Here is a 57533-nt window from a genome sequence, read left to right on the forward strand (position 1 = left end):
CGGATATCGACACCATCGCCGACGAGGCAATGCGCCACGAATGCCTGCGCCATGCCATTACCCTCGGTAAAGCGTTGATTGTGATTGCCGACCGTATCGACAGCGCCGAGGAGTTAGTGGCACGGGTGCGTCAGTATAGTTGAGTGCGGTTTGTTGCCCTCACCCCAACCCTCTCCCACAGGGAGAGGGAGATTAATGCACCTATCCCAAATACTCAATCACCGACAACCCACCGTTGTAATCGGTGCTGTAAATAATCCCCTGCGCGTCCACGAACACATCGCATGACTGAATCACCTGCGGGCGATTCGGGCGTGTGTCCATCATTTTTGCCGGCGCGGCGGGCACCAGCGCACCGCTTTCCACCGGGCGGTACGGGTTCGAAATATCGTACGCGCGCACGCCCGCATTCTGGTAGGTCGCGAAAATCAGCGTAGAGCTGATAAAACTCCCTGGCCGGTTTTCGTGCAAATTGTGCGGCCCAAAGTGCGCCCCTTTTGCCACATAGTCCGTTTCATCGGGCTGCGGGAAGGTCGAAATACTGACCGGGTTCGACGGCTCACGGATGTCGAACAGCCAGATCAGCTTTTCACCGTCTTCCTGATTATCAAGCACCGCTTCATCCAGCACCACCAGCAGATCCCGGTCCGGCAGCGGCAGCGCGGTGTGCGTTCCGCCGCCAAACGGCGGGCTCCAGTTGCGATGGCTAATCAGCTTCGGCTGCGTTCTGTCTTTCACATCGAGCAGGGTCAAACCGCCGTCGCGCCAACTGCCGTAGGCGGTATCGCCCGCGATAATCGCATGGTGCAGGGCGTAGCGTTTGCCTTCCGGCCATGTCGGTTGTTCGCCTGCCGCCTGATTCATCCCCGGTAACCACCAGCGGCCCGCCACTTCCGGTTTGCGCGGATCGGCCAGATCGATGGTCAGGAAAATGTAGTCGGTAAAACCGTCGATCAGCGCCGAGACATAGGCCCAGCGCCCACCGACGTACCAGATGCGGTGAATACCGATCCCGTCGAGGGACAGGAAGCTGATTTCACGCGGTTTGTCCGGCGTGGAGATATCAAAAATCCGCAGCCCCGCGCTCCAGCCTTTGTCCTGCACGTCGCTGACGGTGTGCCCCACCTGGCGGGTGTAGTAGACCTTTTCGTCGGCAAAACGGGCGTCGGCAAACAGATCGCGGGCATTGATCACCAACAGCAGATCGTCATGCGCCTGGAGATGCACATTCCAGGTACCCGGCGGCGCAGGCACATAGCCCGCCGCTTTTGGATTTTTCGGGTCGCGCACGTCGACGATGGAAAAGCCCTGCGACACCATATGGCCGATATAGGCAAAACCACGATGCACCATCAGCTGCACGCCGTCCGGGCGACCGCCCTGATCGCTGTGACCAATCAGCCGCATATTGCGGGTGTAGTCGGGGCGAGGTAATTCCGTTGTCATATTTGTTCCCGGTCATTTCCCCCTCTCCCTGTGGGAGAGGGTTGGGGGTGAGGGCAACAGGCCGCACTCCCCATTAGGCAATGTTATTTGCTCTTGGCTTCGAGCGTCGCAAACCACGGCGCGATAAAATCTTCGGTCTGGCCCCAGCCCGGAATGATTTTCCCGAGCGACGCCACGTTGACCGCGCCCGGCTGGGCCGCCAGCAACGCCTGTGGAATGGCTGCTGCTTTAAAGTCGTAGGTCGCAGGCGTGGTTTCGCCCGCGATCTTATTGGCGATCAGACGCACGTTAGTCGCGCCAATCAGCTTCGGATCAACCGCCACGCTCACTTTCCACGGGCTGCCGGATTCGCGCATCAGCTGCAAATCCTGGTTGGAAATATCAATGCTGTAGAGTTTGATCTCGGTGCGACCGTTCTCTTTCAGCGCCTTATAAGCGCCCTGGCTGAAGGCATCCCAGGTTCCCCAGATCGCGTCAATCTGGCCTTTCGGGTATTTCGCCAGCACTGCGCCGACTTTGTTCGCCGTATCGCCCTGCACGTCAGATGACACCGCGCCAATCGACTCCAGCTCTTTGATGCCAGGATACTGCTTTTGCAGCTCCTGATACGCCGCCTGGCGACGCTCCATCGGTGGGAAGCCCGCAACCCACAGCTTGATGATGTTGGCTTTGCCGTTGAAATCTTTCGCCAGCTGGCCGAACGACAGGTTGGTCAGAGAGGCGTCGTCCTGCTGGGTGACGGTCACGCCCGGAATTTCACCGTTGACGGCGGTATCGAACACCGCCACTTTGATCCCGGCATCGACGGCTTTTTTCACCAGCGCCGTGGAGTACGGATCGCGGCCCTGAGAAAGGATGATTCCGTCATATTTCTGGCTGATGGCCTGGTTAACGAAATCCTGGAATTTGGCGTCGTCGCCGTTGCTTAAGAAGGTGCTGACTTTAAAGCCGAGCTTTTTCCCTTCCTGAATCGCGCCCGAGACAAACTGGGTGGTGTTGTCATCAGAACCGAGGTTACGAATCACCGCAATGCGAATCGGGCCTTCGTGGTTAGCAATCGCCGCCGGAACCGGCGCAGGCGTCGCAGCGTAGCCAGGCAATGCCGTCAGTAATCCCAGCGCCACCAAAGAGAGTGCTATTTTTTTCATTTTGTTATCCCGTTGTGTTGTTAAGTTTTTAACGTTTTTGTATGTAGGTAATCGCCAGCGCCACTGCCAGCACCAGCCCTTTTATAATGTCCATCGCGTAATACGGCACCGAGAGCATCACCAGCCCGTTGGAGAGCACGCCTAAAATCACCGCCCCGACCAGCGTCCCCAGCGCATTTGGCTTGCCGGAACCCGCCAGCGAAAAACCAATCCACGCCGCGGCCACCGCGTCCATCAGATACCCACCGCCCGCATTCACCTGTGACGATCCAATGCGTGACGCCAGCAAAATTCCGCCTAACCCGGCCAGCAAAGAAGCAATCACATACGCCGCCACTTTGTAACGCGTGGTGCGAATGCCGGACAACCGCGCCGCTTCAGGATTGCCGCCGATGGCGTACATGCGCCGCCCGTGCGTGGTCAGCGACAGTCCCAACTGTGCCAGCACCGTCACCACCAGCATGATAATCACAATCGTCGGCACCTGGCCGAGCAGGCCAAACGCCGCTGGAATGGTCCCTTCCGCCATGTCGCCGCTCGGCAGCACCATGTTTTCGGTAATGGAGCCACCGTAGCTGTAGGTCATCGCCACGCCCTGAATCACAAACAGACTGGCGAGCGTCGCCAGCATGTCCGGAATGCGCAGGATGACAATCAGAAAGGCGTTAAACAGCCCGACCAGCGTACAGAGCGCGAGGGTGATCAGAATCGACTCGGTCGTCCCAAAGCCATGCCAGACGAACAGCGAAATCACCAGCGCATTTGCCAGCGACGCCGTCGAACCGACGGAGAGATCAAACCCGCCGACGGTCAGGGAAATCGACACCCCAATCGCAATCACCGTCACGATGGCGATGGAACGCAAAATGTTGATGATGTTGAACGGATCGAGGAAGTTGTCCGACGCGATACCAAAAATCGCCACCAGCGCGACCACGGTCAGCAACATGCCCCATTTGTAGAGAAAATCGAAAAACTGCTGACGGCCCGACGCCGTCGCATTCACTGAAAGGGCCTTGCTCACGACGCCGTACCTCCGGTTGAATAATAAAGTAATGTCTCTTCGCGGGCCTCGGCCCCGGCGATTTCTGCCACGATCTTGCCGTCCCACAGCACGCAGATGCGGTCGCACAATCCCACCAGCTCGGCAAACTCGCCGGAGGCGTAAATCACCCCTTTGCCTTCACGCGCCAGACCGTCGATCAGCTGGAACAGATCGGTTTTGGCTTTCACGTCCACGCCTTTGGTCGGCTCATCGAAAATCAGCACGCTGGCGTTGCCACGCAGCCATTTGCCAATTGCCACTTTCTGCTGATTCCCGCCCGACAAACGACGCAGAACCTGCCCCGGCCCGCGCGCCCGCACGCCAACGCGAGCGATCACTTCCTCGGCCCAGCGCCACGCCTGACGATGGCCAAACAGGCTCCAGCGCGAGAAGCTGTTATCCGCACTCACCGCAAGGTTCATGCTCACCGGTTCGTCGATAAAAATGCCCTCTTTGCGCCGCTCTTCCGGCACCAGTGCCAGCCCGCGCATCACTGAATCTGCCGGGTCACGCGGTTTCCATGCCTGATGATTCAGTTCTCCGCTGTCCACACGGCTTTTCGACGCGCCAAACAGCGCCTTGCACAGTTCCGTTTTCCCGGCCCCGGCTAGCCCAGCGATACCGAGAATTTCGCCTTTGTGCAGGTGCAGGGAGATATCTTTCAGCAGCGTTTCATCGTGCAGCCCTTCCACGCGCAGCAGGGTTTCGTCGCTGTGCTTTGGGCGTGCAGGCGGGTAGATATCGCTCAGCTCGTGGCCGAGCATCTTCTCGACGATGGCTTCACCAGAAAGCGCTGCCATCGGACCGGACTCAATCAGCTTACCGTCGCGCAGCACCGTTAAGGTGTCGCAAATCGCTTTCAGCTCATGAATGCGGTGCGAGATAAACACCACGCCGATCCCCTGCTGTTGCAGGCGCTTGACGACCGCAAACAGGCGCTCGCTTTCGTGGGCATCCAGCGGCGCGGTGGGTTCATCCAGAATCAGAAAACGGCAGTGGTGCGACAGGGCCCGCGCCAGCAGAATTTGCTGCTTTTCGGCGAGAGTGCAGCTGTCGATGGAACGACGAACGTTGAGGGAAATATCCAGCTGCGCCAGGGCCTGCTGCGCCTGTTCGCGAATCGCACGCCAGCGATAGCGATGACCCGGCTGCGCCAGATTATCGAGCATGATGTTTTCGGCGATGCTTAAGCCAGGAATCAGCGCCACATCGACTTCCTGCTGCACCAGATGAATACCCAGCAGTTTGGCATCCAGCGGTTCGCGGATACCCACCGGCTGATTGTTAATGCTGATTTCACCCTCGTAATGGTCATGCGTGCCGCACAGCACCGCCATCAGCGTCGACTTTCCGGCCCCGTTTGCCCCCGTCAGCGCATGGACGGAACCGCCCGTAAGCGTGAAATCTACGCGCGACAGTGCCTGAAACCCCGAAAAGGCCAGGCTGATACCACGCATCTCAAGGCGACTGGAACCCATCCGCTGTCATTCCTTCTCATTTAATATTTTGATTTATTGAATTTTTCACAGCTGGGGTTGACTGGCAATGAGTGAAAAGGCATAAGATAAAGCGAAATATTATTAGCCATCCGGATGTCCAGACATAACATCAGGTTAGCGCTTCGCAAAAAGGACACCCTTATGAGCAACACAGATATTCGCGTCGTACCCGGCCCGGCAAACTATTTTTCGCACTCGGGCAGCCTCGCGCGTCTGAGTGATTTTTTCACCCCGGAACAGCTTTCCCGCGCGGTGTGGATTTACGGCGAACGCGCCATCGAAGGCGCACGCCCTTTTCTGCCTGAAAGCTTCAACGCGCCTGGCGCGAAGCATCTGCTGTTTAAAGGCCACTGCAGCGAGCGCGATGTCACGCATCTGGTGAATGAATCGGGTTCGGACATTAGCGTGGTGATCGGCGTTGGCGGCGGCGCGGTGCTCGACACCGTCAAAGCGGTGGCGCGTCGACTCGGTGCACCGTTCGTCGGTATTCCAACCATCGCTGCCACCTGCGCAGCGTGGACGCCGCTGTCCGTGTGGTACAACGACGCCGGTCAGGCATTACAGTTTGAGATTTTCGATGACGCCAATTTCCTGGTGCTGGTCGAGCCGCAAATTATCCTCAACGCCCCGGCGGAATATCTGCTGGCGGGCATCGGCGATACGCTGGCGAAATGGTACGAAGCGGTGGTGCTGGCGCCGAAACCGGAAGAACTGTCTCTGACGGTGCGGCTCGGCATCAACGGCGCACTGGCGATCCGCGACGTATTGCTGGAGAGCAGCGAACAGGCGCTGGCGGATCAGGATCGTGGCGAACAAACTCAGGCGTTTCGCGATGTGGTCGACGCCATTATCGCCGGTGGCGGAATGGTCGGCGGGCTGGGTGAGCGCTACACCCGCGTGGCGGCGGCGCATGCGGTGCACAACGGGTTAACGGTGCTGCCACAGACTGAGAAATTCCTGCACGGCACCAAAGTCGCTTACGGCATTCTGGTGCAAAGCGCCCTGCTCGGTCAGGACGATGTTCTTGCGCAGTTAATTGCCGCATATCAGCGTTTTCATCTGCCAACTACGCTTCGTGAACTTGACGTGGATATCACTAATCGCGCTGAGCTGGACAGGGTGATCGCCCATACGCTGCGCCCGGTGGAGTCGATTCACTTCCTCCCGGTCACCCTCACGCCAGAGACGCTTTACGCTGCGCTGGTGAAGGTGGAAAACTTCAGCCGTTAATCGCCTCGACCGTCTATACCTAATGATGATTCTCACCACTCTCGCAACGAGGTCATCATGCAGATTGATTTAACGGGTAAGAAGGCGCTGGTTACCGGCGCCAGTCGTGGTTTGGGGCGTGCCATCGCGCTGTCGTTGGCCCAGGCGGGGGCTGACGTGGTTATTACGTATGAAAAATCCGCTGATAAAGCCCAGGCCGTCGCCGATGAGATAGCCGCACTTGGGCGTCACAGCGAGGCGATTCAGGCCGACAGCGCCAGCGCACAGGCCATTCAGGATGCCGTGACGCAGGCCGCGCGAACATTGGGCGGGCTGGATATTCTGGTCAATAACGCCGGGATTGCGCGCGGCGGCCCGCTGGAGTCCATGACGCTGGCGGACATCGATGCCCTGATCAACGTCAACATCCGCGGTGTGGTCATCGCTACCCAGGCTGCATTAGTCCATCTGTCTGACGGCGGGCGCATCATTAACATTGGCAGCTGTCTCGCCAACCGCGTCGCCCAGCCCGGAATCTCCGTCTACTCGATGACCAAATCTGCCCTTAACTCTCTCACCAGAGGTCTGGCCCGCGATCTGGGGCCGCGCGGGATCACCGTTAATCTGGTCCATCCCGGCCCAACCAACAGCGACATGAACCCGGAAGATGGCGAGCAGGCCGACTCCCAGCGCCAGCTGATTGCCACCGGTCATTACGGCCAGCCGGAAGATATCGCGGCGGCGGTGACCTTCCTCGCAAGCCCTGCCGCCGGGCAAATCTCTGGCACCGGTCTGGACGTGGACGGCGGCTTAAACGCCTGAAGCCTGCTTCCACATTTTTTGCACGCCTCTGTCGCCTGACAGAGGCGCTTTCGAGCCGCCTCGACACCCTTCGTTTTGCCTCTTTCGCTGTGAAATCCTGAGCTCTACAGTGCCGCATAAGAAATTAGGAATTTGTCTAATAGCCTTATTATTTCCTTATAAAGTGTGGGGGTGTAGAGTGCGTAGAATTAAATCGATCTGTTGGTCAAAAAGCGCGGAAAGGGAGTTAGCCAGAGTTGAGCCTCATATGAAGGAACGCATTCTTCGTAAGTTCTCTGAATTCAACGATCGATCGGCCCCACGTCCGGACATAAGAAAACTCACGATATCGGAAAATCACTACCGCCTGAGGGTGGGCAATTACAGGATTATTTTCACCATGAGAGGCGAAGCGTGCGACGAGTGCCTGGTCATCTCCGTTAAGCGAAGAACCTCAACCACTTATCTGCATGAGGAGATTATGCCGTATGGCTGTTCAACTAATTAAGGATGACGAAGGAACAACCCAGTTCGTGGTTATCCCCTATAACGAATACTTTCGTATGTGTCTTCAGTTGTCTGAACTTGATGATGAGACGGATGCGGATTTAGAAGATATCGAGTGCGAACATGATATCTACGATAATGTCATCTTGCCGGGTGACGTTTGCGACGTCATGCATCACGAAAACGTCAGTCTGCAGGCTGCATGGCGTATCCTGCGCGGCTTATCCCAACAGGAAGTGGCCGACAAACTGGGCATCAGCCAGTCCGCCGTTTCCCAGCTCGAAGCGCTGGACTCCCGCCCGCAAAAACGTACCCGTGAAAAACTGGCCGCCATTTACGGCTGCACCCAGGAACAAATTAGCCTTTATCTCCCAAAAGAGGGTTAACAGCACTTCGGCCCACCTTTTCTGCCGTAACGGGCGTCCTGACGATCGCGGAAAAACGCCTCGTAAGTCATCGGCGTCTGGTCTGGATGGGTGACGCGCATGTGTTCGACATAGTTGTCGTAATCCGGAACACCGATCATCATTTTGGCCGCCTGGCCGAGGTATTTTCCTGCTTTGGATAAGGTATCGAACATGGTTGATTCTCGTGTTGTCCCCTCACCGCAGCCCTCTCCCAAAGGGAGAGGGGGATAAGAAGCGTAGGCCGGGTAAGCGCTAGCGCCACCCGGCATGGTTTTGTTAATGCGCCCCTTTCGCCTGCGTCACAATCTCTTCCAGATTTTGCGGCATCGGCTCGTACGGGGTCTCTTTCGCAGTCGGCTTGTCTTCTTTCAGCGCCGCCAGGGCGGTCTTCAGAGAGTACAACGCCAGCACCACAACCACCACCATAAAGAAGACGGTCAACCCGGCATCCAGACGGTTGTTAAATACCAGTTGTGACAGCTGCGACTCGGTGTACTGCGCCGGGATCTTACCGCTGTCGATCATCGCCTGGAACTTATTGGCAATCGCAAGGAAGCCGACTTTGTTGTCCGGACTAAACGCTTTCTGCCAGCCCGCGGTGAGCGTACAGATCAGCAGCCACGCCGTTGGCACCAGTGCTACCCACGCATAACGTTGGCGCTTCATTTTAAACAGCACCACCGCGCAAAGCATCAGCGCCATTCCCGCCAGCATCTGGTTAGCGATACCAAACAGCGGCCACAGGGTATTGATCCCACCCAGCGGGTCCACCACGCCCTGATGCAGGAAATAGCCCCACGCCAGCACGCACAGCGCCGTCGCCAATAGGTTGGCAGGCAGCGAATCGGTGCGCTTGAGGTTCGGTGAAATCACCCCCAGCAGATCTTGCAGCATAAAGCGCGCCGCACGCGTCCCGGCATCCACCGCCGTCAGGATAAACAGCGCTTCAAACAGAATCGCAAAGTGATACCAGAACGACACATCCATCAGCCCGCCGAGCGCGCCGTGCAGGATGTACGCCATCCCTACCGCCAGCGTTGGCGCACCGCCCGCACGGGAGATGATCGACTGCTCGCCCACTTCGTTCGCAATGTGGGTCAGGGTTTCCGGGGTAATCGCGAAGCCCCAGCCGCTCACCACCTGCGCCGCAGAGGCCACCACATCAACAGTACCCGCCGGAGCCAGCACCGCCATCGGGCTGTTCATCGCAAAGTACACGCCCGGATCGATGATGCAGGCCGAGACCAGCGCCATGATCGCCACGAAAGACTCCATCAGCATGCCGCCGTAGCCAATCAGGCAGGCCTGATTTTCATTGGCCAGCATTTTGGGCGTAGTCCCGGAAGCAATCAGCGCGTGGAAGCCCGACACCGCACCGCAGGCAATGGTAATAAACAGGAACGGGAACAGGTTGCCGGTCCAGACCGGGCCAGTACCGTCGATGAATTTGGTCAGGGCAGGCATCGTCAGGGTCGGGCGCATAATCAGAATACCGATCGCCAGACCAACGATAGTGCCGATTTTCAGGAAGGTAGAGAGGTAATCGCGTGGAGCCAGCAGCAGCCAGACCGGCAAGACTGCCGCGACAAAACCGTAGCCCACCAGCATCCAGGTCAGCTGCACGCCGGTAAAGTCAAAGTACGGCGCCCAGGTCGGGCTTTCCGCCACCCAGCCACCGGAGATAATCGCGAACACCAGGAAGAACAGGCCAATGACCGACACTTCACCAATGCGCCCAGGGCGGATGTAGCGAATGTAGATCCCCATGAAAATCGCCAGCGGGATAGTAAAGGCCACGGTGTAAGTGCCCCACGGGCTGTGGGTCAGGGCTTTCACTACGATCATCGCCAGCACCGCCAGAATGATCACCATGATCATAAAGGTGGCAATCAGCGCAATCACCCCGGCCGTTGCGCCCATCTCCTCTTTCACCAGCTCACCGAGCGAGCGCCCGTCGCGGCGGGTGGAGACAAACAGCACCATGAAGTCCTGCACCGCCCCGGCCAGCACCACGCCCGCGAGGATCCAGATCATCCCAGGCAGATAGCCCATCTGCGCGGCCAGCACCGGCCCGACTAACGGCCCCGCTCCGGCGATCGCCGCAAAGTGGTGACCGAACAGCACTTTTTTATCCGTTGGTACGTAGTCCAGCCCGTCGTTATGACGAACCGCAGGCGTCATACGCGTGGCATCCACCGCCAGGACTTTGTCGGCAATAAAGCGACCATAAAAACGATACGCGATCAGATAAATGCAGACGGAAGCGACGACAATCCATAGCGCATTGATCTGTTCACCACGATTGAGGGCGATAAAGCCCAGAGCAAATGCGCCCACAACGGAGAGCACTGCCCAGATGAGGTATTTCCCTGAGTTGTTCATAGTTGATATCCGTTAGCGTGAAACAGTGAGATGTTACATTTTGTTTCTAGATCACGGCTTAAAATTTAACAACTTTGAAACTCAATAATGCGTGGTCAAACCAGATATTTACGTGACTGTGTTACGTAGATCACTTTCGCGGAGGCATTGCCCGGTGGCGCTAACGCTTACCGGGCCTACAAACTTCGGGCGGACATATTGCCCGGTGGCGGCTGCGCCTTACCGGGCCGACATTCGGGGATTTTGTAGGCCGGGTAAGGCGCAGCCGCCACCCGACAAACACGCGGGCACCAAACCTACCCCAACACCATCGTACTCAACCGACAGGTACAGCACCGCCGTCCCTGCTCGTCGAACACCACGATCTCCCAGCTTTGATTTTGACGCCCCAGGTGCAACGGCTGACACACGCCGCGCACTTTGCCCTGCGACACGGCACGGTGATGGGTCGCATTCAGCTCCGTCCCCACCACGTTTTGCCCGTCGCGGGTCATCAGAAAACCGGCCATCGAGCCGAGCGTCTCCGCCAGCGCCGCCGAAGCACCACCGTGCAGCAGGCCAAACGGCTGATGCGTCCGCGCATCCACCGGCATTTCGGCTTCGAGGGTGTCGTCACCGATGCGGGTGTAAACCATCCCAAGATGCGCCACCATCGTATTCAGGCTGGTGGCGTTTAGCTCTTCAAGGGACATATGACGTTTCCAGATCATCTACGCCCCCAGGGTTGAGCCGCCGTCGACCACAATATCCTGCAGCGTGATGTGGCTGGCCAGATCCGAGGCGAGGAACAGAATGGTGTTGGCAATTTCAGGCGGTCGCGCAATTTTGCCGAGCGGAATGCCCAGCTTAAACTGCTCGCCAAATCCGCGAATGCGCTGCTGCTCGGCGTCATCACTCACCCACAGGGTGCGCTGCATGTCGGTATCGGTCGACCCCGGTGAGACAATGTTGCAGCGCACGCCGCTGCCCGCCAGCTCTAAACCGACGGTCAGCGCCAGGCTTTTCAGCGCCGCTTTCGATGCGCCGTACGCACTCATCCCGATGCGTGGGGTGTGCGCCGCGTCAGACGCGACGGTGACGATTGCCCCACCCTGCTGACGGCGGAACTGGCCCATCGTCTGCTGGAACAGGTTAAACGCCCCGCCGACGTTGACCGCAAAAGTCTGCTGCCAGTCGTCCTGCGAGAGCTGATCCGTCGCGCCCATGCGCAAAATCCCTGCCGCGTTGACCAGCACGTCGAGGCGCTCGGTCGTCGCCAGCACGCGCCCGCAGACGTCGCTCACTTGGGTCGCATCCGCCACGTTCAGCACTTCGGTCACGAACGGATATTCCTGCTCCGGGAACGCGAGATCAAAACCGGTCACCTGCGCGCCAGCCTCAACAAAGGCCAACGCTGTAGCGTAACCGATGCCTTTTCCAGCCCCGGTTACCCAGACGGTTTTACCGCTGAAATCGAAACCGGCCATCACTTCACCTCGCGGGAAAGCAGCGCCCACCAGGCATCAATGGTTGGATTTTTCGCCAGCATCACGAAATCGATATCACCGTGCACTTTGCGCCAGCGGGCCGCGAGCGCCATCATGCGCACGGAGTCCAGACCGTAATCGATCAGGTTCTCGTCATCCATCGGCTCGTCGGATTCATCCAGCAGCGGCAACACCACGGCGCGCAGCGCCTCAATGCTTGCTGGCACAGACGGCAGCAGTTCGTCGGTCATCACCACGCGACCGGTACGGCCCGCCACGTAGTTGAGGGACATCAGGTGCTCTTCGCGGCTGAAATCGGCCAGCGCGTCGGCGATGAAGAACGGTTTGATATCGCGCATAAACGCATCCGTCGCGGTGGTCATGCAGCCGATATGGGCGTAGACACCGGTAATCAGCAGTTGATTGCGGCCTGTCTCTTTCAACATCTGCTCCAGCGGCGAACGGTGGAACGCGCTGTAGCGCCATTTCACCAGCACGGTGTCGGCTTCGTCCGGAGCCAGTTCGGCAACAATGCGCTGCTGTTCCGGGGAACGCGTCAGGCCGGGTCCCCACATGTCGTTCAGCAGGGCGCGATCTTCATCGCTCTGCTCTTTCGGCTGGGCGGTGTAATAGACCGGAATGTTATGTTTTTTGCAGTAATCACGCAGTTGAGCGATGTTCGCCACCACTTGTTCCATCATCGGGCAGTTATCGCCCCAGAAGTTGAGGAAGTATTCCTGCATGTCGTGGATCAGCAGCGCCGCGCGCTCAGGCTCAAACGCCCAGCTCACTTTGTTGTTCGGCAGATCGGCCACCGTTGGCAGCGCATAACCGGTTAATTTTGGGATTGCCATATTTAACTCCTCAGCCCTGGGCGCGTTCGGCCAGCCACAGGCGCAATTGTTTCTTGTCCACTTTTCCTACCGGCGTCAGCGGCAGCGCATCCACGCTCTCGACGCGATCCGGCAGCTTGAAATCCGCCACGCCCTGCTCACGCAGGAAACGCCGCACCTCCACCGCCCGCAGCGGGGTTTTCACCACCAGATACGCGCAGCTTTTCTCACCCAGCAGGCTGTCTTCCATGCTGACCAGCGCCGCGTGGATCACCGCGTCGTGGCGCAGGAGCAGGTTTTCGATCTCTTCGGCAGCGATCTTCTCGCCCCCGCGGTTGATCTGATCTTTCTCACGCCCCTGAACGGTGATGTAGCCCTGTTCGTCGATGGCGATCAGATCGCCCGAGCAGTAAAAACCGTCGGCGTCAAAGGCGCTGGCGTTGTGCTCCGGGCTTTTAAAATAGCCGCGGAAGGTGTACGGCCCGCGCGTCATCAGGCGTCCGACTTCGCCGCGCGGCAGCGGATTACCGTGCTCATCCGCCACCCACACTTCGTCGTCCGGGCACATCGGGCGGCCCTGGGTGTTCATGATTTTTTCCGGCGAATCGTCGAGCGCGGTGTAGTTCACCAGCCCTTCCGCCATACCAAACACCTGCTGTAACTGGCAGCCGATTTCCGCCGGAATACGCGCGGCAAGCGTGGCAGAAAGACGTGCGCCGCCCACCTGCAACAGCGCCAGCGTCGCGAGCTGGTCGTTGCCCGCGCCTTCGGCAATCGCCTGCAACCACAGGCTGACCGCCGGTGGCACCAGCGAGGTGACGTTAATCTGATGTTTTTCGATCAACGGGAAGCACAGCGTCGCGCTTGGATCGTTGGCCAGCACCACGCAGCCGCCCGCGAGGAACACGCCCAGCGAGCCGGGGGAACTCATCGCGTAGTTGTGCGCGGCAGGCAGCGCGTTCAGGTAGCGCGTCTGGCTGTTGATGGCGCAAATCTCGTTGCTGCGACGAATGCTGTAGTAGTAGTCATTGTGGGTGCGCGGGATCAGCTTCGGCGTGCCGGTGCTGCCGCCGGAGAGCTGGAAAAACGCCACTTCATCGGCTGGCGTTGGGCTGGCGATAAAGTTATCCGCCGGGCGCGCTATCGCCGCTTCCAGGGCATGTTCGCCCGTATCACCGCGCAGCAGCACCACGCGCACGGAGCGATGCTGGTCGACAAAGGTATTCAGGAAATCATCGCCCGCAAACAGCGCGTGCTGCCTGTCGGCAATCAGCAAAGCCGGTTCAATCTGCGTGGCGTAGGCGTTCAGTTCGCTGCGCTGATGGCTGAACAGGGCATTGACGGGCGCAACGCCCACCTGTAACAGCGCGAAGAACGTCACGTAAAACTCCGCCATATTGCCGAGCTGCACCAGCGCCGTCTCACCGCGCTTCACGCCCTGCGCCTGCAAGGCAGACGCCAGATTGTTCACCGCCTGATGGAACTGGCGATAAGAATACTGACGCTCGCCGTCGACAATCGCCGTCGCATCGCTGTCGGCGTGGCGGGTCAAAATGTCGGTTAGCGGCAGATCCTGCCAGTAGCCTTTTTCACGGTAGCGCCGGGCAAATTCCTCGGGCCAGCGGGTAAAGGGAATCGTCATGTTCGTTCCTCAGTGCAAACCAAAAACGTTGAGCATGGTGGAGAGTTTGACCCCGGTTTCGCGCCACTCGCCGACCGGCGAAGAAGCCGGGACAATGCCCGCGCCCGCAAACAGGCGAACCGAATTCTGATGAATGCGCGCGCAGCGGATGGTCACTACCCACTCGCCGTTGCCTTCGCTGTCGCACCAGCCGACGATGCCGCCGAACAGTTCACGATCGAACGGCTCCAGCTCAGCAATCAGCTGTTTCGCCGCCTGATGCGGGAAACCACTCAGCGCTGGCGTCGGATGCAGCAGGCAGGCCAGCGTCAGCGCGTTTTCGTGTTCGTGCGCTTCGCCCTCGACCGGCGTCGCCAGATGCCAGAGCGTCGGCGTGGTCACTAACTGCGGTGAAGAGGGCATGGTCAGATGGTGGCTGCGTTTTTCGAGCACGGTTTTCATCGCCTGCGTCACCAGGTCGTGCTCGTGACGATCTTTTTCCGAGGCCAGCAGTTTGTTCCCGGCTTCGCGGTCCAGCATGTCGTCCGGCTGACGGCGCGCGGAACCGGCCAGCGGCAGCGAGCTAAAGTGCGTCCCCTCTTTGCGCAGCAGCAGCTCCGGGCTTGCGCCCAGCAGCACGCCGCCGTCTTCGAGCGGCACGTGGAAGTTAAAGCTGGCCGGGTTTTGCGCGATCAGACGCTCAAGCAGCGCCCCGCTGTCGATCTTCTGATCGGCGGCGATATCAATCAGGCGCGAGAGCACCACTTTATTGACCTGTGGCGTGGCGGTAAGCGCAGCGGCGCGGGCCACCATCTCTTCAAAAATCGGCTGCGAGGGGATTTCAGTGCGCTTCGTGACGCTCAGTTCCTGCGCCCCTGGAAGGTAGCGCGCAGATTTCTGTCGCGCCGGGCGCGAGAAGGTTTGCCAGCTTTGCGGAATAAACAGTGACGACGGTTTGCGGGTATCGAACGGGATCGCGCCGACCATAATCGGGTGCGTTATCCCCTGGGCTTTGGCCTGCCGGAAGGCCTGCGCCAGCTTTTGCTGGAAAGCACCAGCCGGATCGTCGCCGCCGACGGCGGATTCAGAAAAGCGGGCAAAACAGCCTGACGTGGTGAAACTGCGATAAGGCGACATAAAGAAAAAGCTGTCTGATTGCAGCGTGGTCGCGGTGTGCTGAACTTCCTCAGCCAATGACGTATCCATATCATCCTCCTTAAACGATAAACGCATTACGAATAGTTATCATTTATATTTTCGATGGCTAACCTAATCGCAGAGCGCGGTGGTGTCAACCGCCGACAGCGCATCTTGTGCGACTATCGCTTGCATCCCTTCGGCGCAATCATGAAAATGAGAAGCATTAACCTCAACAAAAACAGGATGCCGCTTTGTGAAACTCCCTGCTGTTTGTCGTAACACCCTGCTTTTAGCAGGACTTTTTGTTTTAGGACTAACCTCAGCCACCGCCGCCGACTGGCCGCGTCAGGTGAGCGATAGCCACGGGACGCACACGCTTGAAGCCAAACCCACGCGCATTGTCTCCACCAGCGTGACCCTCACCGGCTCGCTGCTGGCAATTGACGCACCGGTCATTGCCAGCGGGGCGACCACCCCGAATAACCGCGTGGCGGACGCACAGGGCTTTATGCGCCAGTGGGGCGACATCGCGAAACAACGCAAACTGGCCCGTCTGTATATCGGCGAACCGAGTGCGGAAGCCGTGGCTGCACAAATGCCGGATCTGATTCTGATTAGCGCCACCGGCGGCGATTCTGCGCTGGCGCTGTACGATCAGCTGTCGGCTATCGCGCCGACGCTCATCATCAACTACGACGACAAAAGCTGGCAGGAATTGCTGACGCAGCTGGGGACCATCACCGGGCAGGAAAAACAGGCCGCCGCGCGGATCGCGGAATTTGATAAGCAGCTGGCGCAGGTTAAACAGCACATGAAGCTGCCGCCGCAGCCAGTCAACGCCATCGTTTACACTGCCGCCGCGCACAGCGCGAACCTGTGGACGAGTGAATCCGCGCAGGGCAAATTCCTGCAACAGCTGGGCTTCCAGCTGGCTGAAATGCCTGCCGGTCTGACAACCTCAAAAAGCCAGGGCAAACGCCACGACATCATTCAGCTGGGCGGTGAAAACCTGGCGACGGGTCTGAACGGACAAGGGCTGTTCCTGTTTGCGGGTGACCAGAAAGATGTCGATGCGATTTACGCGAATCCGCTGCTGGCGCATCTGCCATCCGTCGAAAACAAACGCGTCTGGGCGCTCGGGACGGAAACCTTCCGCCTGGATTATTACAGCGCGATGCTGGTGTTGCAGCGTTTAGAGGCCATTTTCAAATAAACGGCACCTTCCCCGTAGGCCCGGTAAGCGAAGCGCCACCGGGCGTTTTCTGCCGGGTGGCGGCTACGCCTTACCCGGCCTACATAACGACAAAAACCTTAAACTTCTTCGACAACGACGGGCTCCTGACGAAACCGACGTAACTCCGCTAACGTCATCAATAAAATTACCCCGATGATGGCTAACACAAACCCGCTGCTGCTCGCCGACGCTACTGGCGTCATAATGACCCCCAGCCCGCCTAAAATCGCCGCGCCAATCGCATCGCCCGTCACGTTCTGAGCGGTCCACAGGCCGTTGATTCGCCCGAGCATCCCTTCCGGCGTTTGAGTCTGAATCAGGGTGTATTGCAGCAGAGAACTGATGGCGCTCAGCCAGCCAAACAGCGCCAGACACACCACGCCCAGCGCCCAGAACGGCATCAGGCTGAAGAAGCCGATAGCGATAAACGACGCCAGCGTGGCCGAAAGCATAATCAGCCCCGGACGCGCGCTCTGCGCCAGATTACCGCTGGTCAGCGCGCCAAACGCTGCGCCGAGCGGGATGGCCGCGTACAGCAGGCCAATTTGCGAAGCGCCCATCTGCCACTCCAGCGCCAGCGCCGGATAAAGCACGCGCACCGCGCTGGCCATCGTCAGCAGTCCGCCCAGCAGCGCAATGCCGCCAATCAACGGATTACTGAACAGAAAACGGATCGCCGCCATCAGGGATTTCAGCGGATGTTCGCGCGGCTGCGGCGGTGGCGGCAGCAATGGCAGGCGCAGCAACGTCAGCGTGGTGATAAAAGTCCCCGCCGCCGCCAGTCCGTAGTTCCAGGCCACGTTTCCGGTCGCCAGCAGCAGGCCGCCGACCATCGGCGAAATGACCGACCCCAGACGCACCGTGAGCATGGTGATCGCCCCGGCCTGCATCAGATTTTCACGTCCGACCAGCGCAGGCGTTGCCGCCAGCAGCGCCGTCACCCCCAGCGAGGCAAAGAATCCGTCCCACAAACCGAGCGCATAGATCGCGACAAGCGACGGCTCCGGCAGCATGGCGTTCAGGCACAGCCCGACAAAGCCCACGCCGCACGTGCCGCGCGCCAGCAGGATCAGCTTTTTGCGCTCGTAACGGTCCGCCAGCACGCCGCCGACCATCAGGCCGATAAACATCGCGCTGCCCGTCAAAGTGACGGAAAGACCGACCAGCCAGCTGGAGTTTGTCATGGCCTGGATCTGGACCGGGACGGCAACACCGAGCAGGCCGAGGGATAAAATGGAGATAAAACGGGCGATAAACACGGCGCGAAACGCCGGATGAGTCTTGAGCAGACTGAGGTTGAGCAGCCAGGATTGTCGGGTCATTACAGGGCCTTAACGGTTTCTTTTATACCAATTCCTTGGCCGCACATGCTAACATAGCCAAATAAGATAGATAACGATAATTACTATCATTATCAAATCATGGATGTTGCTATGTCGTCTTCCTCTTTGACGGTGCGCGCCACTGCCGTGCCCGTTTTACTGATACTGCTGTTTCTTGCTGTTGCACTCAGCCTGCTGGTCGGCGCGAAACCGCTGCCCGTGTCCACGATCGTCGATGCCCTTTCCGGAACATGTCAGAGTGCAGACTGCATTATTGTGCTCGATGCGCGGTTGCCGCGAACCCTTGCCGGGCTGCTGGCCGGTGCAGCGCTGGGCCTTGCCGGGGCGTTGATGCAAACCCTGACCCGCAATCCGCTTGCCGACCCTGGTATTCTTGGCGTTAACGCCGGTGCCAGTTTTGCCATCGTCCTCGGCGCGGCGCTGTTTGGCTTCTCCTCCCCCACCGAACAACTGCTGATGGCCTTTTGCGGCGCGTTGGCTGCATCCCTGTTGGTAGCCTTTACCGGCAGCCAGGGCGGCGGACAGCTCAGCCCGGTGCGTCTGACGCTGGCGGGCGTAGCGCTCGGCGCGGTACTCGAAGGCTTATCCTCAGGCATCGCCCTGCTTAACCCTGACGTCTGGGATCAGCTGCGTTTCTGGCAGGCGGGTTCGCTGGACATTCGCACGCTGCAAACCCTGAAAGTGGTCACCATTCCGGTGCTGATCGCCGCCGCCGTGGCGCTAATTTCCTGCCGGGCGTTGAACAGCCTGAGTCTCGGGACAGATACCGCCACCGCGCTGGGCAGCCGCGTGGCGCGCACCCAGTTGATGGGTTTACTGGCGATCACCGTGCTGTGCGGAAGCGCGACCGCCGTCGTCGGCCCAATTGCCTTTATCGGCCTGATGATGCCGCACATGGCGCGCTGGATTGTCGGGTCCGATCACCGCTGGTCGCTTCCGGTCACGCTACTCGCCACTCCGACCCTGCTGCTGTTTGCCGATATCATCGGGCGCGTGCTGGTGCCGGGTGAGCTGCGCGTGTCGGTGGTCAGCGCGTTTATCGGCGCGCCGGTGCTGATCTTCCTGGTGCGACGCCAGCGCGGAGGTGCCCTGTGATGTCTCCGTCCCGACGTTTAGTGTTCTCCTGCCTGCTGCTGGTCGCCGCAAGCCTGCTGATTGCCGTCTGGAGCCTGCGCAGCGGCGCGGTGACGCTCGATTTCAGCCAGGTCTTTAACGCCCTCACCGGCAGCGCCCCGCGCAACATCACTATGGTCGTCACGGAGTGGCGCTTGCCGCGCGTGGTGATGGCGATTCTGGTCGGCGCGGCGCTCGGCGTGAGCGGCGCGATTTTCCAGTCGTTACTGCGCAACCCGCTCGGCAGCCCGGATGTGATGGGCTTCAACACCGGGGCGTGGAGCGGCGTGCTGGTGGCGATGGTGCTGTTTGGTCAGCATCTCACGGCGATTGCCTTCGCGGCGATGGCGGGCGGCATTCTCACATCGCTGGTCGTCTGGTTGCTGGCCTGGCGCAACGGCATCGAAACCTTCCGTCTGATCATTATCGGCATCGGCATCCGCGCTATGCTGATGGCGTTTAACACCTGGCTTCTGCTGCACGCCTCGTTAGAAACGTCGCTTTCCGCAGGGTTGTGGAACGCGGGTTCACTCAACGGCCTGACGTGGGCGAAAACCCTGCCCGCCACGCCAATTATCGCGCTGATGATGGTCTGTTCCTGGCTGCTGGTGCGCAGAATGCGCCTGCTGGAGATGGGTGACGACAGCGCCTGCGCGCTGGGGGTGAGCGTTGAGCGTTCGCGCCTGACGCTGATGCTGGTCGCCGTGGTGTTAACCGCCGCCTCCACCGCTATCGCCGGGCCGATTTCGTTTATTGCGCTGGTCGCCCCGCACATCGCGCGACGCATCAGCGGCACCGCCCGCTGGGGTTTGACCCAGTCGGCGCTGTGCGGCGCGTTGTTATTGCTGGCCGCCGATCTCTGCGCCCAGCAGCTGTTTATGCCTTATCAACTTCCGGTGGGCGTCGTGACCGTCAGCCTTGGCGGGATTTACCTCATCGTCTTGTTAGTCCAGGAGTCCCGCAAGAAATGAATGCCACAACATCCCGCTTGCGCGGCGAAAAACTGACCCTCGGCTACGGTAAAAAAATCGTGGTCGACAATTTAACCGTGTCGATTCCCGACGGCCATTTCACGGCGATCATCGGCCCGAACGGCTGCGGAAAATCGACTTTGCTGCGCACCCTGAGCCGTCTGATGACGCCTCAGCACGGCAGCGTGTTTCTCGACGGGGAGCAAATCCAAAGCTATGCCAGCAAAGAGGTGGCACGGCGGATTGGACTGCTGGCGCAAAACGCCACCACGCCGGGGGATATCACCGTGCAGGAGCTGGTAGCGCGCGGGCGGTATCCGCATCAGCCAGTGTTTACCCGCTGGCGGAAAGAAGATGAAGAGGCCGTGGCCCGCGCGATGCAGGCAACGGGGATCACCGATCTGGCAAGGCAAAGCGTCGATACGCTGTCCGGCGGTCAGCGGCAGCGCGCGTGGATCGCGATGGTGCTGGCGCAGGAGACGGCGATTATGCTGCTCGACGAGCCGACTACCTGGCTGGATATCAGCCATCAGATTGATTTACTTGAGTTGCTGAGCGATCTGAACCGCACCCAGGGCTATACGCTGGCGGCGGTGCTGCACGATCTGAATCAGGCGTGCCGCTACGCCACGCATCTGATTGCGCTGCGTGACGGAAAGATTGTGGCGCAAGGTGCGCCGAAAGAGATTGTGACACCAGAGCTTATCGAGCGTATCTACGGAATGCGCTGCATGATTATTGACGATCCGGTAGCGGGAACGCCGCTGGTGGTGCCGCTGGGGAAACGTGCAGTTTGATCCCCTCACCCCGGCCCTCTCCCAAAGGGAGAGGGAGTCAGAGTCCCCTCTCCCTGTGGGAGAGGGTTAGGGTGAGGGCAACAGCGCGCAACTACCCCAAAATCCCCTTCAACACCGGTCCAATCTGCTCGAACGCCTGCGGAGAAATGATATCCACGTGGGCGCAATCCTGACTGTAAACGTCAAGCTCACCCACCCACTCGCCCCACGCCTGATGCGGGTCCATCGTTCGCGTGCGTTCGGCAACAAACAGCGTCGCTTTACCGTCAAACCGAGAGCTGTGCGCCGTGGTCAACAGGCGCACCGCATCGGCGTAGTTGCCTTCGATGGCGGTAAACAGCTCGCCTGACGCCTGCCCCTGCTGGGCCGCCATGAAAGCCTCGCGTTCGCGTTCAATTTCCGCCAGCACTTCCGGGTCCAGCCCGTTGGCCTCTTTCTCCGCCCAGTTTTGCGTCTCCGGCGGCCAGGTATCCAGCAGGCCGAGGAACGCCACTTCCTCACCCTGCTCACGCAGACGCGCGGCGATGCCCTGCGCTAAGGTCCCACCGAGCGAGTAGCCGAACAGATAATACGGCCCGTGCGCCTGCTGGGTACGCAGAGTATGCAGATGATGTTCGATCACCGTATCCAGCGTCGCGCCCTGCGCCATCGGGCCTTCCGGGCGTGGAGACTGAATCCCGGTAATCGACCAGCGCGGGCTGAGATAGCGCGCCAGCACGCTAAACTGCCAGGCAAAACCAGACGCCGGATGGAAGCAGAACAGCGTTGGGCCGGTGCTTTGTCGCAGCGGGAGAACTGTTTCATACCCCAGACGCTGCGCTTGTTCGTCGCTCATCGCGGAATCCAGCAGCGTGCTCAGCTGATTAACCGTTGAAGCGACCATGATTTGCCCCGGCGTGACTTTGCGGGAGAATGCGCGGCTGAGCTGCGCCGCGAGACGCATCGCCAGCAGCGAGTGGCCGCCGAGAGCGAAGAAATCGGCTTCGATGTCGTTCACCTCGCAGCCGAGCAGCGCCGAGAACGCCTGCGCCACCGCGATTTCCGTCGCCGTTTCCGGTGCACGGCCCGACGCTTTGCTGGTCAATTCTGGCAACGGCAGCGCTTTGCGATCGAGCTTACCGTTGGCGCTCAGCGGCAGTTCGCTGATTTGCAGCACCACCACCGGCACCATATGCGGCGGGAGCTGCGCTTTCAGGGCGTCGAGCAGCACGTCGCGGTCCAGCGGTAAACCGGAGTCCGACACCACATAGCCCACTAATTGTCGCGCATCGCCGCCGGTTGCTGCCGCCTGATTGAACACACAGGCATGGGCCACCGCCTGCGCCACGTCAGGTAAGGCCTGCATCGCGCGGTCGATTTCGCCAAGCTCTATGCGCTGACCGCGAATTTTGAGCTGATCGTCGCTGCGCCCGAGATACTCCACCGCGCCGTTGTCCAGCCAGCGGGCGACGTCACCGGTGCGATACATACGTTCGCCTGGTGCGAACGGGTCGGCAATAAAGCGGCTGGCGGTCAGGTCCGGGCGGCCCAGATACCCCTGCGCCAGCTGAATGCCGGTCAGATAGAGATCGCCCGCCACGCCAAACGGCACCGGGCGCATCATCCCGTCGAGAATGCGCAGGCCAGTATTCCACACAGGGAAACCAATCGGCACGCTGTTGCCGGACACCGCCGCCAGCGCGTCGCCAAACGCCGGATACCAGCTCACGTCCACCGCCGCTTCCGTCGGGCCATATAAATTGTGCAGCGGCGCGTGAGTGAGCACTTCCCACTCGCGGCACAGTTCGGTCGGCAGCGCTTCCCCGCTGCAGAACACCTGTTTCAGACTGGTGCAGCAGTGGGCGTTTTCCGGCGTTAACGAGGCGACAAACGCCGCCAGCATCGACGGCACAAAGTGGGTGGTGGTGACGCCGTATCGGGCGAAGAACTGCTGCATCGCCAGCGGATCGCGATGGGCGTCCGGCTCGGCCATCACCAGTTTTGCCCCGGCGATAAACGGCCACCAGAACTCCCACACTGAGACGTCAAAACTGCACGGCGTTTTCTGCGCCACCACATCACTCACGTCCAGCGGGTAGTGGTTTTGCATCCACAGCAGGCGGTTGACGATAGCGGTTTGCCCGACCATCACCCCTTTCGGGCGCCCGGTTGAACCGGAGGTAAAGATGATGTAGGCGGTCTGTTCCGGGGTGCTGAGATTCAGCGGTTCGCTGCCGTTCGCAGGCAGTAATTCGCCGTAGCACAGGGTCGTAAGATCCGACACGCTGCTAAAGCGCGGGAGCTGATCGTCGGTAGTAATGAGTAAAGAAGGGCGCGCGTCTTCCAGCATCATGTGCAGGCGGTCGTCGGGGTAGCCCGTATCCAGCGGCAGCCAGGCGGCGCCCGCTTCAACAATCGCGTGCAGGGCCAGAGTCAGGAATACCGAGCGCGGTAGCGCCACTGCCACGCTGTCGCCGGGTTTGACGCCGCGTTCACGAAGCCCGTTTGCCAGGGCGATAACCTGCTCGCGCATCTGGCGATAGCTCAGTTCCGTGTGGGCATCTGCCAGCGCCGGGGCATCCGGCGTTTTGTGCGCCTGCTCCGCCACCAGCGCGCTCAGAGTGGTGGCCTCGAGCATCACACCGGTATCGTTGATCTGCGCCAGCTGGTGATACTCGTCGTCGGAGACGGTTTCCGCCTCGCCGCAGGGCAGCGCAGGATTGGCAGCAAACTGCGCCAGCAGCGCGTTCAGGCGCGCCACGTGGCGGGTGAGCGTCGCTTCATCGTAGCGCTGTTTGTTCGCCAGAATCTCAATACTTAAACCGCCCTGCTCGTCCGGGAACAGCGCCAGTTCGAGGTCATTCACCGGGCCGGTCGCCAGGGTGTGCGTTATCGCCTGCACGCCGTCGATATCCAGCTGATAATCAAAGACCTTCACGTTCAACACCGGGCCAAACAGTGCCTCGTCTCCGGCCGCTCGCCCGCTGTCGCGCACAATCTGCTCGGCGTCGTAACGCTGGTGACGACGCATCTTTTTCAGCTGATTTGCCAGGCGCAGGGCCAGTTCCGGTAAGGTTTCCTGCGCTTGGATATTGATCGCCATCGGCAGAACGTTGAGCACCGGACCGGTGGCGGTGAGCGCCGCCGATCCCATGCGACGCATAAAGATAAAGCCCGCTGCGTAATCCAGCCGACCGGTCAAGCGGCCCAGCCAAAGAGCCACCAGCGCGAGGGCCAGATCCGTGCGCTGAACCTGCGGGCAAGATGCGGTCAGTTGACTGAATGCGCGGCGATCGGCCAACAGTTTGAGACGTAAAATATCGGTGGTCGCAGCGCGGCCCGGAAGCGGAGCAGGCGATAGCGAAACCGGCGGCGGCAGCTGTTTGCGCTGCTCGGCCCAAAATGCGCCGTCGCGCTGATACGCTTCGCTGTCGCGATAGCGCTGATACTCTTCCACCACTTCTGCAAACGGTGTAAACGGCGACGCTGGCGTCGGTTCGCCTTTCGCCCATGCGGCATAAATGGCGGCGATCTGGCGGGTAATGGCCGGGAAACTGAAGCCATCGACGACTAAATGATGATAGCGCTGATACCAGTACCAGCGGTTGCTATCGACCTGAATCAGGAGCTGAAATGCCAGTGGCTGGCCGCTGTCGACGCGCAGGTTTTGTGCAAGATCAGCGTCCATCAGCGCCACAGCGGCAGTGTGCGGATCGGCGTTGTCGCGCAGGTCGATAATGTGCGGCTCAGCCAAAACCAGCGATTCATCGATCCACTGCCATACCTCGCCGTTGTCTTCGCTAAAACGGGTGCGCAGCGTGTCGGCCTGCATCATGCCTTCGACGATGGCTTTCGAAAACAGTGGCGCATTAATTTCGCCTTTCAGTTCAACGTAGTGCGCCACGCTCCAGGCGTTCGGCAGGGTCGAAAGCTGTTCTGCCATCCAGATTCCCGGCTGGGCGGCGACAAGAGGAAGACGCGTGCTCATGCATTTTCCTCCGCAAAATGAGACGGGATAAGTGTTTGCCAGTTTTCGCTAAGCCACTGCTGGCAGGCTTCCTGAGATTGCGGCTCACACACCTGACGCCAGCCCGCAGGCTGTGCGCACTGGGCGGGCCACAGGCTGTACTGACCGTTTTCGTTTTGCAAAATAGCGAATAGCCCTTGCGGGTTGTCGAAGGGATTACTGAATTCCATACCAAACTCCTGTCGAAAAAAATCGCCTGCCTGGCGTTAGTGAATGAGTGGCTGCCAGAGGGTAATAAGCCCCTGCGTCAGCCCGCCACGCCAGCAAAGCGCATCATGTCCGCCGTCAACCTGACGCCAGAAAATCGACTGCTGTGTGTGTTGTAGTTGGGCGTAAATAGCCTGATTGGCGCGGAAGATCAGCGGCTCGCGCTGGCCCGCTTCAAGAACGATGCGAAGGTGTTCGGCGGATTTTTCACCCGCTTTGAGTTGTTCGATAAGCAGCCCGTCCTGCTGCGCGCCGCGATGCGGCCACCAGTAGGAACCCGACTGACTGAGCACGCAGCCGAAACGCTGCGGCCAGTTGAGTCCGGCGTACAGGGACGACAGGCCACCAAAACTTTGTCCGGCGACAACCGTGCGATCGCCGCGTTCGCTGAAGGGTGCGATGGCGTGGATCTGCGGGAGTAACTCTTCCTGCACCGCCAGCCAGAAATCCGGGTTGCAGGGCAACTCGCGGCTGCGATGGGCGGTGTCGATCACATCGATCAAAACGTAGACCGCCGGCGGCAATTGCCGTTCGTTTGTTAGCGCCGCCAGCGCGGGCCAGACGGGCATACTTTCAGCCCAAAACTGCCCGTCGAGCAGAATCGCCAGCGGGCGCTCGGTCGGGTTTTCCTCGCCGGTGGTAAATACCCACACGCGGCGCACATTCCCCAGCCGCGGACTGTGCCACTCAATACATTGCGGCGCAGCGTACGGCGTATCGGGATGATTCCAGCCCGGCTGAACCGGTGCATTCGGCATTTCCAGGGCTGACACCGGATGCCCGCGCCCGCCGCGCCAGCTCTGGCAGTTCAGCGGATCGGCAATCGCTTTCGGCAGCAGTTTGCGCCAGCCTTCGCGAAGCGCGATGCGGTCCGGCGCGTCGGCGGTAAAGACGATATCGTCGAAATCCTGGGCGTTATCGGAGGGAATAAAACAGTAGCTGCCACGCCATTCGGGGCTGAACTCCCCCTGCCATTGCCAGACGTCGGTGTCGGGAAGACGGGTTAAGGATTGTGGTCGGGCATTTTGATGGTGGTCGGTCACGCCGGTGATGTAAATCCACACCCGCTGAACCTGCGATGTGCGCTGCGTCCCTGCCGGATCGCGCCACCAGAACGTCACACGAAAATTATCCTGTTCGCGCACCCATTCCGGACCTTTTTTTGACTGCCACCAGGCATCACTTCCCGTTGTTAGCGCCGTCACCCGTTTAACCTCATGTTTTTCGCGTCTTTTTTGTTACAAGACAAAATATATTGATAATATTATTGATAACTATTTGCATTTGCAATAGCGTAGTGCCCGCGCTGTGGGAAGCGCGCTCAAAAAACAACCATGCCACGCATTGTGTGCGCTCGAGGACAGGGCTGCTTACGCAACGTGCCGGTGATAAGTCATGCCGCCTCCTCTCCCGTTAGGGAATGGAGCCAAGGGGACGCGGCAACGAAAAGCAGGACGTACAATGAATAAGAAGATTCACTCCCTGGCCTTGCTGGTCAACCTGGGGATTTACGGCGCGGCTATGCCCGCAATGGCAGAAGACAAAACCGCCAGCAGTGCCGCGCACGAAGACACCATGGTGATCACCGCCGCCGAGCAGAACCTGCAGGCGCCGGGCGTTTCCACCATCACCGCAGACGAAATCCGTAAAAATCCTCCCGCTCGTGACGTGGCCGAAATCATTCGTACCATGCCGGGCGTGAACCTGACCGGGAACTCCACCAGCGGCCAGCGCGGCAACAACCGCCAGATCGACATTCGCGGCATGGGCCCGGAAAATACCCTGATCCTGATCGACGGCAAACCGGTCACCAGCCGTAACTCCATCCGTCTGGGCTGGCGCGGCGAACGCGATACCCGTGGCGATACCGGCTGGGTGCCGCCTGAAATGGTTGAGCGCATCGAAGTCATTCGTGGCCCGGCGGCCGCGCGTTACGGTAACGGCGCAGCGGGCGGCGTGGTGAATATCATCACCAAAAAATTCGACAACCAGTGGCATGGTTCGTGGAACACCTATCTGAACGCGCCGGAGCATAAAGACGAAGGCTCCACCAAGCGCACCAACTTCAGCCTGAGCGGCCCGCTGGGCGGCGATTTCAGCTTCCGCATGTTCGGCAACCTGGATAAAACCCAGGCCGACGCGTGGGATATCAACCAGGGCCATCAGTCTGAGCGTACCGGGATGTATTCCAGCACCCTGCCTGCCGGTCGTGAAGGCGTGGAAAACAAAGACATCAACGGCGTCGTGCGCTGGGACTTTGCGCCGATGCAGTCCCTGGAGTTTGAAGCGGGCTACAGCCGCCAGAACAACCTCTACGCGGGCGATACGCAGAACACCAACAACGACGACAGCTCCAACGGGCTGGTGAAGAAGAATTACGGCAAAGAGACCAACCGTATCTACCGCCAGAACTGGGCGCTGACCTGGAACGGCGGCTGGGATAATGGCGTGACCACCAGCAACTGGGCGCAGTACGAGCACACCCGCAACTCGCGTCTGGGCGAAGGGCTGGCGGGCGGTCTGGAAGGGCTGTTCAACAGCGATAAGTTTACCGATACCGATCTGTCCGACGTTACGCTGCACAGTGAAGTTAGCCTACCGTTCGATTTCCTCGTCAATCAGAACCTGACGCTGGGTACCGAATGGAACCAGCAACGCATGAAGGACTACGCCTCTAACTCGCAGACCCAACAGGGCGGCGCGATCCCAGGCATGAGCGACGATCGTAGCCCGTACTCTCAGGCGGAGATCTTCTCCCTGTTTGCTGAAAACAACATGGAGCTGACCGACAGCACCATGCTGACCCCGGCGCTGCGTTTCGATCATCACACCATTGTTGGCAACAACTGGAGCCCGTCCCTGAACCTTTCGCAAGGTCTGGGTGATGACTTCACGCTGAAAATGGGTATCGCGCGGGCGTATAAAGCGCCGAGCCTGTACCAGACCAACCCGAACTACCTGCTCTACAGCAAAGGCCAGGGTTGCTACGCCAGCGGTGACGGCGTCGGCTGTTACATGATGGGTAACGACGACCTGAAAGCGGAAACCAGCATCAACAAAGAGATCGGCCTTGAGTGGAAACGCGACGGCTGGCTGGCGGGCGCGACCTGGTTCCGTAACGACTACCGCGACAAAATTGAAGCGGGCTATGCGCCAATCGGCCAGACCTCTTCCGGCAAAGTGCGCACCGATATTTATCAGTGGGAAAACGTGCCGAAAGCCGTCGTAGAAGGACTGGAAGGGACACTGAACGTGCCGGTGACGGACGCGGTGAACTGGACCAACAATATCACCTACATGCTGCAAAGTAAGAACAAAGAGACCGGCGACCGTCTGTCGATCATCCCGGAGTACACGCTGAACTCAACCCTGAGCTGGCAGGTACAGCAGGATGTGTCTGTGCAGTCGACCTTCACCTGGTACGGCAAGCAGCAGCCGAAGAAATACAACTACAAAGGTCAGCCGGTGACCGGGTCTGAGAAAGACGAAGTCAGCCCGTACAGCATCGTCGGCCTGAGCGCGACCTGGGACGTGACCAAGTACGTCAGCCTGACCGGCGGCGTGGACAACGTCTTCGACAAACGCCAGTGGCGCGCGGGTAATGCCCAGACCACCGGGAACGCCACCACCGGCGCGTACATGTACGGTGCAGGTGCTTACACCTACAACGAACCGGGACGCACCTGGTACATGAGCGTTAACACCCACTTCTGATAGACTGTAAGCCCTCTTCCCTCGAAGGGGGCTTTTTTCAATCAGGGGGACCAATGCAAACCACTCACAGCCTGCTGACACTCGGCGGCGTCTGCGTTCAGCGCATTGATTTTGATCGCACCACATTTGATAACGCCGATCTGCTCTGGCTGCCCCATCACGCCGTCCTGAGCCACGCCTCCGCCAAACGTAAAGCCGACTATCTGGCCGGACGCATCGCCGCTGCTCATGCCCTACAGAATTTTTCGATTAACGCTGTGCCGGGTATTGGCCCCAACGGCGAACCGCTGTGGCCAGCAGGTTTTGCGGGCAGTATTTCTCACAGCGGAAGCCAGGCGTTCGCGCTGGCAGTGAAGCGCGATAACGCGCTGGTGGGCATCGACGGCGAGCAGCTTATCGCCGCACAGGAAGCGGTTGAGATTCAGGACGGCATTATTAATCCGCAGGAAAAAACCGTGCTGATGCGCACGGGATACCCTTTTGCGCTGGCCCTGACGCTGGCCTTCAGCGCCAAAGAGAGCCTGTTCAAAGCCCTCTTCCCACGCGTAAATACCTATATGGGTTTTGACAGCGCCTGCGTGACCAATATTTCCCGCAGCACGCTCACCCTGTCGCTCGCCCGTCCTCTGGCCGGTTTTTCGCATCATCACCCTTTTATCCTTCACTGGTGTGAGAACAACTCAGGCGTTATTACCCTGCTCTGCGAATAAATCGTCATACAATTAACACTGTCTCAGGATTAATCTTAAAAAAGCGCTTTATTTTATTTTCCCGCAAATAAAACATTTATTCCGTTTATTTTCGTTAATTATCTGTAATCGATTACTTTGCGTGAGCCAATAAACATCTACGATTATTAATGTAGACAATGTAAAAACCCCTCACAGAAAACAACAACTGCATAACAACGATGAAGGTTTATATTTTTATCGTTTAAATTCAAATAAATAAAACAACAGATAACACCAGGTCCGACCTCTTTATTTTAGTTAAATAACTCCATATGATGCTTTCACGGACATATAACCCCGTTAAAAATGCCGCTCAGATAAGGAATTCATTATTTAAAACGGAATAATGACGCTGCTAATGAAATGCATAACCCTCAACAGGACGACTGAAATGAATAAAATGATTATGGCGCTGGCTATTGCCGGTGCAACGCTGATGTTATCCGGCTGCATTATTGCTCCGCCGAGCGATGCACATCATCACCACAATAAAGATCACATGATTACCCGCGATGGGGTTTCATTACCTGACTGTGAAACATTAGCCGATGCCAGCCAGGCTGATAATGGTTCACGCTGCTGGTACCGTTAACAGGACACTGAATAATGAAAATGAATTATTGGGTCGTGCTGGCCGTCGTCGGCGGTATTTTTTCTCAGCCTGTGTTTGCTATCAGCGAAGCCTATCGCGCACAGCTGGAACAGTCGGGCTGTACACAGGTTGATGAAGCTAACGGAACGTGCCACGTCGGGCATACCCGGCATCACCCTCGGGACGATGAGTCTACGGGTGACATAGCGCGTGAGATCGATTCAAACATCGCAGGCAAATACCAGGGCGAAGCCGTTGATTATATGGAAGATGCAGGATGGCACTCCACCAACGGCGAGCGCACCCGCTGGCGCAAAAACGGTTACACCGCCGAGTTTGATATGACCTCGTCAGGCAAGCTGGAAGGCGTGTCGGTCCGCTAATTTTAATGGAGTGATGACAGCAGACAGGGATGTCTCCCCCCATAAAAAGAAACGCAAACACCTATGACACACGCAAAAAAAGAGAGTAAACGCACCCTTATTGGCAAGATATTCCTGTGGCTGTTTTTCACGTTCTGCGCCTGGTTCTTTTACAGCGCAATCAAAGCCATCTTATTTCTCTACGATCAACGCGCCCTGAATATTTCCGGAGAGATATTCAACATTGAGGAACTCATCACCCTGGTGATGATGGGGATGCTGCTGATCATCGGCTGTTTCCTCGGATTTCTGGCCTGGCTGACGCGCGGGAAAAAGCCAGAATCGGCGTAATACTTAGCCTCTTCCCTTACGCGGGGAAGAGGTTTTGTGTGCGCCAAAAAAATATTTTCATTTTTCTGCATCCAGTTTCGCCCTCTCTCTCGTATGTCGATATGTGAGCAACTCCTTCGCTCCCTACTACGAGGATGTATGATGAAAAAGCTAATCAATATCGCATTCGTATCCAGCGCATTACTCTTCACCGCAGGCGCATTTGCTGCGATGGAATCCGGTTCAGTCATGGTGGGTGGATCCGCAATGTTCCCGCAAAAAAACATCGTCGAAAATGCGATGAACTCGAAAGATCACACCACGCTGGTTGCCGCCGTTAAAGCGGCGGGTCTGGTCGATACGTTGCAAAGCAAAGGCCCGTTCACTGTCTTCGCCCCAACCAATGCGGCGTTCGCTAAATTGCCTGCGGGGACGGTCGACAACCTGGTAAAACCGGAGAATAAAGCGATGCTCGCCAGCATCCTCACCTACCACGTGGTGGCCGGTAACTATGATATGAAATCCCTCGAAGCAAAGATTAAGCAAGGCGGCGGTCACACAGAGCTGAAAACGGTCAACGGTCAACCGCTGTGGATCATGAGCAATGGGCCGCACAACATTCAGCTTAAAGACGGGAAAGGTAACGTGGCGAACATTAGCACTTATGACGTCCATCAGAAAAATGGCGTGATTGACGTTATCGACACCGTTCTGATGCCTAAGTAATTGTCTATACTTCGGATGGGAAAACAGGACATCCGGGAAAAATATGGATAATGCGCTGACAGAACAGCACGTTAGATTAATGCAGGCGGTCGCGAAAGGCGATCGCCGCGCATTTGAACAGCTGTACCGGCTAACGTCACCGCATCTCTTTGCCGTCGCCCTGCGTATGTTGCGTCAGCGCGCCTGGTCGGAAGAAGTGCTGCATGATTGCTTCATCACCGTCTGGAGCAAAGCAGGATCCTACGACCCCACGCTCAGCGCCCCCATGACCTGGCTGACCCATATTGTCCGCAACCGCTGTATCGACTGGCTGCGCAGTGGGCAAGCTCGCGCGGCTAACCGCGAGGAAGAGTATACCGACCAGCTTGAGATCCACGCGGACGACGACAGGAATAACTGGCATGACGACGCCCAGGCGGAACGTCTGCGCCATTGCCTTGGACACCTTAGCAACGACCAGCGTCAGAGCATCACGCTCGCGTATTATCAGGGAATGTCCCACAGCGATATCGCCGACTGGCTGCAACAGCCGATTGGATCGGTCAAAAGCTGGGTCCGCCGCGCGATGGAACATCTCCGGGAATGTGTAGGCCTATGAACGACCACAATGAAAAACGCGATGATGCGCTGGCGGCGGAATACGCACTCGGTACGCTGCGGGGCAATGCGCGGTTACGATTTCAGAAGAGGCTGATGCATGAACGCGATCTGGCCGAACGCGTCGCGCGTTGGGAAACGATGTTTAGCACCCTCGACAGCCATCTGAAGCCGGTTCAGCCGCCTGAATCCGTGTGGAAGAAAATTGCGATCAACCTTCCTGCGCAACCCACTGTGCGGCGTAATCGCCCTTATCTCGGCTGGATGGCCGCTGCCGGTTTAGCCGCCGTGGCGCTCGTCACCTGGTATACAACCCGTGAACCTGAACTGACGCCACTGGTGGTGCTTAACGATACACAGCAGCACGGACAATGGGTCGTCAGTGCGGATAGCCAACGCCAGCAGTTGAGTTTAACGCCGCTACGCCCGGCAGCGTTAACACCCAACAGCAGCCTGCAACTGTGGCTGATCCCCGCCGGAGGCACGCCGGTTTCACTCGGCCTGTTGAACAGCCAGGCGCCGACTCAGGTGAAGCTTAGTCATATGACTCTTGCCGCCGACGCCGTTATTGCGATCAGTCTCGAACCGCAGGGCGGTTCACCGACCGGGCAACCTACCGGGCCGGTGCTGTTCAGCGGCAAGATATAGCGCGGGTTATCTGAAGGACTCCAGGCGCCGAATCTGTCGCCCTTCACTGTCAAAATTATTCGCCGCCAGCCAGCTGCACAGCTCAGCGTCACGCTCCTGCCATTCGGTATCAATGATGGAGAGCATATCGCTGTCGCGGTTACGTCCTTTGCGCACCAGCTTCTGGCGCAAGCGTCCTTCCCAGACAAAACCGAGGCGCTCCGCTGCATTGCGCGAGGCCACGTTCATCGAATCACATTTCCACTCCAGCCGACGATAGCCGTGCTCGAATGCATTTTTCAGCAGCAGCCAGACGGTTTCCGTTCCCATTGCAGTGTTTTTCATCTGCCGTGACCAGGTGACGTGACCAATCTCCACCGATCCCATCAGCCGTTCAATCGCCATATAGCTGACCAGACCAACGGCGCGTTCGGTGCGCAGATCGATAACCGCATACGGCACCAGTCCGTCGTCCATCACCTTTCCCAACAGCCAGTGCGCGGTGGCCTCGACGCTTTCCGGCTGCGTACTGGCGAGCCACGTCCAGTCGCTGTCATCGCCCAGCGCATAGGCCTCAAACAGATCGGCGGCGTGCCGCGCTGCGTCCAGCGGCTCCAGCCGACAAAATCGCCCATTCAACGGCGTGCGAGTAAGCACCCGCGCCCCTTTCCAGTCGGGCACCGCATCGTTGACGGTTTGACCATGTTGATTTAATTCCGGCACGTCTTTGACTCCCAGCTATGTCATGCATTTGTTATATCAGGCGAAAAAGCGGGCGAAAAGCCCCCCATTCTGGCTGGCGCTTAATAGCCAATCCGTATGCTTTATATCTTGATGGCATAAGCAAAGCAGAATTTAGACTTTGAAGATTTTCTCGTCCGGCCTAACGTAGCGATGCCAAAAACAATCACAATAATTTTCACATTCAGGGATCGCTATGACTAAAAAACTGCTGCCGTTACTGGTATTGGCCGTGCTCTCTGCCGCCGCCAATGCCGCTACTCCGCCGAATACGCTGGTTGTCGCTCAGGGTCTTGATGATATCGTGAGCCTCGATCCCGCTGAAGCCAACGAGCTTTCCAGCATCCAGACCGTGCCAAGTTTGTATCAGCGCCTGGTGCAGCCGGACCGCGATAATCCGGCAAAAATCTCCCCGATTCTGGCCAAGAGCTGGGAAGCTAACGCAGCAGCAAAAACCCTGACCATCAAACTCAAACCTGACGCCAAATTTGCCTCCGGCAATCCGCTGCGCCCTGAAGACGTGATTTTCTCTTATACCCGCGCTATCACCCTGAACAAATCCCCGGCCTTTATTCTCAACGTGCTGGGCTGGGAGCCGGGCAATATCGCCAGCCTGCTGAAAAAAGTGGATGACCACACGCTGGAATTGCGCTGGACGGCTGACGTCAGCCCGGCGGTGGCGCTGAATATTCTCTCTACGCCGATTGCTTCCATCGTCGATGAAAAGCTGGTTTCAGCGAATGTGAAAGACAACGATTTCGGCAACGCATGGCTGAAGATGCACTCGGCGGGCAGCGGCGCGTACAAAATGCGCGTCTATCAGCCGCATCAAGCCATTGTGCTGGAAGCCAATGACAGCGCCCCTGGCGGCGCGCCGAAGCTTAAAAGCATCATCATCAAAAACGTCCCGGACCCGGCCTCTCGCCGCCTGCTTATCCAACAGGGTGACGCCGACGTGGCCCGTGACCTGGGCGCGGACCAAATCAGCGCCCTGGAAGGTAAAGCCGGTGTGAAAGTACTGAGCATTCCGTCTGCCGAGCAAAACTACCTGGTGTTTAACGCCGGAAACAGCGCTAACCCGCTGCTGAATAACCCAGCGTTCTGGGAAGCATCGCGCTGGCTGGTCGATTACGACGGCATCACCAAAGACCTGCTGAAAGGCCAGTATTTCGTCCATCAGAGCTTCTTGCCAGTCGGCCTGCCGGGCGCGCTGGAAGATAATCCGTTCAAATTCGATCCGGCCAAAGCGAAGGAAATCCTCGCCAAAGCGGGCATTAAAGACGCGCACTTCACGCTGGATGTTGAGAACAAACCGCCGTTTATCACCATCGCTCAGTCGATGCAGGCCAGCTTCGCCCAGGGCGGCGTGAAGGTCGATCTGCTGCCAGCCGCGGGTAGCCAGGTGTACGCTCGCGTACGTGCCAAACAGCATCAGGCGGCGATTCGTCTGTGGATCCCGGACTACTTTGACGCGCACTCCAACGCCAGCGCCTTTGCGTGGAACGACGGCAAATCGAGCACGGTGGCCGGTCTTAACGGCTGGAAAATCCCGGAGCTGAACAAAGCAACGCTGGCCGCGGTGGCTGAACCGGACCCGGCAAAGCGCCTGGATCTGTACACCAAAATGCAGCAGGAATTGCAGCACAACTCGCCGTACGTGTTCGTCGATCAGGGCAAAACCCAGATCGTGGTGCGCGATAACGTGAAGGGGTATCAGCAGGGGCTGAACGCCGATATGGTCTGGTACGATAAAGTGACGAAATAATTCGCCCTGACTGCCGGGTGGCGCTGCGCTTACCCGGCCTACGGTTTGATGTTTTGTCCACGTTCACGGTTTTGTAGGCCGGGTAAGGTGTAGCTGCCACCCGGCATTGAAGGCCAGCTCAGGAATAACGTTCTCCCCATGCCACCTCTATCCACCCACGTGATGCGTGTTCTTCAGGGTCTTTTCACCCTGCTGCTCACCCTGTTCGGGCTGTTGCTCGTCACGTTTGCGCTCTCTGCTTTTTCACCCGTTGATCGCGTCTTACAGATCGTCGGCGATCACGCCAGCCAGTCAACGTACGACCAGGTTCGCCATCAGCTCGGGCTGGATCAGCCTGTTGCCGTGCAGTTCTGGCACTACCTGCTGAACTTGTTGCACGGCGATCTCGGCACCGCCAGCGCCACCGGGCAGCCCGTTTTACAAGATCTGCTGCACGCCTTTCCCGCCACGCTCGAACTCGCGACGCTGGCGCTGATTATCGGTTCCGTACTCGGCATGATCGCAGGTGTGCTCTGCGCGCGCTTCGCCGGTTCACCGCTGGATCTCGCCATCCGCACTCTCACTCTGCTCGGCAACTCAGTGCCCATTTTCTGGCTCGGTTTACTGATGCTGGCACTGTTCTACGCGAAGCTGCAATGGAGCGCCGGGCCGGGGCGACTGGATGATATCTGGCAATACACCGTCGCACCGCGTACCGGTTTTGCGCTGATCGATACCTGGTTATCCGGCGACAGCGCGGCGTTCAAAAATGCCGTCAGCCATCTGGTGCTGCCGGTTTTGCTGCTGGCCTACTACTCGCTGGCGAGCATCACGCGCCTGACGCGCTCGGCGTGTCTTAGCGAAATGAACAAAGAGTACATCCTGCTCGCGCGTGCCAAAGGCGCGGGAGAGATGACGATTCTGCTGCGCCACGTGCTGCCTAATATTCGCAGCACGCTGCTGACGGTGATCGCCCTGGCGTACACCAGCATGCTCGAAGGCGCGGTGCTGACCGAAACCGTCTTCTCCTGGCCGGGCATTGGCCGCTATCTCACCACCGCGCTGTTCGCGGGCGACACCACCGCCATTATGGGCGGCACGCTGGTGATTGGCGTCTGTTTTGTGCTGATTAATAATCTGACTGACCTGCTTGTGCGGGCCACCGACCCCAGGGTGCGCTGATGCCTTTCTATCTGTTTGTGCGCCGACTGCGCCGCTCTCCCGCTGCGTTCTGCGGGCTTATCGCCATCACCCTGCTGCTGCTGATCGCCCTGTTTGCCCCGTGGCTCGCACCGCTCGATCCCAACTGGCAAAACGCCGCCGCCCGCTTACAGGCCCCCAACGCCCAACACTGGCTGGGCACCGACAGTTTTGGGCGTGACCTGCTTTCACGCCTGATTTACGGCAGCCGCCCGGCGCTGGGACTGGTGGCGTTAGTCACGGTTATTACCCTGCCCGCCGGGCTGCTGATCGGGATTTTATCCGGATATTACGGCGGCTGGCTGGAGCGCGTATTGATGCGTTTTACCGACGTGGTGATGTCGATGCCGCGCCTGATCCTCGCCTTTGCGTTTGTCGCCATGCTTGGGCCCGGACTGGTGAATGGCGCGCTGGCGCTGGCGCTGACCACCTGGCCGGCCTATGCGCGTCAGGCACGCAGTGAAATTCAGCGCCTGCGTCATAGCGATTATCTCGCCGCCGCCGAAATGATGGGCATTCGTGGCGGGAGGCTGTTACTTGGACATATTCTGCCGCTCTGTCTGCCGTCAGCGATTGTGCGGCTGGCGCTGGATCTGGCGGGCATTATTCTGGCTGCTGCCGGGCTGGGGTTCCTTGGGCTTGGGGCGCGTCCGCCGATGGCCGAATGGGGGGCGATGATCGCCGACGGAATGCAGGTAATTTTCGATCAGTGGTGGATTGCCGCCATCCCCGGCGGTGCGATTTTGTTCGCCAGCCTGGCCTTTAACCTGCTGGGCGATGGCCTGCGCGACATTCTGGAGCCACAGCATGACTGAATCCCGCGTTATCGTCGATGCGCTGAATATCGACTACCCCGCCGCGCGCGTGGTGAACAATTTAAGTTTTACGCTCGGGAATGAACGACTCGCCTTAGTGGGGGAATCCGGCTCTGGTAAATCGATGTCTGCCAGAGCGCTAATGGGCCTGGTGCGCCAGCCCGGCGTGGTGAGCGCTCGCCAGCTTAATGTGCTGGGCAACGATCTGCTGACGATGAACAACCGTCGCTGGCAGGGCCTTCGCGGCAACGGAATTGCGATGGTGCTTCAGGACCCGCGCTATGCGCTCAATCCGGTGAAAAGCGTCACCGCACAGCTGGAAGAGTCCCTTACGCTTCATCAATCGTTGTCGCGCAAGGAACGCGTTGAGCGAATCCATGAAATCGTCCACGCCGTTGGCCTGGAGCAGAACGTGCTGGCGCGCTATCCCGGTGAATTATCCGGCGGCATGGGCCAGCGGGTGATGATTGCCATTGCGCTCATCAACAATCCGCAGGTACTGATTGCCGATGAACCGACCTCTGCTCTCGACGCCCGCCTGCGCAATCAGATCCTCGAACTGCTGGTGCAGCAGTGCGAAGAGCGCCAGATGGCGATGTTACTGATTAGCCACGATTTGCCGCTGGTAGCGGAACATTGCGACCGCGTGCTGGTGATGTATCAGGGCGAAAAAGTCGATGAAATGTCTGCCCAACAGCTACCGCAGGCGACGCATCCCTATACCCGTACGCTGTGGACCTGCCGCCCAAATGCCAGCACCTTCGGGCAAATGCTACCCACGCTCGATCGCAAGGAGATGCGCAATGTCACTCGTTGAAGTTCATCAGCTCCAGGTCGCATTTGGCGAAAAAACGGCAGTGTCAGCTGCCAGTTTTGCCATCGAAAAAGGAGAAACCTTTAGCCTGATTGGTGAATCAGGCTGCGGCAAATCGACCATTCTGCGCGTGCTCGCCGGGTTACAGCGTCAGTGGCGCGGCAACGTGTCACTGCTGGGTGAAAACCTTTCGTCTGGGGAACGATTCACCGGTGCGCTACGTCGTAACGTGCAGATGGTGTTTCAGGACCCGTGGGCGTCGCTGCATCCAAACCACACCATTTCACGCACGCTGACCGAGCCGTTCAAAATCCACGGCGAAACACAGATCACGGAGAAAGTGGCTGATGCGTTGCAGGAGGTGGGACTGTCGGCGGACGCGGGCCAGCGTTATCCGCATCAGCTTTCCGGCGGCCAGCGTCAGCGCGTGGCGATTGCCCGCGCCCTGCTGTTGCGCCCGCAGCTGCTGCTGCTCGACGAGCCGACCTCGGCGCTGGATATGTCGGTGCAGGCGGAGATTCTCAATCTACTCAACCGTCTGAAACAGCAGCATGGCATGACCTATCTGCTGGTGAGCCACGACGCGGACGTTATTGCCCATATGTCCGATCGTGCGGCATTTATGGCGCACGGTGAAATTCAGCGGGTGTTTGATCGGAAAGCGATGCTGAACGGCGAGCACCGAATGGGGTAGGTTTGTGCAAACCTATTTGTGACATCTTTGTAGGCCGGGTAAGGCGAAGCCACCACCCGGCAGCCCGTTTCTGGAAAGCGCCTCGCAAATCGAAAAGTAACCTTGTGAAATTCAAGGTTTAAGCTTTTATTTGCCATTTGAGGGTCGTAAAGTTCACCCGTTGCGAGACATCCGCAACCGGGCGTAGGAACCCGTTGGCATGAAGCGATAATTTTTTTCGCGACAGCGCATATCCCGTAAACATACGGTAGCGCTGGCGGAGCAGCCGAAGGCTGGCCGTTTTCTTTGTGCACGGTATTCCTACCTCCGCCAGCGCTACCCCCCTCTGAACGGAGGAACTCTCAGGGTGGTTAATTAATTTTTTGCATAAAGAGGATGCCAAATGGCTACTATCCCAGCCCTGTCTTACGCACAATCAGAGGAAAGCTTCATCCAACAATTGCTCAATGCGCCCTTGCCAGAAACAGTCGATTTATTCGAGGCGGCGGATTCCTGCACCACGGTCGTCTGCGTTCTGGTCGAAACCCTGGACATCAACACGCGTAAAGCGCTATGCGAGCGCTTGCTACATTCACTCAACCAGCTTCGCGATCTGTGCGATAAAGATCTTCCGCCACATCTTATTGAGCAACTGATTGCCGGTGAGAAAATCAGCTCAAATGTGCCGGATCTGTGGCAGGAAACCGCAACGATGGTGGATTACGCGCAAGCCCTAACGCAGGCGGTTGAAGGTGGAAAGCTGCCATCAAAAGTTGAGAAAGAGTTAACGGGATTGCTGCATGATATGGTCTGGCTGCTGGCGGATTTTGTGAAGGAGCCTTATATCACGGCACACTGAGAGTCAGTCCGCGTTGCCGAAATTCTGCTGAAGATGGCGCAGAATTTCGGCACAAAATCACTTGAGGAGTTTTACCGTTTCTTCAATGTCGATTTCGTCTTCTGTGAAGATGAGCGTCGCCCCCTGGAAGGTGGTGATCGCCAGTTTCTTCAGCGAGCGCATTTCACCTGGCTTCACGGCGGATTTTGGTCTGATGCTATTCAGCAGAGCGCCCACCGACAGCACAGCATTTTCTTTATCGATTCCGGCATCTGCCGGCACTTCCTCGCTGTAGACCAGGAAAGACTTGATCGACGTGAGCTTAAGGCGCTCGCCCGCGATGTAGATATATTTGCTTTCCGGGACGACTTTCACCGCGTAAGCAGAGAGACCTTTGTTATTGGTCGTCGGTTCGAAAGTGACCGCTGCGTCTTTCTTGATCAGCTCAGGGTTGGCGACTTTGATCACATGAAAATAGCGGTTATCACCGTTTTCATCTTTGATAAATCCAAAGCCTTTATCTTTAAACCACGTCGTGATCGTTCCGTTCATCGCCATTACCGCCTGATTAATCGTTTATCAACACAAATTTTGCAGCGCGCAGTGTAAAACACAATCCCCGCGCAGACCATGTCTTTGGCTTAAGTCTGGACGATAAATTTGTGGGATGCGAGGTTAGAGTCGCTGGTATCGATAGATTGACGGGATTTTAAGCACCAGGAAGTATTAGCGCTTACGGCGCAGCTCATTAGCTGTGTGCAAATATGCTTGCTGCTTAACTTATTCATTCGACACTACATCTCTATTTTTTTGAAATTCAGAACACATTAAACTCTAATACTTGCTCGCTATGTCTATTTATAATATCAAGCATTCATCGTAGTGACATAATCAAATCCAATATAAGAATGTATATTTATATACCAGCACCAGGAGTAACTCATGTCACTCTGCACAACACCATCAACGGTTTTACTGACTTACTTACACTTCAGAATTACGCAACTCTATGAAACAGTTGTGCCCACAATACCACAATCAGATAGTACAAAATCAGAACTTATGAAACGTCTGAGAGCACAACTGGATATTAGTACATTTGATATTTCAACTCTTTCCAGTGTCGAGCGGGAATTAATAACAATATGCCCAGACATTCTTGTTAGTCAACTCTATCAAAATACTCGAGACCGTTTTCTGTCGACCTTACCGATTGAGGCTCCACATCGACTAGAAAAACTAGAGAAGTCTAGTCCACCAGAAAATAATATAAGCAACCAACGAACAAATATGTTAATAGTTTGCAACTGGCTTCACGAGTACTATTTCTTCATTTGTACTCGAGAAAAATTCATTAGCGACAACAAACAACTATTTATTATTATGTTGCTTATTCTCGTTGTCATTACCGTTGCATCAAGTGTGATATGTCAAACGCTGATACATGACAGGACTGGCATTCAATATTCACTTCTTATTGGAATGGCATGTTCAGGATACTTAGGAGCCACGATCAGCGTTGTTCGTCGCTTCAGGACTGTTGCAGAAAGCCCTGTTGACGGCATCGATAGAGAGGATAAGCTATTGAAATTAGAGCAGGGTCAAAAGGGAATATATCTCTCTTTGCTTCTGGGTACACTATCCCCTTTCATTATAATGCTTGTTCTAAGAATTCTACCTGATGGTCAAAATACAACTCTTCTTGGGATCAATTTGCTCCCTCACTTTAAAGATGTAGTGATTAGTACCACAGCCACTATTGCTGATGTTTATCTTTATACACAACTTACAGATGCTTCTGACATTGCTCGCATCTTAATTATATCTATTTTTTGTGGCTTTGCCGAAAGACTTATTCCTGATGTGCTCGACAGACTCACCAATGAAGCAGAGAAAAAATACATAACACCTCATTCATAACTCAACTGGAGTATTCACATGGCTAACTGGAAAGGTATAGTTGGTTTAAGCTTCACTCAAGAAACATTTGATAAATATTGTCATTCACTACACTGGACGCAATGGAGGCCTTCAGCAATAGTATTGCATAATACATCGACACCGACATTAATGCAGCGCCCCAATGGCTTCACAGCAAAACACATTGAAAATCTTGTACATTATTATCGTGATGATCAAGGATGGTCCGCAGGCCCTCATCTCTTTATCGACGACAAACAAATTTGGGTATTCTGCCCATTAACCCTTTCCGGAGTACACTCACCTTCCTATAACAAAATGGCGTTAGGGGTAGAAATGTTAGGTGAATACTCAACAGAGTTGTTTGATTCTGGTCGAGGGTTATCTGTACAAAAGAATACTGTTGCAGCACTTGCTACTCTATATGCAGTCTTAGGTCTCAATCCTGAAAATTTGATATTGCATAAAGAAGACCCTCTGACGAAGCATAAAACCTGCCCAGGGAAACATGTGGACAAAACAGCCTTAGTTGAAAAGGTAAAACAACTAGTGGTTAAGCGGCACGGTGGGGATCATTTCAAAGAGGCCGATGAGCATCCTTGAACCCAGTAAGGTTGGTGGGGATGTCTATACTCAACACATCCCCGCAACCGGAGCGCGCCATGCCCCTACCTGACTTTCATGTATCCGATCCTTTCACGCTGGGTATTGAACTCGAACTGCAGGTGGTGAATCCGCCGGGGTACGACCTCAGCCAGGACTCTTCGGCGCTGATTGCTGCCGTCAAAAACGACATCAAAGCCGGTGAGGTCAAGCACGATATCACCGAAAGCATGCTCGAAATTGCCACCGGCGTGTGTCAGGACATCCACCAGGCGGCGGCGCAGTTTTCAGCCATGCAGCAGGCGATCCTGCGCGCGGCGGCAGATCAACATATTCAGATTTGTGGCGGCGGGACACATCCGTTTCAAAAGTGGCAACGTCAGGAAGTGTGTGACGATGAACGCTACAACCGCACGCTGGAGATGTTTGGCTATCTGATTTTGCAGGCCACGGTGTTCGGCCAACACGTGCACGTCGGCTGCCGCAGCGGCGATGAGGCGATTTATCTTCTGCACGGCCTGTCGCGTTTTGTCCCGCACTTTATCGCCCTCTCCGCCTCGTCGCCCTACATGCAAGGGAGCGACACGAAATTTGCCTCGTCGCGGCTCAATATTTTCTCGGGATTTCCGGATAACGGCAAAATGCCGTGGGTGAATAACTGGCAGGAGTTTGAAGGATTATTTCGTCGTCTGAGCTACACCACGATGATCGACAGCATCAAAGATTTGCACTGGGATATTCGCCCCAGCCCGCACTTTGGTACCGTCGAGGTGCGCGTCATGGACACGCCGCTGACGCTGGCCCATGCGATTAACATCGCCGGATTGATTCAGGCTACTTCGCACTGGCTGCTGACCGAGCGCCCGTATAAGCATCAGGAACAGGATTTTTTGCTGTATCGGTTTAATCGTTTTCAGGCCTGTCGCTATGGGCTGGATGGGTTGCTCACCGATGTGAATACCGGCGAGCAAAAAACCATTGCCGAGGATATTGCGTGGCTGCTGGAGCGCGTCGCGCCGTCCGCCGAAAAGCTGGGGGCGGAGAGCGCGATTGCGGAAATTGCCCTGATGTTGAAACAGGGCAAGAGCGAAGCGCAGCGAATGCGGGATTTTATCGCCAACGGCGGTTCGCTGACCTCGCTGGTGCAAAAACACTGCGAGCTGTGGACTACTCACCCGTAAGTTTATGGCCCCACTCGCGCAGGCGCTGGAACAGCACGAATAGCGCCGGGATGAACACGATGCCGACCACGGTGGCCACCAGCATCCCGCTGAACACCGTGGTCCCGATGATGCGACGGCTCTGCGCCCCCGCGCCGGAGGCCAGCATCATCGGCAGGACACCAATAATAAACGACACGGCGGTCATCATGACTGCACGAAAGCGCTTCGATGCGCCCTCACGGGCAGCGTCGACAATCTCCATCCCGTCAATACGCCGCGCGCGGGCAAACTCGACGATCAGAATGGCGTTTTTGGCCGCCAAGGCGATGAGCAACACCAGCCCGATCTGCACGTACACATCGTTCGCGAAGCCTGCTAACCATAGCCATACCAGCGCGCCGCCGATGGCAAACAGCACCGAGAGCATCACGCTCGCGGGCAGCGTCCAGCTTTCGTACTGCGCAACGAGGAACAGCCACGCCATCACCACCGCCGCCAGCACAATCCAGACCGCCTGATTGCCCGTCTGCTGCTCCTGATACGACATGCCGCTCCACGCGTAGTCATATCCGGCGGGCAGATTTTCGCTCAGCAACTGGCCCATTGCGGCCATCGCCGTGCTGCTGCTCACGCCCACTGCCGCCGACCCGCTGACTGACACGGACGGAAACTGGTTGTACTGCTGTAAAAACGGCGCGCCGACGGTCGGGGTGACGGTGACCAAATTACTCAGGCGCACGCGTTCACCGTTGTTGCTGCGCACATACAGCTCTGAAATCTGCTCCGCGCGCTCGCGCCACTGCATCTCATTTTGCAATACCACGTGATACACGCGGTTGTTGATGCTGAAATCCCCGGCGCGCGTGCCGCCAAACGCAGTTTGCAGGCTGCTGAAGATACGACTGACGGGCACATCCAGCCGTGCTGCACGCTCGCGATCGACTTCAAGCGTCAGCTGTGGCACGTTGCTGCTCCAGGTGGTAAACACGCGGTTAAGCTGCGGATGCTGATTGGCTTTTGCCAGCACCTCGCGGGTGACGCGCTCCAGCTCCGCCGGGCTTTGCCCCGCCTGCGCCTGGATGCGCAGATCAAAACCAGAGGCGTTACCCAGGCCCGGCAGCGTTGGCGGCGCGAAGGTCATGATGGTCGCTTCCGGCAGGGCCAATAGCTGGCGTTGCAGCGCGCCCATCACCTCGTCCAGTGGCGGGCGCTCACTCCAGTCTTTCAACATCACCGAGATAAACCCGCCGTTCGAGGCGCTGGTGCCGTTGAGAATATTAAAACCGGACACCTGAATCACATCTTCCACCGCCGGATTGGCGGCAATCAGCTCCCGCGCAGTGGTCATCACCGCTTCGGTACGCTCCAGCGAAGCCGCTTCCGGCAACTGCACGCTGGCGAAAAAGTACCCCTGATCTTCCTGCGGCAGAAAGCCTTTTGGCATGGCGGTAAAACTCAGCGCCACAATAACCGCCGCACCGACCGTCGCCGCCAGCGCCAGCAGCGGACGACGGTTAAAGATATCGACCAGTTTTGTGTAGCCGTTGCGCGTGGCGTCCAGCCCACGGTTAAATCCGCGGAAGATGGCCGCTGGATGACCAACGCGTGGGCGCAGCAAAAGAGCGCACAGCGCGGGCGTGAGTGTCAGGGCAACAATGCTGGAAAGCGTCACGGCGGTGGAGAGTGTCACCGCAAACTGGCGATACAGTTCGCCGACAATTCCCGGCAGCAGCGCCACTGGCACGAACACCGCCAGCAGCACCAGCGTGGTGGCAATCACCGGCCCGGCAATCTGACGCAGGGCGTTGGCTGTGGCCTCAGTGCGGCTCTGCCCTTCTGCCATCAGGGTTTCGACGCTCTCCACCACCACAATCGCGTCGTCCACCACCATCGTCAGCGCCAGAATGATAGCGAACAGACTCAGGGTATTGGCGGAATAACCCAGTGTGTAGAGCACCGCAAAGGTGCCGATCAACGACACCGGGATCGCCAGCGCCACAATCAGCGTCGCGCGCCAGCTTTGCAGGAAAAGAGAAACAACCACTACCACGGCGAGCAGCGTCAGGGCCAGCGAGGTGCCGATCTCTTTGATGGTCGCCGCGACAAACTCGGTGGTGTCGAACTTCACTTCCCAGGTCAGGTCTTCAGGGAAACGCGTGGCCAGACGCTCAAGCTCGCCGCGCACGGCATCGGCTACGCGCAGGGCGTTGGCGGACGGCGTCGGGTAGATCCCTAAATACGCCGAGTCGTGACCGTTCAGCTGTGCGCCGGAACTGTAGCTGCGCGAGCCTAACTCGATCGTCGCCACGTCTTTCAGGCGCACCAGTTGCCCCATCTCACCGGCGCGAAGAATAATGTCACCAAAGGCTTCGGCCTCGTTGAGACGCCCCAGCCCGTTAATCGTGAGCGTTTGCTGCTGCCCGTTAAACACCGGCGGCGTGCCTACCTGGCCTGCCGCACCCTGCACGTTTTGCTCGCGCAAGGCCTGAGCGACATCGTCGGTGGTTACATTCAGGCCATTCATGCGATCCGGGCGCAGCCAGATGCGCATGCTGTAGTCGCGCGCGCCAAACAGCTGGACCTGCCCGACACCCGGCAGACGCGCAAGTGCTTCTCGGACCTGCGTGCTGGCATAGTTGCTGACAAACAGCGGGGAATGGGTACCCTGCGGTGAGTAAAGACTTACCCCCATCATCAGGTTAGTCGCGCGTTTACGCACCTGAACGCCGTTTTGCTGCGCCTCGGCGGGCAGCTGGGCGACGGCCTGCGCCACGCGATTTTGCACGTCGATGGCCGCCAGATCCGCGTCAGTTCCTGCGGCAAAAGTGATGTTCAGGCTGTACGTGCCCTCATCGGAACTGGTCGATTCCATGTAGAGCATGTGGTCCACGCCGTTAAGCTGGGTTTCCAGCGGCGTGGCGATGGCTTCCGCCACGTCACCCGCACTGGCACCCGGCCAGCTGGCGCTTACATTCACCACGGGCGGCGTGATTTGCGGATACTGCTCCACCGGGATCAGCTTCAGGGCGATGGCCCCGAGCATCGTGATCACCAGGGCGATCACCATCGCAAAGCGCGGGCGTTTGATAAACAACGTCAGCATGATGGCTCCTTAATTGAGGATCTGGACAGCCGCACCGGGCTGTAAACGCGGCGCGCCGTCGGTGACCACACGCTCGTGCGCCTCGACGCCACTTTGCACGGTGAACTGCTGGCCCATTTGCCCGCCGAGCGTGAGCGCACGCTTTTCGGCTTTTCCGTCGGCGTTCACGACCCAGGTGAAGAAGCCGTCGCCGTTTTGCTGAACGGCCGCAGCCGGGATCGCCAGCGCATCCTGCTCACTTTGCGGACGAAGCCAGACGTTCACATTCCCGCCCGGCAGCAAGCGGTGCTGCGGATTGGCAAATTCGGCGCGTAACATCACGCTGGCGGTGCGTGGATCGATGCGATTATCAACCGAGGTCAACGTGCCGTTTTCGCGCTGATCTCCGTTAGGTATCTGTGCCAGCCAGGCTTTTTTCAGTGCGGTGAGATCGGCGTGTTGCCCCGCTTTAGCGGCAAACGCCCCCTCTTCCAGCGCAAAGGCAATACGAATCGGATCGAGCTGAACCACTTCCACCAATGTGCCGCTGGACGGATTCACCACGCTGCCAACGTGAAACTGACTGTGGCCCATGCGCCCATTGATAGGCGAAGTGATACGGGTAAAGCCAAGGGTAACGTTACGTGCTTCAAGGCGCGCATTGGCCTGCTCGAGCGCCGCGCGGGCCACGTCGCGCTGCATCTGCGCCGTATCGACGTCATTGCGACTGATGGCGTTGCCGGTTTTCAGACTTTGAAAACGAGTCAACTGCTGCTGCGCCTGACGCAGAGTGGCTTCTGCGCTTTTCACTTCGGCCTGTGCCAGACGCACCGCCGCGCGCGGTTCAGCGTCGTCGAGCTCGAACAGCAGATCGCCTTGCTTCACATATTGCCCGTCGCGGAAATGGATTTTGGCGATGGCCCCTTCCGTGCGCGCCCGCAGTTCAACCGTGTGGATCGCCTCGATGCGGCCAGGAATTTGGCGCTCGGCGGCGTGGGTTGTCTCTTCAATCACGGCGACGCGCACCGGAATGGCAGCGGCAATGGCGGTTTGCAGGGTGCAGGAAAGGAGTGCAGCCGCCAGAGCGGTGCGCAGGAAGGTGGATTTCATGGTGGATCCTCGGTGTTTGTGCCCCTCACCCCGGCCCTCTCCCCAGGGGAGAGGGAGGTCAGAGTCCCTTCCCCAAGTGAGAAGGAGGTTAGAGTTCCCTCTCCCACAGGGAGAGGGTTAGGGTGAGGGCAAAAGTTATGCAGCCTTGCGGAACCTGCGGGTCAGTCGCTTCTCAATCTCGACGACGAAGAACATCACACCGGCCATCGCCAGGGTAATCCCCCAGTAGCGCAGCGGCAGGGCTTCGGTGCCGAACAGCATCTGCATAAATGGCAGGTAGATAATCGCCACCTGGAGCAGGAACAGCACGCCCGTCACCAGCCAGATGCCCTTGTTCGCCAGCAAACCACGGTTCAGAGAGAAGCCATTGCTATTGCGGCAGTTAATCATGTAGACCCACTGCGCACACACCAGCATCTGCAGCAGCACGGTGCGGATGAACTCGGCGCTGTGGCCGCGCGGCGCGAGCCATGCTTCGAGGGCAAAGGCCGCAATCGCGATCATGGTGCCGACGAAAGCCACGCGCCAGACGGCGAAGGCATCCATCACGTGCTGTCCGGTCTGACGCGGCGGACGTTTCATGATGTTGCGCTCGGCGGCTTCAAAGGCCAGGCCGAAGGAGAGCGTGGCGGACGTCGCCATGTTCATCCACAGAATCAGCACCGGCGTCAGTGGGATAATGTTCCCCGCCAGCAGCGCAATCACAATCAGCAAACCCTGCGCCAGGTTGGTTGGCATGATGAACAGAATCGTTTTCTTCAGGTTGTCGTAGACGCGACGCCCCTCTTTCACCGAACTGGCGATAGTGGCGAAGTTGTCGTCCGTCAGAACCATATCGGCGGCTTCTTTGGTCACTTCCGTGCCTTTGATGCCCATCGCGATCCCGACATCCGCCTGACGCAGCGCGGGTGCATCGTTCACGCCGTCGCCGGTCATACCGACGATTTCGCCCTTCTCCTGCAGCGCTTTCACCAGGCGCAGCTTATGCTCCGGGCTGGTACGCGCAAAGATGTCGAACTCCACCGCTGCATTTGCCAGCTCGGCGTCGTCCATTTTCTCCAGCTCGTAGCCGGTGACGGCCTGCGCGCTGTTGGTGATCCCCAGCATCTGACCGATGCTCATCGCGGTCTGCGGGTGGTCGCCGGTGATCATCTTCACGCGGATCCCGGCCTGCTGGCAGGCGTGGATGGCGTCGATAGCCTCCGGGCGCGGTGGGTCCATCATCCCGGCGATGCCGAGGAAAATCAGTCCGCTGTTGAGGTCATCGTGGCTCAAGCTCTGCTGATCCGCAGCCGCGGGTTTGAAGGCGGCAGCAACCATGCGCAGGCCCTGACGCGCATAGCGCTCCATCTCGGTTTCCCAGTACCCGCGATTAAAGGCTTCTTTACCGTGGCGAGTCTCCTGCTGGTCACACAGGGCGAAAATCACGTCCGGCGCACCGGTAACCAGGATTTGCTCCTCACTGCCAATCTGATAGTGGGTGCTCATGTACTTGTACTGCGAGTCGAACGGAATCTTGTTAATCAGGGTAGTCATGACCGGCGCGAGATTCGCTTTGGCGGCCAGCACTTTCAGCGCCCCTTCCGTCGGCCCACCGGTGATGCCCCACAGGCCGCGCTCGTCCTGAATAATCTGGCTGTCGTTGCACAGGTCGATGGTGCGCAGGTAGTGCTCCAGCACGGTGCCTGGCTGAATATGAACCGGCTCGTCGCTGCCTTCCAGATAGATGTGGCCCACTGGCTCGTAGCTGTTGCCTTCCACGCGGTAGCAGCTGTCGGCGGTGATAATGGCTTTGACCGTCATTTCGTTCATGGTCAGGGTGCCGGTTTTATCCGAGCAGACCACGGTCATCGCCCCCAGGGTTTCAACGGTTGGCAGCTTGCGGATAATCGCCTTTTTGTGCGCCATCGCCTGAACGCCGAGAGACAGAATAATCGAGATAATCGCTGGCAGACCTTCCGGTACCGAGGCCACCGCCAGGCTAATCAGAGAGAGCAGCAGCTCGCCCATCGGGATGTCGCGGAATACCAGGCTGAAGATAAACAGCGCGGCCATCATCACCAGAATAATGGCGAAGATCGCTTTGCCGAGCTTGTCCATCTGCACCAGCAGCGGCGTGCGGTGCTTTTCAATCCCGGCCATCATCTGGTTGATGTGGCCCAGTTCCGTATCCTGACCGGTGGCGATGACCACGCCCACGCCGCCACCGGCGCTCACGGTCGTGCCGGAGAACACTAAGTTAGTCCGGTCGCCCAGCGATAAGTCGCCGGATAACGGATTGGTGTGTTTATCCACAACCGTGGATTCGCCGGTCAGAATCGCTTCTTCGACGCGTAAATTATGCGCTTCAATCAGACGCATATCCGCTGGAATACGATCCCCTGCGCGCAGGACAATAATATCCCCAGGGACGATTTCAGTCGTCGGAATAGTTTCATGCGAGCCGCCGCGAATAACACGCGCATCGCTGGAAAGCATATTGCGAATGCTTTGCAACGATTTTTCCGCATTACTTTCCTGAACGTGTCCAATTAAGGCGTTGATGACCGCGACGCCAAGAATGACCAGCGTATCAACCCAGTGGCCCATCACCGCAGTTAATACCGCAGCGGCCAGCAAAACATAAATCAGGACGTCATTAAAATGGGCGAGAAAACGCAACCAGGCCGGTTTGCCTTTTTTCTCAGGCAGGGCATTCGGGCCATACTGCTGCAAACGGGCCTGCGCTTCGGCACGGTCCAGTCCGTTGGAGTGGCTCTTCTTTTGTGCCAGTACCTGCTCGACGGTCTGCTGGTATGGCCGATTCTGGGAGTGAGTCATTTTAGTCATTGATGCAATTCCTTCAATATCCGGTGGACGGAAGCCTGAATTCCTTTCTGGCTTTAATAAATTCAAATTTAATGGCGTTAATTCTTGCGGTGTAAATTGATCTGCCGCAATATAATTAGCGCCGGGTTATTCAAAACTAACTTTCACTATTTCGATAAGATGATTTTTACAAAATATTTCTAAACGCAATCTAAACGAGGAGAGAGCATGTTTGGTATTTATCGCGGGCGCCGCCTGGCTTTGTACATAGTTGTTGCCATTGTTATTGCGACGTTAATTGGATACAGCACTTATACGTTTGTAAAATTACTTGCCTGATGATGACAGTTATTTACATAACCAGAGAATAATTGAATTCATTCATTGCAGGTTTAATTAAATCAGGAATATTCCCGGAATATTTATTGTTTTGTTATCCGGGAAGTGTATTTCGTGATGATATTGCTTTACGTTGCAGAATCCCGGACAATAACTTTTTTAACTGACAATTAACATTAATATGAGACACCCGTTAGAATCCCTGTTGACGGCAGGAGGCATTTTGCTGATGGCACTTCTCTCCTGCCTGCTGCTTCCTGCACCGTCGTTTGGACTGGCGCTGGCGCAGAGACTGGTCGCACTGTTTCACCTCATGGATTTGAATCAGCTCTACACCCTGGTGTTCTGTCTGTGGTTTATCCTGCTCGGCGCCATTGAATTTTTCGTCCTGCGTTTCATCTGGCGCCGCTGGTTTTCACTGTCCGCGTAAGCCGGTGAAATCGCGCATCCCGTGGATCAGCGCTTCGCACCAGGCCGCGTAATCGTGGCCGCTGGACCACGGATGGAAACTCACGCGGTAGCCTTTATCACGTAAAACCTGTCCGAACATTTCGGTATTGCGATAGATCCCGCCCCCCGGCCCTGAAGTTTCGAATCGCCCGGCCTGTAGCCAGAAACGAATCGGATACGCTGGCGACTGCTGATACTGCCGCGTGAGCCAACCAGGCGCTTCCTCTTTCGGTGCCCACCAGTACGAACCCGATAAACTCAGCACGTTGCCGAACAGGTGCGGATAGCGCAGCGCCACCCACGACGACGCAATCCCGCCGTAGCTTGAACCCGCCAGCACCGTTTTTTGCCGCTGCAGCGCAATTCCCTGCCCACGCAGCCACGGCAACAGTTCCTTTCCCATAAAATCGGCGTAATCCGCATTTGGCGGCAGCTCTTTGCCGCGACGGGCGTGATCGAGGCTATCGATAAACACCACGTTGACAGGCGGAAGATGGTGCCGGGCGATCAGCCCGTCGAGCACGTTGGCAAAGTGGTATTCGTCCTGATAAATCTGCCCGTCGAACAGGATCAGCGTCCAGCGCGCGGGCTGTGCGCCGCGCGGTTTGTAAATCATCACTTCACGCGAGTTACCGAGGATTTGGCTGGCAAACGGCTGGCGTGTGAGCGAACCGTGGGTCAGCGGCTGCGCGACGGCCTGAGCCGAACAGTAGCGCGCGGGGCTGAGATCGAGCAGCGAATAGCGGTTCCAGCGGTCGGCTTGTTGATCGCCGTAAGTTTGCGGATTGAGCGGATCGGCCTGCGCGCTCACCAGAATGGCGCGGCGCTGATCGCGCGCGTTCCCTTCCACACGCGGCACGTCCGGCGCCAGTTTGTACTGCATGAGGGTGTCTGCTGGTACCACGTAGCTGCGAAACCAGACGTCAGTTTTCCCGAGGCGGAACAGCGGATCGTGATCGCCCGCGGGCGAGCCGAGAATAAAGACGTTATCGCGCGCGCCACGCCACAAGAAGGTCACACGCTTATGGCGGGCATCGACCGGCTCCACCATCGGCGTTCCCTGCCGAATTTGCGTCTGCCAGAACGCATCAGTACTCCCACCGGCAGCAACCGTTTTCGCCAGCCGTTGCAGCGTCGGGCTTTCGGGCTCGAGCATTTGCGTGCGTGCGAGCGGCGAGGTCTCTTTCATCCGCCACGTAAAGCGCCACGGCTTGCCCTCTTCCCCATGCAATACCAGAGAGGTGCTCTGCTGCACCGGCAGGGCAAACAGCAGTGAGTGCTCGCCATCAGCAGGGCCATTTTCAATCAGCGTACGAATGCGGCGGTTTTGTCCGTCGAGAAGTTTTGCATCCGTCACGCCGTTCAGCGTCGCGGAGACATAGTTTTCACCGAGCGCAGGCAGGACAAAACAGACCTCTCCGCTGGCATCGAATTTCCCGTTTTGCTCACCCTGGATGGAAGGATGCTCGCACGTTGCCGCCAGTGCTGGCAGCGTACTTATCCCTAACAGCAACCCACTCCACGCCCTTTTCATGCCGACTCGTTCCCCTGCGAAATTTGTTACCAACGCTAATGCAAATAGTAATAATTTGCAATATCATCTACGCCGTTATTAGGGTGTTTTTATGGCGATAGCAATTAAGGGATTTTAATAAAAATGTTTAAAAAGAATAAGATAATGCAGCTCTGGCTCCTGAGTCTGGCCACCGTTAGCGTGGCGGTTCAGGCAGAAAATAAAGAAGAAACCGTTGTTGTTACTGCGAGTACCAGCCAGGAACCGACCGCGCCGGTGAAGGGGATCGTGGCGACAAAAACCCTCTCTGCGACAAAAACCAGTGCGGATATTGTGAAAACGCCACAGTCAGTTTCGGTGATCACGCGCGATCAGATGGAGCAGCTCGATGTCACGTCCGTGTCACAGGCGCTGCGCTATTCCGCCGGCGTATTTACCGAATATCGCGGCTCGTCCAACCGCAACGATGAAGTGTTCGTGCGCGGTTTTAGCTACGTGCCGAAATTCCTCGACGGACTGAGCTACGGCGCAACCGCCTCCTCGCAAACCGGCACCGTCGATCCGTGGCTGCTGGAGCGCGTCGAACTGGTGCGCGGCCCTGCCTCGGTGCTGTTTGGTCAGGTAAACCCAGGCGGGTTAATCAGCATGACCAGTAAACGCCCGACCAGCGAGCCGATTCACAACGTGCAGTTCCGCACCGGGAATCATGATTTGGCTGAAGGCGCGTTTGATTTTGGCGGGCCGCTGAGCGACGACGGGCGCGTGCTGTATCGCGTGAACGGGATTGCGCGAACGCAGCATAATCAGGTCGAAGATTACAAAGAGACGCGGATGGCGATTGCCCCGGCGATCACCTGGTACCCGAACGATCAAACACGATTCACACTGCTGACCAGCTACCAGAAAGATCCTGACGCGGGCTATCGTAACTTCCTGCCCGCCTACGGCACGGTGACCAGCGCCAACGGGCGTTACATTCCGCGCGACTTTAACGTCAGCGATCCGGATTACAACCAGTCCTGGCGCGAACAAACCATGATTGGCTACGAGCTGGAACATCAGTTTGACGATAATCTCACCTTCCGCCAGAACGCCCGTTATGCCTCCATCAAACAGAAATATCGTTATCTGGTGTACGCCAACAGCGCAGCAGACAGCACGGTACTGACCCGTCGCGCCCAGCACGAAGAGCGCACCACCAACGAGTTTGGTCTTGATAACCAACTGGAATCCCTGTTCGCGACCGGCGAGGTGAACCACACGCTGCTCGGCGGCCTGGATTACAAAACCAGCAAAGACAAACAGCTGCTGGAGCGCGGGATGGGGACGCAGTACGACCTCGACTGGACGAAACCGGTATACGGTATCAACGTCGATGAGAGTACCTTCAGTAAAGCGACGGACGAGCAGCAAAACTTCGACCAGATGGGCGTCTATTTACAGGATCAGCTGAGCTGGAATAACTGGGAGTGGCTGGTTTCCGGGCGCTACGACTGGGCCGAAGTGCGTACTACTGATTTCACCGGCAGCGCGCCGACGCAGCAGAACGATAATAAGTTCACCTGGCGTACCGGCCTGCTGTACGCGTTCGATTTTGGTCTGTCGCCGTATATCAGCTACAGCACTTCCTTCGAGCCAAGCCTGCAAACCAACCGCGCGCCAGGCGTGGCACCGTTTAAGCCGACCACCGGGAAACAGACCGAAATCGGCCTGAAGTATCAGCCGGTCGATTCAACGCTGATGACCCTGGCGCTGTACGATCTGACTCAGAGCAACGTGGCGACCTACAACAGCGCCCAGGGCTGGTTCGAAAACGCGGGCGAAGTGCGATCCAAAGGGGTGGAAGCGGAAATTCATTCGACGCTGATGGAGAGCATCAACCTGATCGGTTCTTATACCTATACGGACGCAGAAACCCAGAGCACCACGGTGGCAGGTACGGAAGGCAAAACCCCAGCGCGTATTCCTGCGCACATGGCGTCGGCTTTCGCCAGCTACACCGTGCCGAGCGGCGCGCTGAAAAGCCTGACGGCCGGCGTGGGGATGCGCTACATCGGCACCAGCTACGGCGATGCGAAAAACACCTTCAAGGTGGCGTCAGTGGATTTGTATGACGCAATGATGAGCTATGAGCTGGGCGAACTGAGCAGCAGCCTGAAAGGGGCGAGCGTGCAGTTCAACGTCAATAACGTGGCGGATACCAAGTATGTGGCGTCCTGCGCCAGCGATACGGCATGCTTCTACGGGATTGGTCGTACGGTGACGGCGACGGTGAATTATCGCTGGTAAGGTGATAATGCCGGGTGGCGGCTACGCCTTACCCGGCCTACTCGTTCTGTGCGGTCTTTGTGCCGGGTGGCGGCTACGCCTTACCAGGCCTACTCGTTCTGTGCGGTCTTTGTGCCGGGTGGCGGCTACGCCTTACCCGGCCTACTCGTTCTGTGCGGTCTTTGTGCCGGGTGGCGGCTGCGCCTTACCCGGCCTGCTCGTTCTGTGCGGTCTTTGTGCCGGGTGGCGGCTGCGCCTTACCCGGCCTACTCGTTCTGTGCGGGCTTTGTGCCGGGTGGCGGCTGCACCGTGCCCGGCCTACTCGTTCTGTGCGGTCTTTGTGCCGGGTGGCGGCTGCGCCTTACCCGGCCTACTCGTTCTGTGCCGTCTTTGTGCCGGGTGGCGGCTAAGCCTTACCCGGCCTACGTTCGCGCAGTTGTAGGCCCGGTAAGCGCAGCGCCACCGGGCGTTGGCCGCAAAAATCAATGCGTGCGACTGTGATTCTCTTTGCGGTACGCGCCCGGCGGCTGATTAAACGTGCGGGTAAAAATCCGCGTAAAGGTCTGCTGGGAATCAAATCCGTAGCGCAGACAAATGTCATACACCCGCTCGTCCGACTCACGCAGATCCTTCGCCGCCAGCAGCAGTTTGCGCTCGCGAATATAGCGCCCCAGACTTTCGCCCTTGTACTGCATAAACAACCGCTGTAAATGCCATTTGGAATACCCCGCGTGACGGGCGATCTCTTCTATGCGCAGCGGCTGATGAAGATTGTCGTCGATCCATTCGACGATGGTGTCGATGACCTGAGCGGAAATAGTCATGCTGTTCTCCCCCTCTGATACCTGTTGGTTAAACATTATTTCCACCACTCGCGAAATTGCTGCGTTACATCATTCACCCGCACCGGCTCGCCCAGTTCGGGTGTCAGCAGGCGATAATTTTTGTCCTGGCTGGCATGCGTCAGCTGAATAATCGGGTCGTTCCAGCTGTGTTTCGCCAGCACAAAGCGCCCGTAATGGCCCGGTACGACTGCTTTGGCGTTAATATCGGCGGCGGCCTGCGCCGTCTCTTCCGGCAGCATATGAATGTATTTCCAGTCCTGGTCGTACTGGCCGTTTTCCATAATCGCCAGGTCGATTTCGCCAAACTGCTCACCAATCGCCTTGAAGTGCGGGCCATAGCCGGAATCGCCGCTGTAATAGACTTTCTGTTCAGGCGTGACGAACATAAAACTGCCCCACAGGGTCTGATTGCGTTTTATCCCACGTCCCGAGAAATGACGTGCGGGCAGCACGTGAACGGTCAGTTCATCGCTGATGCGCACCGACTGATTCCAGTCGCGTTCGTCGATAATGTTCGGGTCCATTGCCCAATAGCGCAGATGCGATCCCACGCCGAGCGGCGTCACCACGCGTTTCACTTTCGGCATCAGCGCCTTGATGGTGGCGTAATCGAGGTGATCGTAGTGATCGTGCGAAATGATCAGCAGGTCTATCTCCGGCATCGTTTCCGCACGCCACGGATAGTCCCCGGCAAAGGCCTTATTGAGGAACGAAAACGGCGCAGCGTAGTTGCTGAAGACCGGATCGATCAGAATGCGTTTTCCCGCCAGCTGCAAATACCAGGACGAATGTCCAAGCCAGACCAGCGTGTCCTGCTCCAGCGGAATCGCCGCCAGATCGGTTTTTACCAGCGGCAGCGGCTGCGCGGGACGCGCATTTTCTGTTTTGCTGACCAAAAATTCCCACATCGCCACCAGCATATTTTTATCGCCGTTGTAGCCCGGCGTCGGCAGCGTATTGTGGAACTGACCTTCGCGGTATTGCGGGGACGCTTCAACCTCACTGAGCTGCTCGCCCTGCGGCGGCTGGCCAAATCCGGCATTTAAAACAAAGGGTAAACTCGCAGCTGCTGCAATAATCATGACAAACACCACGCTAACAAAAAGAGGCTTCTTCATATCCTGACCCGAATACGCGCCCCCTTCCAATGGTTTGCGCGGGTTAAACTTGATTATGAGTGAGTAAGCACTCATTATAGATATGCTGATAAAGTCGTCAAGACGTTTTCGATCTTTGACATTCCGCGTTGCAGCGTAGCAAAGAGCATGTTTCAATCAGGGTTTTACACATTGACAGGAGGGGAATTTTAGTGGCACGTCCGAAGAGTGAAGATAAAAGACAGGCGTTACTGGAGGCAGCAACCGCTGCATTTGCGCAGTCAGGGATTGCCGCCTCGACGGCGTTGATCGCCCGAAATGCGGGTGTCGCTGAAGGCACGCTGTTTCGCTATTTTGCTACGAAAGACGATCTGCTGAACGCCCTCTATCTGCACCTGAAACAAGATCTTTGCCAGACGATGCTGGCGAATCTGGACCGCGCTATTAGCACCCCGAAAGAACATACCCGCAATATCTGGAACAGCTACGTGGACTGGGGCATTCGCAACCCTGTCGCCCACGGCGCCATCCGCCAGCTCGGCGTGAGTGAAAAGATTAACGCCGAAACCGAACAGGCGGTGCATGAGATGTTCCCGGAACTGCACGAGCTGTGCCGTCGTTCGGTGCGTCAGATATTTATGTCCGATGAGTTCCGC

The 57533-nt window shown here is 57.7% G+C and carries 51 protein-coding genes and 1 pseudogene (2 of these 52 cut by a window edge); 29 read left to right on the top strand and 23 right to left on the bottom strand.

The features are described from left to right. Positions 1-143, top strand: partial view of an S-methyl-5-thioribose kinase gene (gene mtnK / locus C3708_RS12450; protein WP_103949465.1) — the final stretch only. It extends 1057 nt beyond the left edge of the window; 143 of the gene's 1200 nt are visible here — the last part of the coding sequence; its start codon lies off the left edge, out of view; its stop codon occupies positions 141-143. 58 nt (positions 144-201) lie between these two features. Here the strand turns inward: mtnK and C3708_RS12455 are convergent, their stop codons facing one another. The 4 genes from C3708_RS12455 to C3708_RS12470 form a co-directional block, all read right to left on the bottom strand. Further along, positions 202-1446: an LVIVD repeat-containing protein gene (locus C3708_RS12455; RefSeq protein ID WP_103949466.1), complete on the bottom strand. Its 1245-nt coding sequence runs from the start codon at positions 1444-1446 to the stop codon at positions 202-204. 83 nt (positions 1447-1529) lie between these two features. Further along, positions 1530-2594, bottom strand: a complete 1065-nt coding sequence (locus tag C3708_RS12460) for a sugar ABC transporter substrate-binding protein (protein ID WP_095281178.1) — start codon at positions 2592-2594, stop codon at positions 1530-1532. A 28-nt stretch (positions 2595-2622) separates the two neighbouring features. Then, positions 2623-3618 (bottom strand): ABC transporter permease, encoded by a 996-nt coding sequence (locus tag C3708_RS12465; protein WP_102104200.1) that lies wholly within the window; start codon positions 3616-3618, stop codon positions 2623-2625. Next, positions 3615-5117: a sugar ABC transporter ATP-binding protein gene (locus tag C3708_RS12470; protein WP_103949467.1), complete on the bottom strand. Its 1503-nt coding sequence runs from the start codon at positions 5115-5117 to the stop codon at positions 3615-3617. The genes C3708_RS12465 and C3708_RS12470 overlap by 4 nt, the downstream gene beginning before the upstream one ends. A 162-nt stretch (positions 5118-5279) precedes the next feature. Here C3708_RS12470 and C3708_RS12475 point away from each other — a divergent pair, with 162 nt between their 5' ends. From C3708_RS12475 to C3708_RS12490, 4 genes are all read left to right on the top strand, one after another. Further along, on the top strand, positions 5280-6368 hold the full coding sequence (locus C3708_RS12475) for an oxidoreductase (RefSeq protein ID WP_103949468.1): 1089 nt from the start codon (positions 5280-5282) through the stop codon (positions 6366-6368). A gap of 57 nt (positions 6369-6425) precedes the next feature. Then, complete coding sequence (locus C3708_RS12480; RefSeq protein WP_095281174.1) at positions 6426-7169, top strand: SDR family NAD(P)-dependent oxidoreductase; 744 nt, start codon at positions 6426-6428, stop codon at positions 7167-7169. A gap of 247 nt (positions 7170-7416) precedes the next feature. Then, positions 7417-7656, top strand: coding sequence for a type II toxin-antitoxin system RelE/ParE family toxin (locus C3708_RS23900; RefSeq protein ID WP_103949469.1), 240 nt, complete (start codon positions 7417-7419; stop codon positions 7654-7656). Then, positions 7637-8041 (top strand): helix-turn-helix domain-containing protein, encoded by a 405-nt coding sequence (locus C3708_RS12490; protein ID WP_103946703.1) that lies wholly within the window; start codon positions 7637-7639, stop codon positions 8039-8041. Before C3708_RS23900 ends, C3708_RS12490 begins: the two co-directional genes overlap by 20 nt. On the opposite strand, the gene C3708_RS12495 is transcribed toward C3708_RS12490, so the two are convergent. From C3708_RS12495 to entC, 7 genes are all read right to left on the bottom strand, one after another. Then, complete coding sequence (locus tag C3708_RS12495) at positions 8038-8235, bottom strand: YbdD/YjiX family protein (protein ID WP_103949470.1); 198 nt, start codon at positions 8233-8235, stop codon at positions 8038-8040. The genes C3708_RS12490 and C3708_RS12495 overlap by 4 nt on opposite strands. 103 nt (positions 8236-8338) lie before the next feature. Then, positions 8339-10444, bottom strand: coding sequence for a pyruvate/proton symporter CstA (gene cstA, locus C3708_RS12500; protein WP_103949471.1), 2106 nt, complete (start codon positions 10442-10444; stop codon positions 8339-8341). 296 nt (positions 10445-10740) lie between these two features. Next, positions 10741-11154, bottom strand: a complete 414-nt coding sequence (gene entH, locus C3708_RS12505) for a proofreading thioesterase EntH (RefSeq protein WP_095281169.1) — start codon at positions 11152-11154, stop codon at positions 10741-10743. Continuing rightward, entirely contained in the window at positions 11155-11910 is a 756-nt protein-coding gene (entA, locus tag C3708_RS12510; RefSeq protein ID WP_095281168.1) for a 2,3-dihydro-2,3-dihydroxybenzoate dehydrogenase EntA, read from the bottom strand. It lies immediately after the preceding gene. Beyond that, complete coding sequence (locus C3708_RS12515) at positions 11910-12764, bottom strand: isochorismatase (protein WP_103949472.1); 855 nt, start codon at positions 12762-12764, stop codon at positions 11910-11912. Before C3708_RS12515 ends, entA begins: the two co-directional genes overlap by 1 nt. Positions 12765-12774: 10 nt before the next feature. Then, positions 12775-14385, bottom strand: a complete 1611-nt coding sequence (gene entE / locus C3708_RS12520) for a (2,3-dihydroxybenzoyl)adenylate synthase EntE (RefSeq protein ID WP_103949473.1) — start codon at positions 14383-14385, stop codon at positions 12775-12777. Positions 14386-14394: 9 nt separating this feature from the next. Beyond that, positions 14395-15570, bottom strand: coding sequence for an isochorismate synthase EntC (gene entC, locus C3708_RS12525; protein WP_095281165.1), 1176 nt, complete (start codon positions 15568-15570; stop codon positions 14395-14397). A gap of 187 nt (positions 15571-15757) precedes the next feature. On the opposite strand from entC, the gene fepB reads away from it, so the two are divergent. Continuing rightward, entirely contained in the window at positions 15758-16717 is a 960-nt protein-coding gene (gene fepB / locus C3708_RS12530) for a Fe2+-enterobactin ABC transporter substrate-binding protein (protein WP_103949474.1), read from the top strand. Positions 16718-16815: 98 nt separating this feature from the next. On the opposite strand, the gene entS is transcribed toward fepB, so the two are convergent. Continuing rightward, entirely contained in the window at positions 16816-18060 is a 1245-nt protein-coding gene (gene entS, locus C3708_RS12535; protein WP_103946709.1) for an enterobactin transporter EntS, read from the bottom strand. Positions 18061-18171: 111 nt separating this feature from the next. Between entS and fepD the strand changes: the two genes are divergently transcribed. From fepD to fepC, 3 genes are read left to right on the top strand one after another with little or no spacing between them, the layout of a single operon-like run. Further along, positions 18172-19176 (top strand): Fe(3+)-siderophore ABC transporter permease, encoded by a 1005-nt coding sequence (gene fepD / locus C3708_RS12540; protein WP_103949475.1) that lies wholly within the window; start codon positions 18172-18174, stop codon positions 19174-19176. After that, positions 19173-20165 (top strand): iron-enterobactin ABC transporter permease, encoded by a 993-nt coding sequence (gene fepG, locus C3708_RS12545; RefSeq protein WP_095281161.1) that lies wholly within the window; start codon positions 19173-19175, stop codon positions 20163-20165. Before fepD ends, fepG begins: the two co-directional genes overlap by 4 nt. Next, entirely contained in the window at positions 20162-20962 is an 801-nt protein-coding gene (fepC, locus tag C3708_RS12550; RefSeq protein WP_103949476.1) for an iron-enterobactin ABC transporter ATP-binding protein, read from the top strand. Before fepG ends, fepC begins: the two co-directional genes overlap by 4 nt. A gap of 91 nt (positions 20963-21053) precedes the next feature. Here the strand turns inward: fepC and entF are convergent, their stop codons facing one another. The 3 genes and pseudogenes from entF to fes all read right to left on the bottom strand — a co-directional run. Then, positions 21054-24929, bottom strand: a complete 3876-nt coding sequence (entF, locus tag C3708_RS12555) for an enterobactin non-ribosomal peptide synthetase EntF (RefSeq protein WP_103949477.1) — start codon at positions 24927-24929, stop codon at positions 21054-21056. Beyond that, positions 24926-25138: an MbtH family NRPS accessory protein gene (locus tag C3708_RS12560; RefSeq protein WP_095281158.1), complete on the bottom strand. Its 213-nt coding sequence runs from the start codon at positions 25136-25138 to the stop codon at positions 24926-24928. Before C3708_RS12560 ends, entF begins: the two co-directional genes overlap by 4 nt. Before the next feature lie 36 nt (positions 25139-25174). Further along, positions 25175-26386, bottom strand: a pseudogene (gene fes / locus C3708_RS12565) (enterochelin esterase); the annotation flags it as partial. 250 nt (positions 26387-26636) lie between these two features. On the opposite strand from fes, the gene C3708_RS12570 reads away from it, so the two are divergent. From C3708_RS12570 to C3708_RS12605, 8 genes are all read left to right on the top strand, one after another. Then, positions 26637-28889, top strand: coding sequence for a TonB-dependent siderophore receptor (locus tag C3708_RS12570; RefSeq protein ID WP_095281156.1), 2253 nt, complete (start codon positions 26637-26639; stop codon positions 28887-28889). A 53-nt stretch (positions 28890-28942) separates the two neighbouring features. Next, positions 28943-29599, top strand: a complete 657-nt coding sequence (gene entD, locus C3708_RS12575) for an enterobactin synthase subunit EntD (protein ID WP_103949479.1) — start codon at positions 28943-28945, stop codon at positions 29597-29599. A 412-nt stretch (positions 29600-30011) separates the two neighbouring features. Then, complete coding sequence (locus C3708_RS12580; RefSeq protein ID WP_095281154.1) at positions 30012-30212, top strand: hypothetical protein; 201 nt, start codon at positions 30012-30014, stop codon at positions 30210-30212. Positions 30213-30226: 14 nt separating this feature from the next. Next, complete coding sequence (locus tag C3708_RS12585) at positions 30227-30595, top strand: hypothetical protein (RefSeq protein ID WP_095281153.1); 369 nt, start codon at positions 30227-30229, stop codon at positions 30593-30595. Between the two features lie 63 nt (positions 30596-30658). Continuing rightward, on the top strand, positions 30659-30925 hold the full coding sequence (locus C3708_RS12590; protein ID WP_095281152.1) for a hypothetical protein: 267 nt from the start codon (positions 30659-30661) through the stop codon (positions 30923-30925). A gap of 141 nt (positions 30926-31066) precedes the next feature. Continuing rightward, positions 31067-31630: a fasciclin domain-containing protein gene (locus C3708_RS12595; protein WP_103949480.1), complete on the top strand. Its 564-nt coding sequence runs from the start codon at positions 31067-31069 to the stop codon at positions 31628-31630. Positions 31631-31673: 43 nt separating this feature from the next. Then, a complete protein-coding gene (locus C3708_RS12600; protein WP_095281150.1) occupies positions 31674-32228 on the top strand; it encodes a sigma-70 family RNA polymerase sigma factor in 555 nt (184 codons plus the stop codon). Beyond that, complete coding sequence (locus C3708_RS12605) at positions 32225-32875, top strand: anti-sigma factor domain-containing protein (protein ID WP_103949481.1); 651 nt, start codon at positions 32225-32227, stop codon at positions 32873-32875. The genes C3708_RS12600 and C3708_RS12605 overlap by 4 nt, the downstream gene beginning before the upstream one ends. 6 nt (positions 32876-32881) lie before the next feature. Here the strand turns inward: C3708_RS12605 and C3708_RS12610 are convergent, their stop codons facing one another. Further along, complete coding sequence (locus C3708_RS12610; protein WP_103949482.1) at positions 32882-33577, bottom strand: GNAT family N-acetyltransferase; 696 nt, start codon at positions 33575-33577, stop codon at positions 32882-32884. Between the two features lie 214 nt (positions 33578-33791). Here C3708_RS12610 and C3708_RS12615 point away from each other — a divergent pair, with 214 nt between their 5' ends. The 6 genes from C3708_RS12615 to C3708_RS12640 all read left to right on the top strand — a co-directional run bounded on the left by C3708_RS12615 (position 33792) and on the right by C3708_RS12640 (position 39700). Continuing rightward, positions 33792-35360 (top strand): ABC transporter substrate-binding protein, encoded by a 1569-nt coding sequence (locus tag C3708_RS12615; RefSeq protein WP_103949483.1) that lies wholly within the window; start codon positions 33792-33794, stop codon positions 35358-35360. A 138-nt stretch (positions 35361-35498) separates the two neighbouring features. Continuing rightward, positions 35499-36521 (top strand): ABC transporter permease, encoded by a 1023-nt coding sequence (locus C3708_RS12620; RefSeq protein ID WP_103949484.1) that lies wholly within the window; start codon positions 35499-35501, stop codon positions 36519-36521. Next, positions 36521-37354, top strand: coding sequence for an ABC transporter permease (locus C3708_RS12625; RefSeq protein WP_095281145.1), 834 nt, complete (start codon positions 36521-36523; stop codon positions 37352-37354). Before C3708_RS12620 ends, C3708_RS12625 begins: the two co-directional genes overlap by 1 nt. Beyond that, positions 37347-38171, top strand: coding sequence for an ABC transporter ATP-binding protein (locus C3708_RS12630; RefSeq protein WP_103949485.1), 825 nt, complete (start codon positions 37347-37349; stop codon positions 38169-38171). Before C3708_RS12625 ends, C3708_RS12630 begins: the two co-directional genes overlap by 8 nt. Beyond that, positions 38158-38862, top strand: coding sequence for an ABC transporter ATP-binding protein (locus C3708_RS12635; RefSeq protein WP_103949486.1), 705 nt, complete (start codon positions 38158-38160; stop codon positions 38860-38862). Before C3708_RS12630 ends, C3708_RS12635 begins: the two co-directional genes overlap by 14 nt. 382 nt (positions 38863-39244) lie before the next feature. Next, positions 39245-39700, top strand: a complete 456-nt coding sequence (locus C3708_RS12640) for a hypothetical protein (protein WP_095281142.1) — start codon at positions 39245-39247, stop codon at positions 39698-39700. Between the two features lie 57 nt (positions 39701-39757). Here C3708_RS12640 and C3708_RS12645 read toward each other — a convergent pair whose 3' ends face one another. Beyond that, on the bottom strand, positions 39758-40237 hold the full coding sequence (locus tag C3708_RS12645) for a cold-shock protein (RefSeq protein WP_095281141.1): 480 nt from the start codon (positions 40235-40237) through the stop codon (positions 39758-39760). Between the two features lie 384 nt (positions 40238-40621). Between C3708_RS12645 and C3708_RS23610 the strand changes: the two genes are divergently transcribed. The 3 genes from C3708_RS23610 to C3708_RS12660 are packed head-to-tail and all read left to right on the top strand — an operon-like array spanning position 40622 to position 43383. Beyond that, positions 40622-41599, top strand: coding sequence for a hypothetical protein (locus tag C3708_RS23610; protein WP_133159909.1), 978 nt, complete (start codon positions 40622-40624; stop codon positions 41597-41599). 18 nt (positions 41600-41617) lie between these two features. Next, a complete protein-coding gene (locus tag C3708_RS12655) occupies positions 41618-42202 on the top strand; it encodes a peptidoglycan recognition family protein (protein WP_103949488.1) in 585 nt (194 codons plus the stop codon). 59 nt (positions 42203-42261) lie between these two features. Further along, positions 42262-43383 carry a YbdK family carboxylate-amine ligase gene (locus C3708_RS12660; RefSeq protein ID WP_095281138.1) on the top strand — a complete coding sequence of 374 codons (1122 nt, stop codon included), beginning with the start codon at positions 42262-42264 and terminating at the stop codon, positions 43381-43383. On the opposite strand, the gene C3708_RS12665 is transcribed toward C3708_RS12660, so the two are convergent. The 3 genes from C3708_RS12665 to C3708_RS12675 all read right to left on the bottom strand — a co-directional run bounded on the left by C3708_RS12665 (position 43370) and on the right by C3708_RS12675 (position 50386). Continuing rightward, entirely contained in the window at positions 43370-46468 is a 3099-nt protein-coding gene (locus tag C3708_RS12665) for an efflux RND transporter permease subunit (RefSeq protein WP_103949489.1), read from the bottom strand. The two genes, C3708_RS12660 and C3708_RS12665, sit on opposite strands and share 14 nt — an antisense overlap. A gap of 9 nt (positions 46469-46477) precedes the next feature. Then, positions 46478-47557: an efflux RND transporter periplasmic adaptor subunit gene (locus tag C3708_RS12670; RefSeq protein WP_103949490.1), complete on the bottom strand. Its 1080-nt coding sequence runs from the start codon at positions 47555-47557 to the stop codon at positions 46478-46480. Between the two features lie 135 nt (positions 47558-47692). Then, the gene (locus C3708_RS12675; protein WP_103949491.1) at positions 47693-50386 is read right to left on the bottom strand and encodes a cation-transporting P-type ATPase; all 2694 of its coding nucleotides are present in this window, start codon (positions 50384-50386) and stop codon (positions 47693-47695) included. A gap of 499 nt (positions 50387-50885) precedes the next feature. Here C3708_RS12675 and C3708_RS12680 point away from each other — a divergent pair, with 499 nt between their 5' ends. Next, positions 50886-51134: a DUF1158 domain-containing protein gene (locus C3708_RS12680; RefSeq protein ID WP_095281134.1), complete on the top strand. Its 249-nt coding sequence runs from the start codon at positions 50886-50888 to the stop codon at positions 51132-51134. Here C3708_RS12680 and C3708_RS12685 read toward each other — a convergent pair. Continuing rightward, positions 51120-52688: an alpha/beta hydrolase-fold protein gene (locus tag C3708_RS12685; RefSeq protein WP_103946730.1), complete on the bottom strand. Its 1569-nt coding sequence runs from the start codon at positions 52686-52688 to the stop codon at positions 51120-51122. The two genes, C3708_RS12680 and C3708_RS12685, sit on opposite strands and share 15 nt — an antisense overlap. A 123-nt stretch (positions 52689-52811) precedes the next feature. Here C3708_RS12685 and C3708_RS12690 point away from each other — a divergent pair, with 123 nt between their 5' ends. Further along, the gene (locus tag C3708_RS12690) at positions 52812-54956 is read left to right on the top strand and encodes a TonB-dependent siderophore receptor (RefSeq protein WP_103949492.1); all 2145 of its coding nucleotides are present in this window, start codon (positions 52812-52814) and stop codon (positions 54954-54956) included. 461 nt (positions 54957-55417) lie between these two features. Here the strand turns inward: C3708_RS12690 and C3708_RS12695 are convergent, their stop codons facing one another. After that, positions 55418-55759: a RamA family antibiotic efflux transcriptional regulator gene (locus tag C3708_RS12695; protein WP_095284206.1), complete on the bottom strand. Its 342-nt coding sequence runs from the start codon at positions 55757-55759 to the stop codon at positions 55418-55420. A 35-nt stretch (positions 55760-55794) separates the two neighbouring features. Next, positions 55795-56898 (bottom strand): MBL fold metallo-hydrolase, encoded by a 1104-nt coding sequence (locus C3708_RS12700; protein WP_103949537.1) that lies wholly within the window; start codon positions 56896-56898, stop codon positions 55795-55797. Positions 56899-57089: 191 nt separating this feature from the next. On the opposite strand from C3708_RS12700, the gene C3708_RS12705 reads away from it, so the two are divergent. Further along, positions 57090-57533 carry the 5' portion of a TetR/AcrR family transcriptional regulator gene (locus tag C3708_RS12705; RefSeq protein ID WP_095281130.1) on the top strand. The gene runs 147 nt beyond the window's last position, so only the first 444 of its 591 coding nucleotides appear in the window; its start codon is at positions 57090-57092; its stop codon lies beyond the right edge, outside the window.

Source organism: Lelliottia sp. 7254-16, assembly GCF_002922995.1.
Lineage (GTDB): Bacteria > Pseudomonadota > Gammaproteobacteria > Enterobacterales > Enterobacteriaceae > Enterobacter > Enterobacter jeotgali.

Excerpts from the sequence above, each read along its gene's own strand:
- entS (WP_103946709.1), bottom strand. The coding sequence starts at position 18,060 with ATGACCCGACAATCCTGGCTGCTCAACCTCAGTCTGCTCAAGACTCAT.
- entA (WP_095281168.1), bottom strand. The coding sequence starts at position 11,910 with ATGGCCGGTTTCGATTTCAGCGGTAAAACCGTCTGGGTAACCGGGGCT.
- entH (WP_095281169.1), bottom strand. The coding sequence starts at position 11,154 with ATGATCTGGAAACGTCATATGTCCCTTGAAGAGCTAAACGCCACCAGC.
- C3708_RS12470 (WP_103949467.1), bottom strand. The coding sequence starts at position 5,117 with ATGGGTTCCAGTCGCCTTGAGATGCGTGGTATCAGCCTGGCCTTTTCG.
- C3708_RS12645 (WP_095281141.1), bottom strand. The coding sequence starts at position 40,237 with ATGGCGATGAACGGAACGATCACGACGTGGTTTAAAGATAAAGGCTTT.
- entD (WP_103949479.1), top strand. The coding sequence starts at position 28,943 with ATGCAAACCACTCACAGCCTGCTGACACTCGGCGGCGTCTGCGTTCAG.
- cstA (WP_103949471.1), bottom strand. The coding sequence starts at position 10,444 with ATGAACAACTCAGGGAAATACCTCATCTGGGCAGTGCTCTCCGTTGTG.
- C3708_RS12700 (WP_103949537.1), bottom strand. The coding sequence starts at position 56,898 with ATGAAGAAGCCTCTTTTTGTTAGCGTGGTGTTTGTCATGATTATTGCA.
- C3708_RS12590 (WP_095281152.1), top strand. The coding sequence starts at position 30,659 with ATGACACACGCAAAAAAAGAGAGTAAACGCACCCTTATTGGCAAGATA.
- C3708_RS12585 (WP_095281153.1), top strand. The coding sequence starts at position 30,227 with ATGAAAATGAATTATTGGGTCGTGCTGGCCGTCGTCGGCGGTATTTTT.
- C3708_RS12580 (WP_095281154.1), top strand. The coding sequence starts at position 30,012 with ATGAATAAAATGATTATGGCGCTGGCTATTGCCGGTGCAACGCTGATG.
- C3708_RS12620 (WP_103949484.1), top strand. The coding sequence starts at position 35,499 with ATGCCACCTCTATCCACCCACGTGATGCGTGTTCTTCAGGGTCTTTTC.
- C3708_RS12595 (WP_103949480.1), top strand. The coding sequence starts at position 31,067 with ATGAAAAAGCTAATCAATATCGCATTCGTATCCAGCGCATTACTCTTC.
- entC (WP_095281165.1), bottom strand. The coding sequence starts at position 15,570 with ATGGATACGTCATTGGCTGAGGAAGTTCAGCACACCGCGACCACGCTG.
- fepD (WP_103949475.1), top strand. The coding sequence starts at position 18,172 with ATGTCGTCTTCCTCTTTGACGGTGCGCGCCACTGCCGTGCCCGTTTTA.
- C3708_RS23900 (WP_103949469.1), top strand. The coding sequence starts at position 7,417 with ATGAAGGAACGCATTCTTCGTAAGTTCTCTGAATTCAACGATCGATCG.
- C3708_RS12690 (WP_103949492.1), top strand. The coding sequence starts at position 52,812 with ATGTTTAAAAAGAATAAGATAATGCAGCTCTGGCTCCTGAGTCTGGCC.
- C3708_RS12665 (WP_103949489.1), bottom strand. The coding sequence starts at position 46,468 with ATGCTGACGTTGTTTATCAAACGCCCGCGCTTTGCGATGGTGATCGCC.
- C3708_RS12615 (WP_103949483.1), top strand. The coding sequence starts at position 33,792 with ATGACTAAAAAACTGCTGCCGTTACTGGTATTGGCCGTGCTCTCTGCC.
- C3708_RS12560 (WP_095281158.1), bottom strand. The coding sequence starts at position 25,138 with ATGGAATTCAGTAATCCCTTCGACAACCCGCAAGGGCTATTCGCTATT.
- C3708_RS12600 (WP_095281150.1), top strand. The coding sequence starts at position 31,674 with ATGGATAATGCGCTGACAGAACAGCACGTTAGATTAATGCAGGCGGTC.
- C3708_RS12655 (WP_103949488.1), top strand. The coding sequence starts at position 41,618 with ATGGCTAACTGGAAAGGTATAGTTGGTTTAAGCTTCACTCAAGAAACA.
- C3708_RS12605 (WP_103949481.1), top strand. The coding sequence starts at position 32,225 with ATGAACGACCACAATGAAAAACGCGATGATGCGCTGGCGGCGGAATAC.
- C3708_RS12640 (WP_095281142.1), top strand. The coding sequence starts at position 39,245 with ATGGCTACTATCCCAGCCCTGTCTTACGCACAATCAGAGGAAAGCTTC.
- C3708_RS12670 (WP_103949490.1), bottom strand. The coding sequence starts at position 47,557 with ATGAAATCCACCTTCCTGCGCACCGCTCTGGCGGCTGCACTCCTTTCC.
- C3708_RS12480 (WP_095281174.1), top strand. The coding sequence starts at position 6,426 with ATGCAGATTGATTTAACGGGTAAGAAGGCGCTGGTTACCGGCGCCAGT.
- C3708_RS12675 (WP_103949491.1), bottom strand. The coding sequence starts at position 50,386 with ATGACTAAAATGACTCACTCCCAGAATCGGCCATACCAGCAGACCGTC.
- C3708_RS12695 (WP_095284206.1), bottom strand. The coding sequence starts at position 55,759 with ATGACTATTTCCGCTCAGGTCATCGACACCATCGTCGAATGGATCGAC.
- entE (WP_103949473.1), bottom strand. The coding sequence starts at position 14,385 with ATGACGATTCCCTTTACCCGCTGGCCCGAGGAATTTGCCCGGCGCTAC.
- entF (WP_103949477.1), bottom strand. The coding sequence starts at position 24,929 with ATGAGCACGCGTCTTCCTCTTGTCGCCGCCCAGCCGGGAATCTGGATG.
- fepC (WP_103949476.1), top strand. The coding sequence starts at position 20,162 with ATGAATGCCACAACATCCCGCTTGCGCGGCGAAAAACTGACCCTCGGC.
- C3708_RS12490 (WP_103946703.1), top strand. The coding sequence starts at position 7,637 with ATGGCTGTTCAACTAATTAAGGATGACGAAGGAACAACCCAGTTCGTG.
- C3708_RS12630 (WP_103949485.1), top strand. The coding sequence starts at position 37,347 with ATGACTGAATCCCGCGTTATCGTCGATGCGCTGAATATCGACTACCCC.
- C3708_RS12495 (WP_103949470.1), bottom strand. The coding sequence starts at position 8,235 with ATGTTCGATACCTTATCCAAAGCAGGAAAATACCTCGGCCAGGCGGCC.
- C3708_RS12455 (WP_103949466.1), bottom strand. The coding sequence starts at position 1,446 with ATGACAACGGAATTACCTCGCCCCGACTACACCCGCAATATGCGGCTG.
- C3708_RS12475 (WP_103949468.1), top strand. The coding sequence starts at position 5,280 with ATGAGCAACACAGATATTCGCGTCGTACCCGGCCCGGCAAACTATTTT.
- C3708_RS12570 (WP_095281156.1), top strand. The coding sequence starts at position 26,637 with ATGAATAAGAAGATTCACTCCCTGGCCTTGCTGGTCAACCTGGGGATT.
- C3708_RS12680 (WP_095281134.1), top strand. The coding sequence starts at position 50,886 with ATGAGACACCCGTTAGAATCCCTGTTGACGGCAGGAGGCATTTTGCTG.
- C3708_RS12515 (WP_103949472.1), bottom strand. The coding sequence starts at position 12,764 with ATGGCAATCCCAAAATTAACCGGTTATGCGCTGCCAACGGTGGCCGAT.
- C3708_RS23610 (WP_133159909.1), top strand. The coding sequence starts at position 40,622 with ATGTCACTCTGCACAACACCATCAACGGTTTTACTGACTTACTTACAC.
- C3708_RS12635 (WP_103949486.1), top strand. The coding sequence starts at position 38,158 with ATGTCACTCGTTGAAGTTCATCAGCTCCAGGTCGCATTTGGCGAAAAA.
- C3708_RS12660 (WP_095281138.1), top strand. The coding sequence starts at position 42,262 with ATGCCCCTACCTGACTTTCATGTATCCGATCCTTTCACGCTGGGTATT.
- C3708_RS12460 (WP_095281178.1), bottom strand. The coding sequence starts at position 2,594 with ATGAAAAAAATAGCACTCTCTTTGGTGGCGCTGGGATTACTGACGGCA.
- C3708_RS12685 (WP_103946730.1), bottom strand. The coding sequence starts at position 52,688 with ATGAAAAGGGCGTGGAGTGGGTTGCTGTTAGGGATAAGTACGCTGCCA.
- C3708_RS12625 (WP_095281145.1), top strand. The coding sequence starts at position 36,521 with ATGCCTTTCTATCTGTTTGTGCGCCGACTGCGCCGCTCTCCCGCTGCG.